The organism is Mesorhizobium sp. WSM4841 (assembly GCF_055811515.1).
In genome coordinates this window covers 124,470-180,936 of sequence record NZ_JBVVQC010000007.1, presented here as the reverse complement: position 1 = coordinate 180,936, position 56,467 = coordinate 124,470, and the positions used below count along the sequence as shown (strand labels likewise).

At 61.7% G+C, this 56,467-nt stretch carries 53 protein-coding genes, 1 tRNA gene, 6 pseudogenes and 1 riboswitch (1 of these 61 running past the window's edge); of the genes and pseudogenes, 31 read left to right on the top strand and 29 right to left on the bottom strand.

Going from position 1 to position 56,467, the window contains the following annotated elements:
* The 5 genes in view from AC0L14_RS11145 to AC0L14_RS11125 are tightly spaced (at most 19 nt apart) and all read left to right on the top strand, a layout consistent with a single transcriptional unit that may run on beyond the window.
* Positions 1–316: the 3' portion of a sugar ABC transporter ATP-binding protein gene (locus AC0L14_RS11145; RefSeq protein WP_258122435.1), read on the top strand. It extends 1,151 nt beyond the left edge of the window; only the last 316 of its 1,467 coding nucleotides appear in the window; its start codon lies beyond the left edge, outside the window; its stop codon occupies positions 314–316.
* Complete coding sequence (locus AC0L14_RS11140; RefSeq protein WP_123149323.1) at positions 313–1,311, top strand: ABC transporter permease; 999 nt, start codon at positions 313–315, stop codon at positions 1,309–1,311. The genes AC0L14_RS11145 and AC0L14_RS11140 overlap by 4 nt, the downstream gene beginning before the upstream one ends.
* A complete protein-coding gene (locus AC0L14_RS11135; RefSeq protein ID WP_473527199.1) occupies positions 1,308–1,802 on the top strand; it encodes a lactoylglutathione lyase family protein in 495 nt (164 codons plus the stop codon). The genes AC0L14_RS11140 and AC0L14_RS11135 overlap by 4 nt, the downstream gene beginning before the upstream one ends.
* 19 nt (positions 1,803–1,821) lie before the next feature.
* Entirely contained in the window at positions 1,822–2,832 is a 1,011-nt protein-coding gene (locus tag AC0L14_RS11130; protein WP_473527198.1) for a C-terminal binding protein, read from the top strand.
* 13 nt (positions 2,833–2,845) lie between these two features.
* A complete protein-coding gene (locus AC0L14_RS11125) occupies positions 2,846–3,517 on the top strand; it encodes an RraA family protein (protein WP_123149320.1) in 672 nt (223 codons plus the stop codon).
* Positions 3,518–3,845: 328 nt separating this feature from the next.
* Here AC0L14_RS11125 and AC0L14_RS11120 read toward each other — a convergent pair whose 3' ends face one another.
* The 5 genes and pseudogenes from AC0L14_RS11120 to AC0L14_RS11100 form a co-directional block, all read right to left on the bottom strand.
* Positions 3,846–4,172 (bottom strand): antibiotic biosynthesis monooxygenase family protein, encoded by a 327-nt coding sequence (locus tag AC0L14_RS11120; RefSeq protein ID WP_473527197.1) that lies wholly within the window; start codon positions 4,170–4,172, stop codon positions 3,846–3,848.
* Between the two features lie 35 nt (positions 4,173–4,207).
* Positions 4,208–4,573, bottom strand: coding sequence for a 4a-hydroxytetrahydrobiopterin dehydratase (locus tag AC0L14_RS11115; RefSeq protein WP_095491315.1), 366 nt, complete (start codon positions 4,571–4,573; stop codon positions 4,208–4,210).
* A 48-nt stretch (positions 4,574–4,621) separates the two neighbouring features.
* Positions 4,622–4,696, bottom strand: a pseudogene (locus tag AC0L14_RS11110) (NADH-quinone oxidoreductase subunit D-related protein); the annotation flags it as partial.
* Positions 4,697–4,738: 42 nt separating this feature from the next.
* Complete coding sequence (groL, locus tag AC0L14_RS11105; RefSeq protein WP_473527196.1) at positions 4,739–6,382, bottom strand: chaperonin GroEL; 1,644 nt, start codon at positions 6,380–6,382, stop codon at positions 4,739–4,741.
* A gap of 50 nt (positions 6,383–6,432) precedes the next feature.
* Positions 6,433–6,747, bottom strand: coding sequence for a co-chaperone GroES (locus tag AC0L14_RS11100; RefSeq protein ID WP_095491317.1), 315 nt, complete (start codon positions 6,745–6,747; stop codon positions 6,433–6,435).
* A gap of 535 nt (positions 6,748–7,282) precedes the next feature.
* Between AC0L14_RS11100 and AC0L14_RS11095 the strand changes: the two are divergent.
* Positions 7,283–7,537, top strand: a pseudogene (locus tag AC0L14_RS11095) (hypothetical protein).
* Positions 7,538–7,658: 121 nt separating this feature from the next.
* On the opposite strand, the gene AC0L14_RS11090 reads toward AC0L14_RS11095, so the two are convergent.
* The 3 genes and pseudogenes from AC0L14_RS11090 to AC0L14_RS11080 all read right to left on the bottom strand — a co-directional run.
* On the bottom strand, positions 7,659–8,096 hold the full coding sequence (locus tag AC0L14_RS11090; RefSeq protein WP_095492058.1) for a hypothetical protein: 438 nt from the start codon (positions 8,094–8,096) through the stop codon (positions 7,659–7,661).
* A 303-nt stretch (positions 8,097–8,399) separates the two neighbouring features.
* Positions 8,400–8,524: pseudogene (locus AC0L14_RS11085) on the bottom strand (IS6 family transposase); the annotation flags it as partial.
* A gap of 659 nt (positions 8,525–9,183) precedes the next feature.
* Positions 9,184–9,546 (bottom strand): annotated as a pseudogene (locus AC0L14_RS11080) (protein-L-isoaspartate O-methyltransferase family protein); the annotation flags it as partial.
* 603 nt (positions 9,547–10,149) lie between these two features.
* On the opposite strand from AC0L14_RS11080, the gene AC0L14_RS11075 reads away from it, so the two are divergent.
* From AC0L14_RS11075 to AC0L14_RS11065, 3 genes are all read left to right on the top strand, one after another.
* A complete protein-coding gene (locus tag AC0L14_RS11075; protein ID WP_258122432.1) occupies positions 10,150–10,308 on the top strand; it encodes a hypothetical protein in 159 nt (52 codons plus the stop codon).
* A 73-nt stretch (positions 10,309–10,381) separates the two neighbouring features.
* The gene (locus AC0L14_RS11070) at positions 10,382–11,572 is read left to right on the top strand and encodes an NADH-quinone oxidoreductase subunit D (protein WP_123149585.1); all 1,191 of its coding nucleotides are present in this window, start codon (positions 10,382–10,384) and stop codon (positions 11,570–11,572) included.
* Positions 11,573–12,288: 716 nt separating this feature from the next.
* The gene (locus AC0L14_RS11065) at positions 12,289–12,504 is read left to right on the top strand and encodes a hypothetical protein (protein ID WP_254022074.1); all 216 of its coding nucleotides are present in this window, start codon (positions 12,289–12,291) and stop codon (positions 12,502–12,504) included.
* A gap of 297 nt (positions 12,505–12,801) precedes the next feature.
* Here the strand turns inward: AC0L14_RS11065 and AC0L14_RS11060 are convergent, their stop codons facing one another.
* Positions 12,802–13,095: a hypothetical protein gene (locus AC0L14_RS11060; protein WP_123149695.1), complete on the bottom strand. Its 294-nt coding sequence runs from the start codon at positions 13,093–13,095 to the stop codon at positions 12,802–12,804.
* 306 nt (positions 13,096–13,401) lie between these two features.
* On the opposite strand from AC0L14_RS11060, the gene AC0L14_RS11055 reads away from it, so the two are divergent.
* From AC0L14_RS11055 to AC0L14_RS11025, 7 genes are all read left to right on the top strand, one after another.
* On the top strand, positions 13,402–13,524 hold the full coding sequence (locus AC0L14_RS11055) for a hypothetical protein (protein WP_258122430.1): 123 nt from the start codon (positions 13,402–13,404) through the stop codon (positions 13,522–13,524).
* A gap of 132 nt (positions 13,525–13,656) precedes the next feature.
* Positions 13,657–13,992, top strand: a complete 336-nt coding sequence (locus AC0L14_RS11050; RefSeq protein ID WP_123149587.1) for a hypothetical protein — start codon at positions 13,657–13,659, stop codon at positions 13,990–13,992.
* A gap of 13 nt (positions 13,993–14,005) precedes the next feature.
* Entirely contained in the window at positions 14,006–14,299 is a 294-nt protein-coding gene (locus AC0L14_RS11045) for a DUF1488 family protein (RefSeq protein WP_123149588.1), read from the top strand.
* A 130-nt stretch (positions 14,300–14,429) separates the two neighbouring features.
* Entirely contained in the window at positions 14,430–14,615 is a 186-nt protein-coding gene (locus AC0L14_RS11040) for a DUF3606 domain-containing protein (protein ID WP_123149696.1), read from the top strand.
* A 372-nt stretch (positions 14,616–14,987) separates the two neighbouring features.
* A complete protein-coding gene (locus AC0L14_RS11035) occupies positions 14,988–15,644 on the top strand; it encodes an ABC transporter ATP-binding protein (RefSeq protein ID WP_473486500.1) in 657 nt (218 codons plus the stop codon).
* Positions 15,644–18,052, top strand: a complete 2,409-nt coding sequence (locus tag AC0L14_RS11030; protein WP_473527195.1) for an ABC transporter permease — start codon at positions 15,644–15,646, stop codon at positions 18,050–18,052. The genes AC0L14_RS11035 and AC0L14_RS11030 overlap by 1 nt, the downstream gene beginning before the upstream one ends.
* Entirely contained in the window at positions 18,042–19,097 is a 1,056-nt protein-coding gene (locus AC0L14_RS11025; protein WP_123149590.1) for a lipocalin-like domain-containing protein, read from the top strand. The genes AC0L14_RS11030 and AC0L14_RS11025 overlap by 11 nt, the downstream gene beginning before the upstream one ends.
* 100 nt (positions 19,098–19,197) lie before the next feature.
* Here AC0L14_RS11025 and AC0L14_RS11020 read toward each other — a convergent pair whose 3' ends face one another.
* Positions 19,198–19,326, bottom strand: a complete 129-nt coding sequence (locus AC0L14_RS11020) for a hypothetical protein (protein WP_473527194.1) — start codon at positions 19,324–19,326, stop codon at positions 19,198–19,200.
* A gap of 103 nt (positions 19,327–19,429) precedes the next feature.
* On the opposite strand from AC0L14_RS11020, the gene AC0L14_RS11015 reads away from it, so the two are divergent.
* Both AC0L14_RS11015 and AC0L14_RS11010 read left to right on the top strand, forming a co-directional pair.
* On the top strand, positions 19,430–20,323 hold the full coding sequence (locus tag AC0L14_RS11015) for a LysR family transcriptional regulator (protein ID WP_473527193.1): 894 nt from the start codon (positions 19,430–19,432) through the stop codon (positions 20,321–20,323).
* Positions 20,324–20,790: 467 nt separating this feature from the next.
* Positions 20,791–21,750 carry a DMT family transporter gene (locus AC0L14_RS11010; protein ID WP_473486497.1) on the top strand — a complete coding sequence of 320 codons (960 nt, stop codon included), beginning with the start codon at positions 20,791–20,793 and terminating at the stop codon, positions 21,748–21,750.
* A 143-nt stretch (positions 21,751–21,893) separates the two neighbouring features.
* Here AC0L14_RS11010 and selD read toward each other — a convergent pair whose 3' ends face one another.
* On the bottom strand, positions 21,894–22,967 hold the full coding sequence (gene selD / locus AC0L14_RS11005; RefSeq protein ID WP_473527191.1) for a selenide, water dikinase SelD: 1,074 nt from the start codon (positions 22,965–22,967) through the stop codon (positions 21,894–21,896).
* A 456-nt stretch (positions 22,968–23,423) separates the two neighbouring features.
* Here selD and fdnG point away from each other — a divergent pair, with 456 nt between their 5' ends.
* From fdnG to AC0L14_RS10960, 9 genes and pseudogenes are all read left to right on the top strand, one after another.
* A complete protein-coding gene (fdnG, locus tag AC0L14_RS11000; RefSeq protein ID WP_473749464.1) occupies positions 23,424–26,510 on the top strand; it encodes a formate dehydrogenase-N subunit alpha in 3,087 nt (1,028 codons plus the stop codon).
* A 10-nt stretch (positions 26,511–26,520) separates the two neighbouring features.
* Positions 26,521–27,471: a formate dehydrogenase subunit beta gene (gene fdxH / locus AC0L14_RS10995; RefSeq protein ID WP_473486494.1), complete on the top strand. Its 951-nt coding sequence runs from the start codon at positions 26,521–26,523 to the stop codon at positions 27,469–27,471.
* A complete protein-coding gene (locus AC0L14_RS10990) occupies positions 27,458–28,153 on the top strand; it encodes a formate dehydrogenase subunit gamma (RefSeq protein ID WP_473749463.1) in 696 nt (231 codons plus the stop codon). The genes fdxH and AC0L14_RS10990 overlap by 14 nt, the downstream gene beginning before the upstream one ends.
* Before the next feature lie 152 nt (positions 28,154–28,305).
* Complete coding sequence (gene fdhE, locus AC0L14_RS10985; RefSeq protein ID WP_473749461.1) at positions 28,306–29,223, top strand: formate dehydrogenase accessory protein FdhE; 918 nt, start codon at positions 28,306–28,308, stop codon at positions 29,221–29,223.
* A 7-nt stretch (positions 29,224–29,230) separates the two neighbouring features.
* A complete protein-coding gene (gene selA / locus AC0L14_RS10980) occupies positions 29,231–30,649 on the top strand; it encodes an L-seryl-tRNA(Sec) selenium transferase (RefSeq protein WP_473527188.1) in 1,419 nt (472 codons plus the stop codon).
* A complete protein-coding gene (locus tag AC0L14_RS10975) occupies positions 30,636–31,460 on the top strand; it encodes a tetratricopeptide repeat protein (RefSeq protein WP_473527187.1) in 825 nt (274 codons plus the stop codon). The genes selA and AC0L14_RS10975 overlap by 14 nt, the downstream gene beginning before the upstream one ends.
* Positions 31,457–33,289 (top strand): annotated as a pseudogene (gene selB, locus AC0L14_RS10970) (selenocysteine-specific translation elongation factor); the annotation flags it as partial. The gene AC0L14_RS10975 and the pseudogene selB, both read left to right, overlap by 4 nt.
* A gap of 126 nt (positions 33,290–33,415) precedes the next feature.
* Positions 33,416–33,511: transfer RNA gene (locus AC0L14_RS10965), tRNA-Sec, on the top strand.
* A gap of 16 nt (positions 33,512–33,527) precedes the next feature.
* Positions 33,528–33,977 carry a hypothetical protein gene (locus AC0L14_RS10960; RefSeq protein WP_473486489.1) on the top strand — a complete coding sequence of 150 codons (450 nt, stop codon included), beginning with the start codon at positions 33,528–33,530 and terminating at the stop codon, positions 33,975–33,977.
* Between the two features lie 68 nt (positions 33,978–34,045).
* On the opposite strand, the gene AC0L14_RS10955 is transcribed toward AC0L14_RS10960, so the two are convergent.
* From AC0L14_RS10955 to AC0L14_RS10940, 4 genes are all read right to left on the bottom strand, one after another.
* The gene (locus AC0L14_RS10955) at positions 34,046–34,852 is read right to left on the bottom strand and encodes an ABC transporter permease (RefSeq protein ID WP_473486488.1); all 807 of its coding nucleotides are present in this window, start codon (positions 34,850–34,852) and stop codon (positions 34,046–34,048) included.
* Positions 34,849–35,859, bottom strand: a complete 1,011-nt coding sequence (locus AC0L14_RS10950) for an ATP-binding cassette domain-containing protein (RefSeq protein WP_473527184.1) — start codon at positions 35,857–35,859, stop codon at positions 34,849–34,851. Before AC0L14_RS10950 ends, AC0L14_RS10955 begins: the two co-directional genes overlap by 4 nt.
* A 197-nt stretch (positions 35,860–36,056) precedes the next feature.
* Positions 36,057–36,566: a superoxide dismutase family protein gene (locus AC0L14_RS10945; protein WP_473486486.1), complete on the bottom strand. Its 510-nt coding sequence runs from the start codon at positions 36,564–36,566 to the stop codon at positions 36,057–36,059.
* 135 nt (positions 36,567–36,701) lie between these two features.
* Complete coding sequence (locus AC0L14_RS10940; protein WP_473527183.1) at positions 36,702–37,478, bottom strand: sulfite exporter TauE/SafE family protein; 777 nt, start codon at positions 37,476–37,478, stop codon at positions 36,702–36,704.
* A 315-nt stretch (positions 37,479–37,793) separates the two neighbouring features.
* A riboswitch (TPP riboswitch) is annotated at positions 37,794–37,906 on the top strand.
* On the opposite strand from AC0L14_RS10940, the pseudogene AC0L14_RS10935 reads away from it, so the two are divergent.
* From AC0L14_RS10935 to AC0L14_RS10920, 4 genes and pseudogenes are all read left to right on the top strand, one after another.
* A pseudogene (locus AC0L14_RS10935) lies at positions 37,897–38,040 on the top strand (YkoF family thiamine/hydroxymethylpyrimidine-binding protein); the annotation flags it as partial. Its footprint overlaps the riboswitch before it by 10 nt.
* An 85-nt stretch (positions 38,041–38,125) precedes the next feature.
* Positions 38,126–38,926, top strand: a complete 801-nt coding sequence (locus AC0L14_RS10930) for an ABC transporter permease (RefSeq protein WP_473486484.1) — start codon at positions 38,126–38,128, stop codon at positions 38,924–38,926.
* Positions 38,923–39,681: an ABC transporter ATP-binding protein gene (locus AC0L14_RS10925; RefSeq protein WP_473486483.1), complete on the top strand. Its 759-nt coding sequence runs from the start codon at positions 38,923–38,925 to the stop codon at positions 39,679–39,681. Before AC0L14_RS10930 ends, AC0L14_RS10925 begins: the two co-directional genes overlap by 4 nt.
* Positions 39,678–40,691: an ABC transporter substrate-binding protein gene (locus AC0L14_RS10920; protein ID WP_473749460.1), complete on the top strand. Its 1,014-nt coding sequence runs from the start codon at positions 39,678–39,680 to the stop codon at positions 40,689–40,691. The genes AC0L14_RS10925 and AC0L14_RS10920 overlap by 4 nt, the downstream gene beginning before the upstream one ends.
* Positions 40,692–40,932: 241 nt before the next feature.
* On the opposite strand, the gene AC0L14_RS10915 is transcribed toward AC0L14_RS10920, so the two are convergent.
* The 14 genes from AC0L14_RS10915 to AC0L14_RS10850 all read right to left on the bottom strand — a co-directional run bounded on the left by AC0L14_RS10915 (position 40,933) and on the right by AC0L14_RS10850 (position 56,294).
* Positions 40,933–42,045, bottom strand: coding sequence for an AI-2E family transporter (locus AC0L14_RS10915; protein ID WP_473486482.1), 1,113 nt, complete (start codon positions 42,043–42,045; stop codon positions 40,933–40,935).
* A gap of 497 nt (positions 42,046–42,542) precedes the next feature.
* Positions 42,543–43,502 carry a D-ribose ABC transporter substrate-binding protein gene (locus AC0L14_RS10910; RefSeq protein ID WP_091594763.1) on the bottom strand — a complete coding sequence of 320 codons (960 nt, stop codon included), beginning with the start codon at positions 43,500–43,502 and terminating at the stop codon, positions 42,543–42,545.
* Positions 43,503–43,534: 32 nt separating this feature from the next.
* Entirely contained in the window at positions 43,535–44,671 is a 1,137-nt protein-coding gene (locus tag AC0L14_RS10905; protein WP_473486481.1) for an ABC transporter permease, read from the bottom strand.
* A 25-nt stretch (positions 44,672–44,696) separates the two neighbouring features.
* Entirely contained in the window at positions 44,697–46,238 is a 1,542-nt protein-coding gene (locus tag AC0L14_RS10900) for a sugar ABC transporter ATP-binding protein (RefSeq protein WP_473527181.1), read from the bottom strand.
* Complete coding sequence (locus AC0L14_RS10895) at positions 46,235–46,885, bottom strand: DUF2291 family protein (protein ID WP_473486479.1); 651 nt, start codon at positions 46,883–46,885, stop codon at positions 46,235–46,237. Before AC0L14_RS10895 ends, AC0L14_RS10900 begins: the two co-directional genes overlap by 4 nt.
* Positions 46,882–47,004, bottom strand: coding sequence for a hypothetical protein (locus AC0L14_RS10890; RefSeq protein WP_473486478.1), 123 nt, complete (start codon positions 47,002–47,004; stop codon positions 46,882–46,884). The genes AC0L14_RS10895 and AC0L14_RS10890 overlap by 4 nt, the downstream gene beginning before the upstream one ends.
* A gap of 398 nt (positions 47,005–47,402) precedes the next feature.
* Entirely contained in the window at positions 47,403–49,133 is a 1,731-nt protein-coding gene (locus AC0L14_RS10885) for a glycerol-3-phosphate dehydrogenase/oxidase (RefSeq protein ID WP_473486477.1), read from the bottom strand.
* Complete coding sequence (locus tag AC0L14_RS10880) at positions 49,130–49,906, bottom strand: DeoR/GlpR family DNA-binding transcription regulator (protein WP_473486476.1); 777 nt, start codon at positions 49,904–49,906, stop codon at positions 49,130–49,132. Before AC0L14_RS10880 ends, AC0L14_RS10885 begins: the two co-directional genes overlap by 4 nt.
* Complete coding sequence (locus AC0L14_RS10875; RefSeq protein ID WP_473527179.1) at positions 49,903–51,438, bottom strand: FGGY-family carbohydrate kinase; 1,536 nt, start codon at positions 51,436–51,438, stop codon at positions 49,903–49,905. The genes AC0L14_RS10880 and AC0L14_RS10875 overlap by 4 nt, the downstream gene beginning before the upstream one ends.
* A gap of 350 nt (positions 51,439–51,788) precedes the next feature.
* Complete coding sequence (gene amaB, locus AC0L14_RS10870) at positions 51,789–53,300, bottom strand: L-piperidine-6-carboxylate dehydrogenase (RefSeq protein WP_473486474.1); 1,512 nt, start codon at positions 53,298–53,300, stop codon at positions 51,789–51,791.
* Between the two features lie 179 nt (positions 53,301–53,479).
* Complete coding sequence (locus tag AC0L14_RS10865) at positions 53,480–54,754, bottom strand: RNA polymerase sigma factor (protein WP_123149615.1); 1,275 nt, start codon at positions 54,752–54,754, stop codon at positions 53,480–53,482.
* Positions 54,751–55,125: a YciI family protein gene (locus AC0L14_RS10860; RefSeq protein ID WP_192358717.1), complete on the bottom strand. Its 375-nt coding sequence runs from the start codon at positions 55,123–55,125 to the stop codon at positions 54,751–54,753. Before AC0L14_RS10860 ends, AC0L14_RS10865 begins: the two co-directional genes overlap by 4 nt.
* Positions 55,126–55,384: 259 nt before the next feature.
* Entirely contained in the window at positions 55,385–55,951 is a 567-nt protein-coding gene (locus AC0L14_RS10855; RefSeq protein ID WP_473527177.1) for a type II toxin-antitoxin system VapC family toxin, read from the bottom strand.
* Position 55,952: 1 nt separating this feature from the next.
* Positions 55,953–56,294: a hypothetical protein gene (locus AC0L14_RS10850; RefSeq protein WP_473527176.1), complete on the bottom strand. Its 342-nt coding sequence runs from the start codon at positions 56,292–56,294 to the stop codon at positions 55,953–55,955.
* Positions 56,295–56,467 lie beyond the last annotated feature (173 nt).

Below are 56,467 nucleotides of genomic sequence, written 5' to 3'. Positions count from 1 at the left end.
GCTTTCCGGTGGCAACCAGCAGAAGATCGTGATTGCCCGGTGGCTGTTCGCGGAGGCCGAGCTTTTCGTTCTCGACGAGCCGACCCAAGGTATCGATGTCGGGGCCAAGATCGCCGTGTATCAGCTCATCAACGAGCTTACAGCCGCCGGCAAGGGCGTCATCCTGATCAGCTCCGACTATGACGAGCTGCTCGCGATGAGCGACCGGATCGGCATTGTAAGCCGCGGAAGGATCGTCGCAATCCGCGATGCCAGGAGCCTCGACAAGGCCGACCTGGTCAAGGCCTCCGCCGACCAGGAGGAGCTCGCCGCATGAAGCGGTTGGTGAGCAACCAGATCGTCGGTCCGCTTGCTGCCCTTCTCCTGGTGGCTGTCGTCGTCGCGCTCACCACCAACCGCTTTCTCGATGTCGGCAATCTGTCCAACCTCATTCTGCAGGTGAGCATCGTTGCGATCGTTGCGATCGGCTCGACCATCGTGATCTTCACCGGCGGCATCGACCTTTCCCCCGGTTCGGCCATCGCATTGATGACTATGGTTTTCGCCATGGCGATCAAATTCGGGGACGTGCCGCTGCCGTTGGCGATTCTGCTCGTCCTTCTGATCGGCGTGCTCCTTGGCGCCGTGAACGGCGTCCTCACCGCCTACCTTCGTATCCCGTCGTTCATCACCACGCTCGCGGCGCTCTCGGCGTTCCGCGGCATCGCCTTCATGTTCAACAACGGCTCGCCGGTATTCTCCGTGCACCCGAAGCTCGAGCCGATCTTCTACGGCTCTCTTCTCGGGGTGCCGCTGCCGCTCTTCTACGTCGTCGGCCTTTACGCACTCGCCTTCTTCGTCATGCGCTACACCGCCTTCGGCCGCACGATCTACGCGGTCGGCGGCAACCCGCAGGCCGCGGCGCTCTCCGGGCTCAATGTCGCCCGCACGCGCTTCCTTGCCTTCGTCATTGCCGGTGCGATGGCGGCGGTCGGAGCCGTGCTCATGGCCGCACGGCTCAATTCCGGCTCGCCTAATTATGGCGTTGGGATGGAGCTCTCGGCGATCGCCGCCGCAGTGATCGGCGGCGCAAGTCTCGCCGGCGGTCGCGGCCAGATCGTGAGCACCGTGATCGGCGCGCTTACCATCGTCATCGTCCAGAACGCGCTCAACCTCAACGCCGTGCCGGCGTCGGCCCAGAACGTCATCATCGGCGCCATCATCGTGACCGCGGTCGGCGTCGACATGTGGCGCGGCGAGATCGGTCGCGCATTCGCCTTCATCGTCGGCCCGCTCACCTTGCCAGGACAAAAAGGAAAGGTAGATCAATGACCGCCATAACCTTTTCCCACATCGGCATCACTGTGCCCGACCTCGAAAGAGCAGTCGAGTTCTACTCGATGGCCTTCGACTGTTATGTGATCATGGGGCCGACCAAGGTCAGCCAGGACGACAGCGCTATCGGCCAGATGTGCGACGACGTCTTCGGAGCCGGCTGGGGAAGTTTCCGGATCGCTCACCTCTCGACCGGCGACGGCATCGGCATCGAGCTCTTCGAGTTCCCCAAAACTCGCCCTGAGAAGCGGCCCTTCGAATACTGGCATCCGGGCATCTTCCACATCTGCCTGCAGGACCAGCATCTCGAAGAGCGCGTCAAGCGCATCGAGGCCCTCGGCGGCCGCCAGCGGATGAGCCAGGTCCGCTACTACTATCCGGGCGAAAAGCCTTACCGCATGGTCTATTGCGAGGATCCCTTCGGCAATATCATCGAGCTCTACAGTCACTCCTATGAGCTCACTTATTCGGCCGGCGCCTACGTCTGAAGCGCAGGAGAGACGCGGCATGGCGGAACACCCCAAGGTCGTCATCACCGACTACGACTACGGCAATCTGGATATCGAACGGGCCGTGCTGGAGGCAGTCGGGGCGCGGGTCGTAGGGCTCCAGGCCAAGTCGGAGGAGGAACTGGCTGCCGAGGCGATCGACTGCGACGCGATGATGAACCAGTATGCCCGCATCGGCGCGAAGACCATCGAACGCATGCAGCGCTGCCGGGTGATCGCCCGCTACGGCATCGGTGTCGACATCGTCGATGTCGACGCGGCGACCGCCAAGGGCATTCTTGTCACCAATGTCCGCGACTATTGCACCGACGAGGTCGCCGACCATGCGATCGGGCTGTGGCTCGCGCTCGCCCGCAAGCTTTTCCAATACAACGCCGCGACCCATGAAGGGATCTGGCGTTGGCAGACCGGGCAACCGATCCATCGGTTGAAGGGACGCACGATGGGCATTGTCTCCTTCGGCAAGATCGGCCAGGCGATTGCCGAGCGCGCCAAAGGCTTCGGCGTCGATATCCTTGTATACGATCCTTACATCGAGAAGGGCGTCGCCGAGGCGAAAGGCGCGCGCCGCGTCGGCAAGGCAGAGATTCTCCAAAACTCCGACTATCTGATGATGCAGGTGCCGATAACCCCCGAGACCCGGCATTTCCTGGGCGCGGCGGAATTCCGCCAAGTGAAGGAGGGGGCAATTATAGTGAATACCGGCCGCGGTCCAACCATCGACAACCGCGCGCTTTATCGGGCGCTGACCGAAGGCCGCATCGCCGGCGCCGGCCTGGATGATCCTGAAGAGGAGCCGGCCAAGCTCGCCAAGTGGAACCCAAGCGGCAATCCGCTGTTCTCGCTTGCCAACGTCATCGTGACGCCCCACACGGCGTACTATTCCGAAGAGTCGATCCGGGTTGCCCGCGAAACCGCCGCGTCTGAAGTCGCGCGCGTGCTGACCGGCGGCATGCCGCTCAACCCGGTTAACGCAGTAGAGCTGACGCGAACGCCGGCTCGAAGATAAGGGAGGTCATGCGATGCTCAAGGTTTTCAACGATTTCGAGCGGCAGCCGGTGCTGCTTGCGAAGTTCGAAGAGGTCGCCAAATGCTACAGCGCCTCATGCGTCTTTGCCGACGCTCAATACCGTCAGGGCGTGATGGATTCGGAGATCAAGCCGCCGTTTCCGGCGAGAATCGTCGGCCAAGCCCTCACGGTCCAGCTCTCGCCGGGAGACCTCGTTGACCCGCTCAGGGCAATCGAGATGGGCAGGGATGGTGACATCATCGTCGTCGACGCGGGCGGCGACCGGCAGACCTCGGTGTGCGGCGGGCTGATGGGCGGGCTCGCCAGGAACCGCGGCATTCGCGGCATGATCATCGATGGCTCCGGCCGCGACATCGACGAGCTTGAGGCGATCGGCTGGCCGATCTGGGCCCGCGCCATCACGGCGCGAGGCACGCACACAATGTATTCAGGCCGAAAGGATGAGCTCTCGATCAACGTGCCAATTCAATGCGGCGGCGTACCTATCAATCCCGGCGATTTCGTGGTTGCCGACACAATCGGCGTGACCGTCGTGCCGGTAGCCAGCGCCGAAACGGTCGTGGAGCTCGCGCGCGAACAAGCAGCGCGCGAACAGAAGACCCGCGAATGGGTCGCCCAAGGGAAAACACTTGAAGAGCTGCTTAACGAGTTCGGTCGTCTTTGAGACCGAGGACCTTTTCGCGTCCGGCCGGCCCCTATATGCTTGTCCTCTGGCGACGCCGTTCGCCCGTGCACGGCGAGAGACGCATCAATATCGGCACGTAAATCGATCGCCAGCGGTATCATCAATTATCTTGGCCCGTTCCGGATGTCTTGATGCAATCCGAACGGAAAATTCACCATTGCGGAGATGCCGAACAACGCGGCGGCCGAGAAACCCGGTTCCACCGAACACGCTGACGACGCGATGGTTCATGGCAGCCATGGCTTAGACTTTGTCAGCTCATGTCGACCGTCTCGACCCGGCGGTTCAGGTCACCTGAACAGCACGGCTACTGACCACTATCTATCACCTGGGCTACCTCGTACAGATTGGGATCGATCTCGTCCGTCAACTGATCGAAATGACCCCACTCCTTGCGGAATTCCGGCGATTGATGAGCCGATCGCAAGAGATCGCGATTCTGCCATTGGACGTAGTTGACGATGCGCCGCCCGTCGAGGCTGCGATGCAGGCTGATTGAGATGAAGCCAGGCTGGCGCGCCATAAAGCGCGCTCGCTCGATCATGACCGACAATGCCTCGGCCTGCTTGTCCGGTTCAGAATCGACGATGGTGATTTGGGTGACGGGCTGGTTGTCGGCTCGGATCTGTGTCATAGGGACCTCGCTAGATTGGCGATGGATTTGCCGTGTCACTGCTGGCGGTCGAGGGGCCGCCCCGAGCGATCGAACACCCGATCGATCTTGCTCGCCATGATGAAATCGTTCTCGTGCAGTCCTTTTATCTTCTTGGTGCTCAGGGAAACCGTCACATAACCCCAGCCGAAGCTGATGTCGGGGTGATGGCTTTCGGTTTCGGCGAGCTCACCGATCTCCTGAACAAGGGCGAGCGCGTCCCGGAAATTGCGGCATCGAAAGCTCCGTTGGATGCGGTGGGCATCGTCACCCAGCTCCCAATCGGGAGCCTGTGCCTGGAAGCGTTGGGCTTCATCACGCGTGAGCGGCGGGACGCCGCCGCGACAAGGCGTACATGTTTTCTCGGCAAGAGTGTCGGTCATGTTCTTGTCTCCAGACCATTTTTAGCAGCAAATACGACAGCGACGAGCCTATCGATCGATCTCCCCGAACACGATGTCGAGCGAACCGATGATCGCCGAGATATCGGCTCGCATGTGCCCGCGTCGCTGGCCTTCCGTCGTCCTGGCTATAGTCTCAGGCGCCGCTCAGTAGTCCATTCCGCCCATTCCGCCCATACCTCCTGCGCCACCCATAGCGGGCGAAACCTTCTGCGGAATGTCCGCGATCATTGCTTCAGCGGTGATCAGGAGCGCGGCAATCGAGCCGGCATCCTGCAGGGCCGTGCGAACGACCTTGGCGGGGTCGACGATACCGGCCTTGATCATGTCGACATAGTCTTCGTTCTGGGCGTCGAAGCCCTGATCGTGATCCTTGCTGTCGGAGAGCTTGCCGACGACGATCGAACCTTCAACGCCGGAATTCTCGGCAATCTGGCGGATCGGCGCTTCAAGTGCTCTCAGCACAATCGAAATACCTGCCGTCATGTCAGCATTCGCGCCAGTAAGCTCAGTCAAAGCTGCCTTGGCGCGCAAAAGCGCAACACCGCCGCCGGCAACGATGCCTTCTTCCACGGCTGCACGAGTGGCGTTCAGCGCATCATCGATGCGGTCCTTCTTTTCCTTGACTTCCGTCTCGGTCGCGCCGCCGACGCGAATGACAGCAACGCCGCCAGCCAGCTTCGCCAGCCGCTCCTGGAGTTTCTCCTTGTCGTAATCCGAGGTCGTTTCCTCGATCTGCAACTTGATCTGCTGGACGCGCGCCTGGATGGTGGCTTTCTCGCCGGCGCCGTCGATGATCGTCGTCGTATCCTTCTCGATGAGCACGCGCTTAGCCCGCCCGAGCATGTCGATCGTGACGTTCTCGAGTTTGATGCCGAGATCCTCGGAAATCATCTGGCCGGCGGTGAGCACGGCAATGTCTTCCAGCATCGCCTTGCGCCGGTCACCGAAGCCTGGCGCCTTGACGGCTGCGACCTTGAGGCCGCCGCGCAGCTTGTTGACGACCAGCGTCGCCAGCGCCTCGCCTTCGACGTCTTCCGAGATGATCAGCAGCGGCTTACCGCTTTGCACCACAGCTTCGAGGATCGGCAGCAACGCCTGCAAATTGCCGAGCTTCTTCTCATGGATGAGAACGTAAGGGTCCTCCAGCTCCGCGCGCATCTTCTCGGCATTGGTGACGAAATAGGGCGAGAGATAGCCACGGTCGAACTGCATGCCTTCGACGACATCGAGTTCGGTTTCGGCTGTCTTGGCTTCTTCGACGGTGATCACGCCCTCATTGCCGACCTTGTTCATCGCCTTGGCGATCATGGCGCCGACCGACGCGTCGCCATTGGCGGCGATCGTACCAACCTGGGCGATCTCGTCCGAAGATTTGACTTTCCTGGCCCTGGCTTGAATGTCCTTCACCACGGCAGCCACAGCAAGGTCGATGCCGCGCTTGAGATCCATCGGGTTCATGCCCGCGGCAACGAATTTGGCACCTTCGCGCAGGATGGAAGCGGCCAGCACCGTGGCTGTCGTCGTGCCGTCACCAGCAAGGTCGTTGGTCTTCGAGGCCACTTCGCGCACCATCTGGGCGCCCATGTTCTCGAACTTGTCGGCAAGCTCGATTTCCTTGGCGACGGCGACACCATCCTTGGTGATGCGCGGCGCGCCATAGGCCTTGTCGATGACGACATTGCGGCCTTTGGGGCCGAGCGTCACCTTGACGGCGTTGTTCAGAATTTCGACGCCGCGAAGCATCCGGTCGCGGGCATCGGTAGCGAATTTGATTTCCTTGGCAGACATGATTTTACGTCCAGTTCAGTCTTGAAATTGCGGGATCGGAAATCGCCCGGTCAGGCGGCTTTCTTGGCCGCTTTGGTCTTCTCGACGATGCCCAAAATGTCGCTCTCCTTCATGATCAGGAGATCCTCGCCGTCGATCTTGACCTCGGTGCCGGACCATTTGCCGAACAGGATGAGATCGCCGGCCTTGACGTCGAGCGGGATCAGCTTGCCGCTCTCGTCACGCGAGCCGGGCCCAACGGCGATCACTTCGCCTTCCTGAGGCTTTTCCTTGGCGGTGTCGGGAATAATGATCCCGCCCTTGGATTTGGTATCGCCTTCCGCGCGCCGAATGACGACGCGGTCGTGGAGTGGCCGGAATTTCATTGGGGTTCTTTCTGCCGCCGCACATAGAGCGACTGCAACACTTAACATAGCCCCTTTGGCACTCGAATGATAGGAGTGCCAAATTTTTAATTCCTCAAGCCGAAAATATTTGAAATGTAAATCAGTCGTTGTTACCGGCGCTTTTGGCCGTCCGAAAAGCGGAGCAATAAGCAATTTTATCGTAATACATCTCTCTTAATTTTGCCGACAACAGACTATATTAATCAGCAATTACGAACAAAACCTATTGAGCCTTGATTGAATGTGCATCGAGACATATATATAGATTGCGTGGATTTGGCCGATTTGGCTTTCGCGGTCCCGATCGACATAGGTCCGCGACCTTCGACCCGCCATGAAGCACCGAATTTTCCGACAGCGAATGTATAGCGCTTATTCGGCGCGCATGTCGCTCTGTTGGAGCCTTTGAACCACGGCGTTGACCACGGATGTACTGGCAGCATTGGGACCTTTCCGGTTCGGATGGAAAAGATGCAGGAGGGGCGTCGGCGTGCTCCTGCGGAAAGCCGCACCCATGGCCAGTCGCACCACGCAGACCGTCGTTCACTTTTCATCCGCGTTCCGGCTGCCGGTTTTGAGGCGCCGCAACCTGCCGGAGACTACCGCGTCGATCACGACGAGGAATCGATTGAGGGGATCCTCCAGGCTTGCCTGGCGACGCGTCGGCGCGTTCATTCACCTGCCGGCAATCGCCCTGCAGAGTTCGGCGCAACAGATGGTGCAGCTCAGCCCAGCAGTTGACGCCGCTCTCGAAAAGGACCTTGGATAATCATGACCGCACCCTCGCTCATGCAACGCAGCCTTCCCGCGTGGGGAGCGCTTGCCTGCGCTGCGGCGGCGGCTTTCAATGCGAGCCCGCTTCAACAATGATGCCGCGAAGCGTCGCCGGCTTATCCGACGAACGCCTCACGCATCCGAGCGAACATGCCGGGCTGTCTCCCGGCAATCGCCGCACGGATGTGACGGGCGGCCGTTGCGGCGGTCACCGTCGCGCCGAAATGGCAATAGCAGATGATCTCATGCAATTGCCTGTCGGTCAGTTCGAAGAACCGCTTCGCTTCGCCGTAGTTGTCGTTTTCCAACCCGGCGGCGCGGAGGACAGGATCCTCGAAAGCGACTGAGATCGGCGAGCCGTCGCCGCGCATGGCCCCGCGTGCTCTAACCGGCTGATACTCGGTCTGGTGCAGCGTCGAGAGGCGCCGGTCAGGGTTCCGTTCAAGGAGCTCCGCCCAGCGTTCAAGACGTTCGCTGCGCGACATGGCCTGGCGCGGGTAGGCCTGATCGATCTCGGCGACGATCTGCAGTTGCTCGATCGTCTGGTGTTTCATTTTGGCCTCCTATTCGGACGATAGTTGGTCAACCCATATCCTTCTTATGCCTGCAGCCAGCGTGACTCCAACGGATCGTGAAGTCCAATCACGATGATGCCTGGAGGGCTTCATTCACGCAGATGTGGAGGCTTCGCAAAGATCCGGCCATTAATTTGGCGAACGCGGTCAAATGCGCGGCTGTTCGACGATGTCGGTCTGGAGTCCGTGCCGATCGAGGTGATCGACGGGCAGAGTCTGTGCTGGAGTAGCCCGGCTCCATCGCTGGCCGGGCAGCGGGATCAAGGGAGTGGCAGTTTAGCTTCGAAACCGCCGAAGGCCGGGCTGATGCGAGTTCTCCGCCCGGTCGTTGGGCCCTTGTGGCTCCAGTGTACGACTTCCGGCATGACCTGGCGCCTGGCTACTCCGTAGGATCGCAGTTTGTCCGTGTCGAAACCATTATCGAAGTTATCCGGCCCGATGGCGGAGTGTTGCGGATTGCGCGCGATCCAAAGACCGGTCCGTCCAACAAGTTGAGCGGAAGCCATCTCAAAAACGGTCCAGGCTGTGCGTCGTCAGGATGGTAGCCGAGCCAGCGAAACAGCCAATCAGGTGTCCCTTCCTTCGACCTTTAGAGACTGAGCAGTCAGCTGCCGCCAAGCGAGAATGACGATCGCTCTCATTGCTGCGGCGCTGGTATCGGTGTGCCGCCAAACCAACCAGCCGCATACGCAATCACGACCAATACCACGATCACGGCTACCACGCCGTACCAGAGGCGCCTGTCCTTGAGATCCATCGTTACCTCCTGCCCGCTACGTGTTGGCCACTGGGCGAATTCCTTGAGCCTTTGGCCGTCATTTCCCAGATGAGCGACCCATTTGCCCTCTGGTAGGCACACAGTAGGCTGGATAAGGGTCTTTGAGAAGCGCGCATACGACCGCGCCGGCATGATCGCCAGCGGCTGCGACCGGCGGCTGCAGGCGTGCTCGACGAGTAGCGTTGCGGCATGGATGTCAAAAGATCGGCGATGCCATCCAGCGCCCGTGTGATCGATGCGGCGCGCGTTATCCTGATCTTCCAGCACGGCTCCGCGCAGCCGCACCCCTCATGTGACCGTTTCGAGCCGACTGAACCGAACTGGGATGAGTTTCCGAGTCTTGAGTTGCCCTGCCGCGTCCTTGTCGATGACAGCCAGCAACTGGACTTCTTCAGATCCAACAGGCAGTACCAGGCGTCCCCCTGGCTTGAGCTGCTCAAGCAAAGCCGGCGGCGTCCGTTCAGCCGCCACGGTGACCAGGATCTTGTCGAATGGGGCGTGCTCAGGCCAGCCGCGAGACCCGTCTCCGACACGAATGCCGACATTGGAGGTGCCGAGGCCCTGCAGGAGAGCCTCGGCATGGCCTGCGAATTCCTCGATGATTTCGACGCTCCAAACTTGCCCGGCGAGTTCCGCGAGGATTGCGGCTTGAATGGAGCGGCGCCGATGCGGATCGGTACCTTACCTGCTCCGAAGCCGTGAGCTTTCGGAGCCCTGCTATCTCATCAGAGCCTGAGTTTCCTGGCAAGGCGTTCGGCCCATCCTCGGGGGGAGACCGGTAATTTTGCTGGGGTAAATTCCGCCCCTTGATCGAGGTAATCCATTCGATCGTCGCGTCCATGACGAAAATGACCGTGTTGCATCGGACCTTGCTGCCAATCCCTGTAGACACTACCCCAGCAAAATTACCGGTCTCACGATTTACATGTCCAAGGCAACAGCTCCCAGGCACGGCTTTCACCATTTGGCCACATCTGTAGCAGCCGAGGGCCACAACTAAGGGATACTCTTTGTTGCCATCAAGATGATCCTCCTTCGAGCAAACGGGAACGGAAAGATCATGCGCATGCTGACGACAATCGCCGTCCTCTTGGCACTTGGCGTGGCGTCGCCAGTTTACGCTCAATCCCCGGGCGCGCAACTTCCCCCAGATGTAACCCAGGCTCCGGCAACTTTGTGTGACCAGACTTCACGAGCGTAGCGGTCATCGACATCGAGGATTTGTCTCCGGAAATTAAATCGGAGGTCGATGCCGTGATTACCCAAACGAGCTCGGAAGAGTTGTATATTCTGCAAAGTTCGATCGATGTGACGCCACCTGCCGTGTCGGTGTCGGCAGCGGTCGGGCTGGATTCGTCGCATGTGGTCGCTGCCAACATCGGTGACGATGGCCCAGACGACGACTTGATTTGATCGTCGGTCAGGCGCCGCACTTTGCATCGGGCATTCGAGATCGACTGCGAACTACGAGGCCGGAAGGATTGCCATGGCCGAGGCCGCAATTCGCAACTTCACCATCAATTTCGGACCGCAGCATCCGGCCGCGCATGGTGTCTTGCGGCTCGTGCTTGAACTCGATGGCGAGGTCGTCAAGCGCGTCGATCCGCATATCGGCCTGCTCCATCGCGGGACCGAGAAGCTCATAGAGCACAAGAACTATCTGCAGGCCCTGCCCTATTTCGACCGGCTCGACTACGTCGCGCCGATGAATCAGGAGCATGCGTTCTGCCTCGCCGCCGAGAAGCTGCTTGAAATATCGGTTCCGCGGCGCGGACAGCTCATCCGTGTCCTTTTTTGCGAAATCGGCCGGCTTCTGTCGCACCTCCTCAATGTGACGACGCAAGCCATGGATATCGGTGCACTCACCCCGCCGCTCTGGGGTTTTGCCGAGCGCGAGAAGCTGATGGTGTTCTACGAGCGCGCTTCCGGCGCCCGCATGCACGCGAATTATTTCCGGGTCGGCGGCGTGCATCAGGATCTGCCTCCGAAACTTCTGGACGACATCTGGGATTTCTGTGACCCGTTCCTCAAGGTCTGCGACAATCTCGAAGTGCTGCTCACCGACAACCGTATCTTCAAGCAGCGCAACGTCGATATAGGCGTGATCAGCCTCGACGATGCCTGGGCTTGGGGCTTCTCAGGCGTGATGGTGCGCGGATCGGGCGCCGCTTGGGATTTGCGCAAGGCGCAACCCTACGAATGCTATCCTGAGATGGATTTTGATATTCCTGTCGGCAAGAACGGGGACTGCTATGACCGCTATCTCGTCCGCATGGAGGAAATGCGTCAATCGGTTCGGATCATGAAGCAATGTCTGGAAAAGCTGCGTTCACCGGAAGGCCGGGGGCCGGTGGCGATTCCAAATCAAAAGATCACGCCACCGTCGCGTGCCGAGATGAAACGCTCGATGGAAGCGACGATCCATCATTTCAAACTTTACACGGAAGGGCATCGCGTGCCCGCCGGAGAGGTATACGCTGCGGTCGAAGCACCGAAGGGTGAGTTCGGCGTTTATCTGATTTCCGATGGCAGCAATGTTCCGTACCGGTGCAAGATCCGCGCACCCTCCTTCGCCCATCTGCAGGCAATGGATTTCTTGTGTCGGGGCCACATGATCGCCGATGTCTCCGCGATCATTGGTTCGCTCGACATCGTGTTCGGAGAGATCGATCGTTAAGCCGAGTTGCACATCTCGGCTGCTGGAAGATAGGCCTACAATCGCAGGATCATCCGTGGTTTATCGAAGTCGCGCACTAAATGCCCCGCCGGGTGGGTCTCTCTGGCTTGCTGCCGGTTCAGTGGACAGGCAGCAGGCCAAGTTGACCCTACCCAGCCGTAAGGGAATGACAAACCCGAAAAGAACGGCTCGCCCTTTCACAAGGCGGGCCGTTCGTTCGCTTTTGAAGATACGAAAACGCCGCTCGACCGGAAGGGAGCGGCGTTTATCAAGTGTGGCGTCCTAACCCTAGACGAAACCCCGATTGGTCGGGGCCGCCGGACTCGAACCGACGTTTCCAGCTTGTTCGCTATCAACTTTAGATGGTGTTCTCCCGTCGTCCTTGCAAGCCCCATCGGCGCGCAGAGTGTGGAAGGCTAGACGCGAGCCAAACGCTATCCAGCCGTGGAACCAACACTTCGCGCATATGTTGATAGAGACCGGGCGGCCCCCCGCCGCGTCCGGTGGCTACGAAGCCGCTTTCAAACATCCCCTCTGGAAAGCGGGTTTTTTTGTGCCTTCCCAGCGAACGGATTCACCAATGCCGGTGACAGGCCGGTACATAATGACTCGCTAATGGATTGTCGAAAGCGTACATTCCCAATGTCGCTGGCCACTGAACGGGCGCTGGCGCTTGAGAGCGTAGATCGTACTCCCGCCCCTATGGGAGTTATGTGATGGAAAACGACAGCCGCTCAGACGGATTTATCTCCGCTCACGACTTTGACATTCTGTGCGATGCCTTCAAGGCTTCGGTCGAGGAAGGACGGGTGACCAAAGCGCACAGGATTCAGCACGCCAAGAATCTGGTGCGCGAACTCACCGGCCAAGAGAACGCCGACAAACACCTGATTAGCCGGATGATGCGGGGTTGCCACGCTACCCAGCCGTAGGGGAATGGCGGGCCTACTTGGGTTTGGTAGGCCGCTTCCGTTCCTTCGCATCTTCAACGCCTCGGTCAAACCCGGCTTGGTATTCGGTCTTGCCTGCGGGGATGGAGTGGCTTGGGATGCCGGGTAGGATGCCGGGCGAAACCGTCTTCCAACCGTCCAAATACCCCTTCTCGAAAGATCCAGACATTACTTCTGTCCCGATGGTTTCTCGTCTCGCCGCTCACTAGTATGTGCGGCCTTGGCTATCTTTTTGACCATAGCATCTGACCGACTGCCCGACGGCGAAACGATGAACGTTCATTGCTGGATCCTCCTGATTGTGCCTAGCGCCTGTTCCTGATCCTGCTCTAACGCAGCTTCGAGTTCGTAATGGTCGATACCCACAAGCTGGCTCGCGAGATAGAGAGTCGAGGAGACGGCGGGAATATGGATGAAGGTGGCGACACGCCGGTAGGCGAGCCAGGAAATCCCGTCGATCCAGTCGTCGTCCTCGTCGATTGCATAATCGCCCGGCTGCTGAAACTCATCGACGCCTCCCAGCGAGAATGGTGCCGTGAATTTCACGGTCGTGTGCTTTGTGCGGGTGTTCATTTGCATATCCCTGGAAAGAGCAGATTATTGCGCTCGCGAAGCGACGCAGCCCTTTCAAAATCGATGATTTGGGGAGTTGGCGGGTCGAGAGCCTGTGACGCCGCGATAGCAAGCATGGCCAAAAGAACGATACACGAACGGTATGCGCCAATTGCGGTTTAACTGCCGCTTGTCTAGCTGCCGAATGCCCTGTTTTGGCCGCTAAGCCGCTTCCGCCAGGAAAGCTCCAAAAAAACTATTATGGAGGCTCTTTGTGTGATAGGGTGATTTTCTGGCCGAAAAAATAACAAAACAAAGGAGGCCGCTGTGAAAACCTATATCCCTGCTCAGGTTTACCTTTACGACTACAAGAGCTTATTCGTAAGAGCGTCGGTCACGATTGCCATAGGCATCATCGTCTATTTGACGCTTTTCGGCATCACCTGGTAAGTCCAGACGTCGGTAGCGACTGGCGGCCAAACGTCCTGGAGTGGCGCTTCTAGAGCGCGGGCTTCGCTGGAGGCCGCTGGTCTAGTTCTACCATAGGGATCTTTGATTATCCCACCCAAGAGGTGCACCGCCATGAACGACACCAACGACAAAGCCCGCGAAAATCGCGATGCTGTTGATATCAGCATTCGCGATGCTGTTGATATCAGCATTTGGGAGAACGAAGGCGGAGCCTCGGATCGATACGATATGAATTATCACTACGGCCGGCGCGTAGAGCCGGACGGGTCATGGACGATCTATCACGTCTTCACCGGGGCACCGGCAGATATGGGAAGCCGATCCATGGCTGGGCTCAGCAAAACAGATGCCACTACCAGAATGATAATTCTGAACGCGCACAATGCGAAGAGACGCAAGGCCGCGAGCCTGCAACAGACGTTCGCTACGCGGTTCTTAACGGCTTGAGGTATGTTCAACCTTGGCGCTGACTTTTCCGAACCGAAGCCGCAGCTACGACGAGGCCGGACAATACCTCCATTTTCTCGGCTACAATGGCATGTTTGAAATGCTGTTCTTGATTGAGATCGAAGCGCTCGCGAACGCAAAACCGGAAGCAGCCACAGCCGAAGCGGGTTATTTGGCGACCTTCGATGCATCACCGGACTCCATTCGTGATGTCGCGCGGAAAGTTTACTCCCACGGCCGCAAGAACGTGTACCAGCCCAGAAAACCTCAACGCTTCGAACAGCGGACGAGCAAAGCGTTCCCGTAAGGGATCGGCTTATCCCTGCGACCGCGGAGTTGTGCGGTTTCGACATGGTTGGGGACTACGTCCTTGTCCCCGTCGATTAGAGGATTATCCTTGACAGGTTTGGGCGAGGCGATCGCCCATGGAGGTTGTCATGGCAGACGACAAGTCAAAGCGTGGTCCGCAAGACAGAGCACGGGTCGACGGTGGCGAAGACTATGAAGTCGGGTACCTCATGAAGAAGCACCATCTCGAACGGGCTGATGCCCTCAGGCTGGTAAAAAAGTATGGAAACAACCGCGCAAAGATCGAAGAGGAACTCGTTGCCCGAAAGCTCTGATCGCGTATTGCCGTGAGGCTGGCATAGAGCCAAGCACGCCTGAGTGTGACCAGGCTGCAGGCATAATCATGGCGCTTTTCAGCAACGGCATCGGCACTGCTGAGGAATTGAAGGCAGCGCTCCAGTTCCGTTTGGAGAGTGAGTTGCGACGGTACGGTCAACGCCTATCCCGCCTAGCTGAGAACCGCTCTAGATCGTAATTGTACATCGAATTCCAAGTGGAGGTCGCGTTAGATGCAAAACGCGAGCCCTCTGAAAAAAACCATTGTCCAATTAAGGCAGTGGGTTTGGAGGCTGTATGAAAGGGGTCGTTGTTTGGCGCTATTTCACGGGCATGCCGTGTCAGATGCACGCGGACCTCCGGGGAGTAACATGCTGCTGAGGCTGCACCAGATCGACAAATTCTACCCCACTGGCGAGGGGCCGTTGCATGTTCTGAACGGGATCGATCTTTCGCTGGAGGCGGGCAAGAGCCTTGCGCTGACCGGCGAGTCTGGCAGCGGCAAGAGCACGCTTTTGCACCTCGTTGCAGGGCTCGACAGCCCTGATGCGGGAGAAATCCACCTTGGCGGTACCAATATTGTGGGGCTGAACGATACAGCCCTTGCCGCCCTGCGGCGGGGAACAGTCGGACTTGTGTTCCAGCAGTTCAACCTGATCCCTTCGCTTGATGTGGCGGCCAACCTTGCCTTTCAGGCTCGGCTTGCTGGCCGCCCTGATCCGGCATGGTTGAAAGTCCTTGCCAAACGGCTGGGCCTCGCCCAAGTCCTCACGCGCTACCCTGAACAACTGTCGGCCGGCCAGCAACAGCGGGTGGCGATCGGCCGGACCTTGGCCGCCCGGCCCCGGCTGGTTCTGGCTGATGAGCCCACGGGCAATCTGGATGAGGCAACAGGGGACGCTGTACTCGATCTTATGCTGTCGCTGGTGGCTGAAACGGGTGCCGCCCTGTTAATGGTCACCCATTCCAACCGTCTGGCAAACCGGCTGAACGCCCGCATTCACCTGCACGCGGGCCGGCTGGTGTGATGGTGTGGACCGGGCTGACAGCGCTCTTGTCTCACTGGCGCAGGCGGCCTGTCCAATTGGCGATGCTGCTTTTGGGGCTATCGCTGGCAACGGCGCTGTGGTCAGCGGTTCAGGCGATCAACGGTGAGGCGCGGGCGAGCTATGACCGTGCAGCGGCGATCCTTGGGCAGGACCGGCTCGCGCAACTAGTGCGTGAGGACGGGGCCCGGATGGATCAACAGGAGTTTGTGAGACTGCGGCGAGCAGGCTGGCTGGCTTCGCCGGTGATTGAAGGTGAAATGCGGTTTGGGGATGTGCGGTTGCGCGTCCTCGGCATTGACCCACTGACTTTGCCGCCGCAGGCGCAGCAGGTGGATGTTGCGGTGGGTGATGAGCTATTGCCGTTCATCACGGCGCCCGGTGTGCTCTATGCAGCTCCGGAAACCGCGGCACGACTAACCGAGCAAGCAACACCTCCCGTGCGCGTGGCCGAGGGTTTGCCGCCTGGCACAGTCCTCACCGACATCGGGCAGGCGCAGGTCTTGCTTGGGGCAAAGGACAAGATCTCTCGTCTTTTGCTCTGGCCGGACCAACCGATTGGCCGTGCCCCTCTAGAGGTGACAGCCCCCGGCCTGACCCTGCGCGAGCCGAGCGAAACGGGGGATCTTGCCAGGCTGACCGACAGTTTTCACCTGAACCTGACGGCTTTCGGTTTTCTCGCCTTTGCGGTGGGGCTCTTCATCGTGCATTCCGCCATCGGTCTGGCTTTTGAACAGCGCCGCCAGGTATTTCGCACGCTGCGCGCACTGGGCTTGCCGGCACGCGTGCTGGTCCTTTTGCTGATCGCCGAGCTGCTGACCTTCGCCCTCCTCGCGGGGCTGGTGGGCGTGGCACTTGGCTATGTAGTCGCCTCGGCCCTTTTGCCCGACGTCGCCGCCACCCTGCGCGGGCTTTACGGGGCCGATGTGCCGGGAACGCTGTCGATCCGCCCCGCAGTGTGGGCAGCGGGGCTGGCCATCGCGGTAATCGGCACGCTGGTGGCGGCCGCACAGAGCCTCTGGCGGCTATGGCACCTGCCGCTGCTTGCAGCGGCCCAGCCTCGGGCCTGGGCGCGGGCTTCGGAGCGGGCACTGCGCGCGCAAGGCGTGGCTGCGATGGTGCTCCTGTTGACGGCGGCGGGAATTGCACACTTCGGATCCGGCCTCGAGGCGGGCTTTGCGCTTCTGGCGGCACTGCTGTTGGGGGCGGCACTGGCGCTGCCGCTCGTGCTGACGGGGATATTGCACCTTGGCGGCCGCTTGGCGCGTGGACCACTGGCCGAATGGTTTTGGGCCGACACGCGTCAACAGCTTCCCGGCCTGTCATTGGCGCTAATGGCACTGCTGCTTGCGATGGCCGCCAATGTGGGCGTCAGCACGATGGTGTCGAGCTTTCGGCTGACCTTCACCGGCTGGCTCGATCAGCGTCTCGCCTCAGAGTTATACGTGACCGCCCGCACCGAAGCAGAGGCCACGGCGATACGCGACTGGCTGGCCCAGCGCAGCGAGGCGGTCCTGCCGATCTGGAGCATTGAGGGTCGGGTCGCAGGCCAGCCCGCGGCAATATACGGCGTGGCCGATCATGCCACCTATCGCGACAACTGGCCGATCCTCTCTGCAGTGCCGGAGGTGTGGGACCGGATCGCCACAGGCGACGGCGCCCTGATCAACGAACAACTGGCGCGGCGCCAGGAGTTGGGCTTGGGGGACCAGATCACGCTGCCCGGTGGCTGGCGGGCCAGCATCGTCGGCGTCTATGCCGACTATGGCAACCCGATCGGCCAAGTGATCATCGGGATCGACACACTGGTCCAGCACTATCCTGACGTCTCCCGCCTGCGCTATGCCATTCGGATTGCCCCCGGCAAGGCCGAATCACTGGCGGCGGGTTTGCGGGCGGAATTCGGGCTGCCCGCGCAGAACGTGATTGACCAGGCCGGGATCAAGGTCTTTTCGCTCAAAGTATTTGAGCGCACATTCAACGTGACAGCCGCGCTGAATGTGCTGACGCTGGGAGTCGCGGGGCTGGCGATGTTTGCGAGCGTCATGACCCTGTCGGGGATGCGCCTGCCGCAACTGGCGCCGGTCTGGGCCATGGGTCTGACCCGCCGCCACCTCGCATGGTTGGAGCTTTCGCGCGGCTTGCTGTTGGCAGCCTTGACCATGCTGGCCGCTGTGCCTGTAGGTATTGCGCTCGCCTTTGTTCTACTGGCGGTGGTGAATGTGGAGGCTTTTGGCTGGCGTCTGCCGATGCACCTTTTTCCCGGTGACTGGGCGCTGCTGGCGGCGCTCGCGCTGCTGGCGGCCGGACTTGCAGCCGCCGTGCCTGCCTGGCGGCTGGCGCGTCTTTCGCCATCGGATTTGCTGAAGGTATTTGCAGATGAGCGTTAGAGCATTGCTGATCTACATGTGCTTGGCCGCACCTGCCTTTGGCCAAGGTTTTGCTGGGCTTGGCACAGAGGCTGACGGGTTTTCAGTGCCGCAGCCGGGGACTGCATTCAACTTTCCGGCAGACCACGGCCCGCACCCCGGTTACCGGATCGAATGGTGGTATTTGACCGCCAACCTGCAAGCTGCGGATGGAGCGGACTATGGCGTGCAATGGACTCTTTTCCGATCCGCCCTGGCCCCGGTGGAGCGGTCAGGCTGGTCCAGTCCGCAGCTTTGGATGGGCCATGCGGGGCTGACGACGCAAACGCACCAATTCGTGGCCGAACGGATGGCACGGGGCGGCATCGGTCAGGCGGGGGTTACGGCTGCGCCCTTTGCGGCCTGGATTGACAACTGGCAGATGGCAGGCCGGGCCCTGCCAGAGGCGGATGCGCTGTCGGCGCTCGATCTGCGTGCGGCGGGACAGGCGTTCTCCTACGAACTGGCGCTGGACGCCAAAGGCCCTCTGGTGCCGCAGGGAGTGCAAGGCTATTCGGTGAAATCCGAGAAGGGGCAGGCGAGCTATTATTACTCGCAACCATTCTACCACGTGACCGGCACGCTGACCCTTCCGGCAGGCGCGATTGCGGTGACCGGTCAGGCGTGGTTGGACCACGAATGGTCCTCGCAGCCGCTGGCTGAGGATCAAACCGGGTGGGACTGGTTCTCGCTGCATTTCGACAGCGGCGAAAAGATGATGGGCTTTCGCCTGCGCGACGGAGGCGCGGGCTTTACATCGGCCACATGGATCAAGGCCGACGGCAGGCCGCAGCCGCAGGCCCCCGGCGCGCTAAGGGTGACGCCGCTCGAAACGGCGGCAGTCGCGGGACGTAGCGTGCCGGTCCGCTGGAGGGTGCAATTGTCGGAAAAAGGGGTGGATGTGACCATCCGGACGCTAAACCCAGAAGCCTGGATGGACACACGCTTTCCCTATTGGGAAGGCCCGATCCGATTTGAGGGCACCCATGCCGGGCGCGGCTATCTCGAGATGACAGGCTATGAGTGACTGGAGGACGCTGCTCGATCGCGAGATCGCGACGGTTGGCGAATTGCCGAAAATGGAGAAGGTTAGTTTCCAGCGCCCTTCCCTCTACCATTTTAGACGTTTAACGGCATGATAGGTCTTCCTTGTCGACGAAGATCACGTCCATGACGGGCGGCGCGTCGGCGTGAACCGGCACAGCATATTCGGCGAAGTTGGCGTTCGTGACGCGCCCGTTGCGGTTGTCGATCACCGAACGCCTGATCCGTTTAGGACATTCCAGGTCGATCGTGCCCGGGTGCAACTCGTCTCACTAGCTTGTATAACTAGTATCGACCTATCGGCATGAGCCATAAATGCAGCGCGGAAGACTTGATATGCTTCTGGCCTTTCTGGCCGTCGCACGGGAAGGCAGCTTTACGCGGGCCGCCGCGCAGCTCGGAATTTCGCAGTCCACACTGAGCCACACGATCCGCGATCTCGAAGAGGGCCTGGGCCTTCGTCTGCTGACCCGCACCACCCGCAGCGTTTCACCGACAGCGGCCGGCGAGCGCTTGCTTCGCAACATCGGCCCGCATTTCGAGGAGATCGAGGCCGAACTCGACGCCCTGAGCGAGTTGCGGGAGAAGCCCGCCGGCACCATTCGTCTCACCGCCAGTGATCACGCATTCAAATCCGTGCTCTGGCCGAAGCTGGCGAAGCTGCTGCCGGACTATCCCGACATCATGGTCGAGGTCTTCATTGACAACGCACTGACGGACATCGCCGCAGAACGGTTCGACGCCGGCGTGCGGCTCGGAGAGCAGGTTGCAAAGGACATGATCGCCGTACGCGTGGGACCGGATCTTCGCTTCGCTGTCGTCGGTGCGAAGCCCTATTTCGCCAAGCGGCCGCCGCCAACGACGCCGCAGGAGCTAACCGGTCACATTTGCATCAACCAGCGCTTTTCCACCAATGGCGGGCTGTGGGCTTGGGATTTCGAGCGAGACGGTCGCGAACTGAAGGTGCGGGTGGACGGCCAGATCGTCCTGAATGGCACGGTCGGGATTCTTGAAGCCGCGCTGGATGGTTTCGGCCTCGCCTATGTGCCGGAGGACGTGGCGGAGCCTCATCTTGAGAGCGGTCGCCTTATGCGGGTGCTGGATGAGTGGTCCCCGCCGTGGCCAGGATATTACTTCTATTATCCCAGCCGCCGTCAGACGTCCCCCGCTTTCGCTCTGCTCATCGACGCGCTTCGACACAAGAGCTGAGATATGTCGGTCCATCACCCAGCTTCGAAAGGCTGGTTATAAGGCTCAGGTCGGGCGTTGGCAGCATGTGGCCCACGCAGACGTTCAACTGCTCGGACTAAATGTCTGAAAAGCGCCGCGTTGCGGACCAGCCTGTGAATTGAAAAGCCCGCGCCTCCGGGAGAGGCCGCGGGCAACGGTCTGTTGGGATCAGAGGGACTGATCCAGTTGTAATGTGGGTACCTTCCATGATCAGCGCATCGGTCAAATGGATGAAAGCCCGCGCCCGGGGGAGAAGGATGCGGGCTGTGATCGGCGGGAGGATCCGATCTGGCAGCATTTGTCTACGGCTGCAGAAGTCGATCTTTCGTCGCTGGCCTGTGTTCCACACGGAAAAAAACGCCGCACAAGGATTGGTGAAATAGGTGGCGTTGCTGCTCGGCAAGACGCAGCAATCTTGCTAAGATTGGCGGTGGGAGGAGACGGACATGCAATCGCTGCCGATAGCCCATCCAAGCGTAGCGAAGGCGACAGCCGGGGTATCGCTTCCTCTCGCCTATTCCACCGCGACGCTCTGCTGGCTCCTGTCCGCCGGCGTCTACATCGCAGCCAAGTGGGTTGCCCCCGAAATGCCGCCTTGGGCGCTCTGCTTCTGGCGGCTAACGCTCGCCTGCGCGATCCTGCTGCCCATCGTCCATCGCCACCATGGGGCGATGCTCGTGCTGGTCCAATCCCGGGCGATCGAGGTGCTGGCCATCGGCGCGATCGGGCTGACCCTCTGTCAGGGCATGATCTACACGGGCCTCAACTACACCGACGCGACGACCGCCGGCATTATCATGGCCCTGTCGCCGATCATGACCATGGTGCTTGCCCGCTTCGTGCTCGACGAGCCCCTCGGCGTCTGGAAGGCGCTTGGTGCGCTGCTCGCTCTGGTCGGGATGGTGGTGATTGTAGCGCGCGGCGACCTTACCGCGCTGATGCGGCTCCAGTTCAATCCCGGCGAGTTGTGGATCGTCGGCAGCGCGTTTTGCTGGGGCCTCTACACCGTGCTGCTGCGTCGTTCCAAATTCGCTATCGAGCTTCTGCCGATGGTTGTCCTGCTGCTAGGAGCCGGCGCGCTGGCCGCACTCCCCCTTTATCTCTGGGAGCTGTTTTCCGGGGAGCGTTCGGCGCTGCATGCGAACGGCCTTCTGGCCCTCGCCTATGTCGCTGGCCCGGGCGGCGCTCTGATGTATTACCTCTACAACCGCAGCGTCGAGACGCTTGGCGCCGGGCGCGCCAGCATGCTGCTCTATCTGCAGACTGTCTTCGTTGCCGTGCTCGCTTATCTGTTCCTTGGGGAAGGCTTGCACGACTACGACCTCGCCGGCGCTGCCTTTATCGTCGCCGGCCTGGTGCTGGCCACCACGATCAAGCCGAGGCAGCGCACGGTGCATGTCGCGTAGGGAACATCAGCACCGCCGATTCCGAGACAGCGCTTAGCGATCAAGAGCCGAGGCGCACATCACGCCAGATGATTTTCGACGATTACGGATTTCATCACGTTCACACCTCGCCTCGCTAAATTAGGCAAGCCTGTATAGCGGCTTCACTGGACCGTTATCGCGGGTGCGCCGGGCTTGACGTCGCCGATCACGCAAGCCGACGTGTAACCATCCGCGACAATCTTTTCGACCAGGGCCGCCGCTCTGTCGCGCTCGCAGGCGACGAGCAGCCCGCCCGAAGTCTGTGGATCGGTGAGAAGATGGCGCCGCCACTCCGGCATATCGGTGGGCAGGAGCACCGCGTCGCCATAGCTCGCCCAGTTGCGCCGCGAAGCGCCGGTGACAAATCCTTGCTCTGCCAGCAGCACGGCTTCGGAAAAGAGCGGAACGTCGCGATCACGAATGACCAGAAGACAGCCTGAGCCGCGCGCCATCTCGAGAGCATGTCCGAGCAGGCCGAAACCGGTCACGTCGGTCATCGCATGGACACTCTCATCCTGCGCGAGCTCCGATCCGATCCGGTTGAGCAGGGTGGTCGAGGCGATCATCTCGACATAGGCGCTGGGCGGGAGCGCCTGCTTCTTGAAGGCGGCGGAGTAGATGCCGACGCCGAGTGCCTTCGTCAGGATCAAGGCGTCTCCCGGCCTCGCGCCCGAATTGCGCCGGACGTCATCGGGCCGGCATGTACCGATCACGGCAAGACCATAGATCGGCTCCGGCGAGTCGATCGAGTGGCCGCCGGCGACCGGGATTCCGGCGGTGGCGCAAACTGCCCGTCCGCCCTTCAAAATGTCTCGGACCATATGCGTCGGCATCTTGTCGAGCGGCATACCGAGAATGGCCAGCGCCATGATTGGCCGGCCGCCCATCGCATAGACGTCGGAGATCGCGTTGGTCGCGGCGATCCGCCCGAAATCATACGGATCGTCCACCATGGGCATGAAGAAATCGGTGGTGGCGATGACACAGGTGTCCTCGTCAAGCTGCCACACAGCGGCGTCATCTCCGGTCTCGGTGCCGACAAGAAGCTGACGAAAGGGATTGGTCTCGACCTGGTCTGCGAGAAGCTGCTGAAGGACGGACGGCGCCAGCTTGCAGCCGCAGCCGCCGCCATGGGCGAGACTGGTCAAGCGAAGCACAGGAGCATCGGCGACTTCAGGAGAGAGGGCGACTGCCATGGCAAGCCTCCTTAGATTGGCACCGAGCGAGATACCGAGTGGAATTGGCGTTGGCCGTACACCGGCGATCGTTCGGGGAACCGATTTGACGGAACGGAGAGATCAGACGCGGAAACGGTGAGAGCGGCCCGAAGACGCTTGGTGAGAGGGGAAAAGCGGACACATGCGCAGCCGCGGAGCGCACGCTTGCGCCACCGTCGGCCGTCGTCCGAAAAGCGCCCCGGCACGCGGGAGCCGTTTCCAATACCACGCAGCACTCTAAGATTATCCTTGGACAAGCGTCAATCGCACTCTCGTCCTAAAACATGAGTTATATCGTCAACTATAATCAGTAAGAAAATGCAGAGCAGTCGGAACGCTTTGCTTTGTTTGACATTGTCCTGTTTTGGATCAGAATGCACTCGTACCCTTGGTTCGGGATGCCCTTCGGAGCATCCGCTTCGGGAGGACATTCAAATGAACATCGAACTGTCACGGCGCGCGTTCCTGCAGACGGCAGGCGCGGGTCTCGCCGGTACTACGCTTGGAGCTCTCGGCTTCGGCGATATCGAAGCCGCACATGCCGAGGCGATACGATCCTTCAAACTCGCCAACACCACCGAGACACGGAACACGTGCCCATACTGCTCAGTGGCGTGCGGTGTGATCCTCTACTCAAAGGGCGATCTCAGGAAGGGCGAACAGGCCGAAATCACCCATATCGAGGGCGATACCGACCACCCAACCAACCGCGGCACCTTGTGCCCCAAGGGCTCGGCCCTGCTCGGCTTCGTCAAGGCCCCGACCCGCTTACAGCAGCCGATGATCCGCAAGCCCGGGGCGGACAAGTTCGAGCCGACAACGTGGGAAAACGCGCTTGACCGCATCGCCCGCCTGATGAAGGGCGATCGCGACCAGAACTTTGTCGCGACGAACAATGACGGCGTGACGGTCAACCGATGGATCACCACCGGCTTCCTCGCCGCTTCGGCGACGACCAATGAAACCGCGTTCGAGACCTACAAGGTGGTCCGCAGCGCGGGCATGCTGGTGTTCGATAATCAGGCACGTGTCTGACACGGCCCGACGGTGGCGAGTCTCGCCCCAACATTCGGCCGCGGAGCAATGACGAATTCCTGGACCGATATCAGGAACACCGATCTTGTCGTGATCATGGGCGGCAATGCCGCCGAGGCCCATCCTTGCGGCTTCAAATGGGTCACTGAGGCGAAGGCCAACCGTGGCGCCAAGCTCATTGTCGTCGACCCGCGCTTCACGCGCTCGGCTTCGGTGTCGGATCTCTATGCACCAATCCGTCAAGGCACGGACATCGCCTTCCTGCTCGGGCTGATCAACTATTGCATCGAAAACGACAAGGTGCAGCGGGACTATGTGAAAGCGTTCACCAACGCCGGCTATGTCGTCAAGCAGGGCTTCACTTACCAGGACGGCCTGTTTTCCGGCTACGACGAGGCGAAGCGCGACTACGACAAGTCAAGCTGGGACTACGAGGTCGGCGCGGACGGTTTCGCCGTCGTCGATGATACGCTGGCAAATCCTCGCTGCGTCTGGAACCTGCTGAAGAACCATGTCGCGGTCTACACGCCGGAGATGGTCGAGCGCATCTGCGGCACGCCGAAGGACAAGTTCCTGAAGGTCGCCGAGATGGTGGCGGAGTGCTCGTCGCCGACCAAGGCGATGACCTCGATGTACGCGCTCGGCTGGACGCAACACTCGAAGGGTTCGCAGAACATCCGCGCTATGGCGATGCTGCAGCTCATTCTGGGCAATATCGGCGTTCGCGGCGGCGGCATGAACGCGCTGCGCGGCCATTCCAACATCCAGGGGCTGACCGACGTCGGTCTGATGTCGAACTTGCTTCCTGGCTATCTGACGCTGCCCAACGAGAAGGAACCGGACCTCACCGCCTATATGTCGACCCGCGGTTTCAAGCCGCTCAGGCCGAACCAGATGAGCTACTGGCAGAACTACAGGAAGTTCTTCGTCAGTTTCCAGAAGGCCATGTACGGCTCGGCGGCAACCCCAGAAAATGACTTTGCCTACGACTACCTGCCGAAGCTCGACGTGCCCGGCTACGACGTGCTGCGCGCCTTCGATATGATGCACCAGGGCAAGATCAACCTGTATCTTTGCCAAGGCTTCAACGCGCTGCAAGCGTTCCCCAACAAGCAGAAGATCACGGCCTCGCTCTCCAAGCTCAAGCTCCTGGTCGTCATGGACCCGTTGGCTACCGAGACGGCGCGGTTTTGGGAGAACCACGGCGCGCACAATGACGTCGATCCGTCGGCGATCCAGACCGAAGTGATCGAACTGCCGTCGACGTGCTTTGCCGAAGACGACGGCTCCCTTACCAATTCGGGGCGCTGGCTGCAGTGGCACTGGGCCGGCGGCACGCCGCCGGGCGAGGCCAAGCGCGACACCTGGATCATGGCGCAGATACATCTTCGCCTGAAGGAACTCTATCGCAAGGAAGGCGGCGCCTTCCCCGATCCGATCCTCAATCTCCATTGGCCCTATGCCGATCCGGGCGATCCGACGGCCGAGGAAATCGCTCAGGAGATCAATGGCCGAGCGCTCGCGACGGTGACGGACACGGCCGATCCGACCAAGGTGCTTGCCGAGGCCGGAAAACTGTTGCCGGGCTTCGCCGCGCTGCGCGACGACGGCTCCACATCCTGCGGCTGCTGGATCTATTCCGGCTGCTTTAACGAGAAGGGCAACAACATGGCCCGTCGGGATACTGACGATCCCGACGAGACCGGCGCCTACCTGAAGTGGGCGTTCTCGTGGCCTGCCAATCGCCGCATCCTCTACAACAGGGCGTCGGCCGATTTGAACGGCAAGGCCTGGGATCCCGACCGCAAGGTGATCGAGTGGGACGGGGCGAAATGGTCGGGTTATGACGTCCCGGACATCGCGCCGACAGCGAAGCCCGGCGAGGTCGGCCCGTTCATCATGAATCCGGAAGGCGTGTCGCGCCTCTTCACCCGGGGAATGATGCGGGACGGACCTTTCCCGGCGCATTACGAGCCGTTCGAATCGCCGATCGTCAATCCGGTCGCGCCCAACGTCCGGGGCAACCCGGCAGCGCGGGTATTCGAAGGGGATTTCAGGCAGTTCGCCGAGCCGGCCTCGGCGGAGTTCCCCTATGCGGCGACCTCCTACCGCCTGACCGAGCATTTCCACTTCTGGACCAAGCACGTCATCGTCAACGCTGTGATGCAGCCGGAGTTCTTTGTGGAGATATCGGAACAGCTTGCGGCCGAAAAAGGTATCGCCAAGGACGGTTGGGTGCGCGTTTGGTCCAAGCGCGGCTCTGTCACGGCGAAGGCGATGGTAACGAAGCGGATCAAGCCGCTGACCTGCGACGGCAAGACCGTCCACATCGTCGGCATTCCACTGCACTGGGGCTTCACCGGAGCGGCAAAGAAGGGATTCGGCCCGAACATGCTGACGCCCTATGTCGGCGACGCCAACATCGAGACGCCCGAATACAAGGCGTTTCTAGTCAATATCGAGCCCGTCTCCGGGCCGGTAGCATAGGGAGGCGGCGATGTTTCCTCCAATTGCCAATCCCTCGGTAACGGACGTGACGCCCCGCTTCTCGGAGAAGGATCTCGTCCGCCGCTCCGCCTCAACGGTACCCGCGCCGGCCGAGCGGCTGACAGAGGTGGCCAAGCTCATCGACGTTTCGAAATGCATCGGCTGCAAGGCCTGCCAGACAGCCTGCATCGAGTGGAATGACACGCATCCGGAGATCGGCGTCAACGCCGGCGTATACGAGAATCCGCCCGACCTGACGCCGGACATGTTCACGCTTATGCGCTTCAGCGAGTGGGAGAACCCAGAGACGAACAATCTCGAGTGGCTGATCCGGAAGGATGGCTGCATGCACTGCGAAGATCCGGGCTGCCTCAAGGCCTGTCCGGCGCCGGGCGCTATCGTTCAATATTCCAACGGCATCGTCGATTTCGTCCACGAGAACTGCATCGGCTGCGGCTATTGTATCAAGGGGTGCCCCTTCAACATCCCGCGCATATCCCGCGTCGACCATACGGCCTACAAATGTACCCTCTGCTCGGACCGCGTCGCCGTCGGCCAGGGTCCAGCCTGCGCCAAGGCCTGTCCGACCCAGGCAATCGTCTTCGGCACAAAGGAAGAGATGAAGCAGCATGCCGAGGGCCGCATTACCGACCTGAAGGCGCGCGGCTATGCCAATGCCGGCCTCTACGATCCGCCAGGTGTCGGCGGAACGCACGTGATGTACGTGCTGCATCACGCCGACCAGCCCGAACTCTATTCCGGCCTGCCGAAGGAGCCTAGGATCAGTCCTCTCGTGGAGGCGTGGAAGGGCATCACCAAATATGCCGGCCTGACCGTGCTTGGGGTCGCGGCCGGCGTCGGCCTGCTCCACCATCTGGTGATGGGGCCGAACAGGGTTTCGGACACGGATGAGGAGAATGCCGAACGGCTAGTGCGGAGTGACCGCCATGACAGCGCATGATGTCGAACCTGATAGCGTAGTTCATCCCGGCAAGCCCGTCACGGTGGACCGGTATACGGTGGGCGCGCGGATAAATCACTGGATCACGGCGGCGAGCTTGATCCTGCTTGCCCTGTCCGGCCTCGCGCTGTTTCACCCGAGCCTTTTCTTTCTGTCAGGACTGTTCGGTGGTGGCCAGTTCGCGCGCTTCATCCATCCGTGGATCGGCGTCGTTCTCTTCTTCAGCTTCTTCGGGCTTTTCATCCGGTTCTGGAAGGCGAATCTGTGGAAGCGCGAAGATGGGGCCTGGCTCACGCGCTTTCGCGACGTGCTGGCCAATCACGAGGAGAACGTGCCGGAAGTCGGCAAGTATAATGCCGGTCAGAAATTCGTATTCTGGGCCATGTCGGTCTTGATCATCATCCTGATATCGAGTGGCCTGGTCATCTGGGATCAGTATTTCTCCACCTACACGACGGTCGGTCAACAGCGGATGGCACTCCTCATTCATGCCATCGCCGCCGTTGCGATGATCGGCGTTTGGATCATCCACGCCTATTCCGCCCTCTGGGTGCGAGGCACGATTCCCGCCATGATACGCGGTTCGGTGACGGGCGGCTGGGCCTGGCGGCATCATCGCAAATGGTTGCGGGAACTTGTTACGAAACCGGGCGGAAGATCGGGATCGAAGCCCGCCGAATGAGCGGGCGCTAATGCATGTCGCCCAAAAGTACGCAGCGGTTTTTGGACAACGACATGCATAGAAGCAAAAACTTAAGCGCGTCGCATGATTCCCTTCAGACGCGACGCGCTTAGTCAGCCAACCACGTGGCCCGTGTGGTTCGTGAGGTGAGTATGCCAAAGCAGATCGTTCCGTCGGATATCGATCCCACCGCCATCGGTGAAGTCTCGGCGCCGCCTTACGTCCGTCTGCCTGATCCGACGCGTCTTTTCGTTCGACGCGCGCAGCGGTTGAATGCGCTGGCCGAAATCGATGAACTCGGTCCTTATCTCCGCTTTCTCGCGGCTCTCGCCGATGTCCAGCACGGCATACAGGACGGCCTGTCCGATCCGGATCTGCCGGAAACGGAGGTGCGTGAACGGGCGCACGCTTTCGGGATGCCTCCACTCGATCGTGACAGGTTCGCCTCCGGGGCGTTCTTCGAGACGCTCGACCGCTTGGTGCTGGCGGCTTCGGCCATCGAGAAGCCTCGGGCCGCGGCAGACGCGCTCGACCGACTGAAGCTGGCCGCGCCTGCAGAGCGCGATGCCATGGTGCGCAACGTGCTCGCCGATGCAATTGCGGCTGACGCATTGGCCGAGCATGTTTATGTCGCGGCAGCGCTGCAGCTTCATTTCGCGCGTCTTGCCGCTTGCCTCGACGCCTCCACGCTGGTCCCGGTAGGTGACGGCGCATGCCCCGTCTGCGGCGGGCCGCCGGTGTCCTCGATGATCGTCGGTTGGCATGGCTCCCACGGGGCAAGGTTCTGTGCATGCTCGCTCTGCGGGACGCTCTGGAATTATGTGCGCATCAAATGCACCCTGTGCGGCTCGACCAAGGGGATAGGCTATGTGGAAGTCGAAGGCGGACCCGGCACTGTAAAGGCCGAGACCTGCGATTCATGCGGCTGCTATGTGAAAATCCTGCATCAGCACAAGGATCCGACCCTCGATCCGGTTGCCGATGACGTGGCGACACTCGGCTTGGACCTGCTCGTCCGCGAGAGCGGCTACCGTCGCGGGTCGTTCAACCCATTCCTTGTCGGATACTGAGGACGCGATGACCGCTTTGCCTGCACGTCGCCTGCGTGATCTTCCATCGGTCGATGAGATATTGAAGACGCCGCTCGGATCCACGGCGATCCAGCGCTTCGGCCGGCAAGTCGCGACGGCGGCTGTCCGCGCGGCACTTGCCGCAGCGCGGGAGGCCTGCCTCGGCGGAGCAGCAGTGCCGCAGCCCGGCGACGTCGCCGCCGACGCGGTTGAACAACTCAAGGTTGCAGAGCGCCCTTCCCTGCGACCGGTTTTCAACCTGACCGGCACGGTGCTGCACACCAATCTCGGCCGGGCGCCGCTGGCTGAGGAGGCGATCGAGGCGGTGCGCTCTGCAATGTGCGAAGCGGTCGCTCTCGAGTTCGACCTCGAGACAGGCAAGCGCGGCGAGCGGGATGATCATCTGCGTTCGCTCGTTTGCGAACTGACGGGAGCGGAAGACGCAACTGTGGTCAACAACAATGCGGCCGCTGTCCTTCTTGTCCTCAACACGCTGGCGCTCGGCCGCGAGGCGATCGTCTCGCGCGGCGAATTGATCGAGATCGGCGGCTCGTTCAGGATGCCCGAGATTATGGCCCGCGCCGGCGCCAAGGTGGTCGAGGTCGGAACCACCAACCGCACGCATCCGAAGGACTATGTCGCGACGCTCGGCCGGAAGACCGGGTTGGTCCTCAAGGTGCACACCTCGAACTACCGGGTCGAGGGGTTCACGGCTGAGGTGGGCGCGCGCGAACTGGCTTCCATTGCCAAGGCGCAGGACGTGCCCCTGGTCCACGACCTCGGCTCCGGCACGCTTTTCGATCTTGCTGCCTATGGCCTCAAGCATGAACCAACCGTGCGCGAGGCGATTGCCGACGGCGCGGATCTGGTCACCTTTTCCGGCGACAAGCTGCTCGGCGGACCCCAGGCGGGCTTTATCGTCGGCAGCAAGGCTCTGCTGGCCGCGATCAGCCGCAATCCGATGAAGCGGGCGCTCCGCGTCGACAAGCTTCGGCTCGCCGCGCTGGAGGCGACGTTGAAGCTCTATCGCGACCCTGATCGCCTGGCGGAGAGACTGCCGACGCTGAGATTGCTGACGCGCCCCTCGGCCGAGATCGCAACCCAGGCGGAGCGCCTTGCCCCCATGGTTGCCAATGCTCTGGGTGAGGCATTCGTGGTGGAGACTGTGGAATGCCGCAGTCAGGTCGGTTCGGGTGCCCTGCCGCTTGAGACGATACCCAGCGCCGGTCTTGTTGTACGGGTAAAGTCCGGCGGCGGGAAGTCGCTGGGAGCGCTTGCAGCGGCATTGCGCGGGCTGCGCGTTCCCGTGATCGGGCGCATCGAGGACCGGGCGCTTGTGTTCGATCTGCGCTGCCTCGAAGACGAAGCGGGGTTCTGTGCAAACCTCGCCGGCTTCGATTCTGGAGGAGCCGATGCGCTGGTTTGAGAGCCTCGCGCGCCGGCCGGCCGAAGTGCCCCGGCCGGCTGACGTGCCCCGGCCGGCTGACGTGCCGGTCGCCGAACGTCTGGCAAAGGCCTTGGAAGCGGCCAGGCGCAGCGATTATGCGGTCGCCTTGAGCATATGGGAGCCGCTCGCTCATGCTGGGGTCGCGCGTGCGCAGAACAATATCGGCGCCTGCTTCGCAGAAGGGCTTGGCGTCGACCGGGACTGCGACCTCGCCTTCCGCTGGCTGGCGCTTTCGGCCGAGGCCGGCGATGCCGTCGGGCGGCGGAACCTGGCGTCGCTCTATTTCCGCGGCGAGGGCGTCGCGCAGGACTACGGCCGCGCAGCCGAGCTCTACCGAGCAGCCGCGGAGCAAGGCGACGGACCGGCGCAGGACATGCTGAGCTGGATGCTGCTCGAAGGCGAGGTGTTCGATCCCGACCCAGCAGAGGCACGGCGCTGGGGGACTGCCGCCGCCGAGCAGGGAATAGCGTCGGCCATGACACGGCTCGGCATGATCCATCACAATGCGCTCGGTGTGCCGCGCGATCCCGCTGAGGCAGTCCGCTGGTGGCGTCGGGCTGCCGTGCGCGGGGATGCGGACGGGCAGGCCATGCTTGGCGCCGCCTGTCACTTGGGAGCGGGTGTCGAGGCCGACGCGGTCGAGGCATATGCCTGGCTTCTGCGCGCGAACGCAGCAGGCAGCTCGCTCGCCGAGCGGTATCTGCCGGCCGCGCGTGCCGGCCTCACCCCTGACGAGACCGCCGAGGCCGAAAATCGTGCCGCGGCATCATTGACGGGGGACGGATCATGATCGTCGGCACGGCGGGCCATGTCGACCATGGCAAGACCGCGCTGGTGCGTGCGCTGACCGGCGTCGACACCGACCGCCTGCAGGAGGAAAAGGCGCGGGGCATGACCATCGATCTCGGCTTTGCCTACCTGCCGGCACCGAACGGGGACGTCATCGGCTTCATCGATGTTCCGGGGCACGAACGGTTCGTGCATACGATGCTCGCCGGCGCCAGTGGCATCGATTTCGTGCTATTGGTCATTGCCGCCGACGACGGGATCATGCCGCAGACGCGCGAACATCTGGCAATCATCGATCTGCTCGGCATCAGGCGCGGCGCGGTCGTGCTGGCCAAATCCGATCTGATCGCGCCCGCACGGCGCGCCGCCGTTCAAGCGGACATCCGTGCCGCGCTTGCCGATACAGCACTTGCCGAAGCAAACATAATGCCCACCTCGGCCGTCAGCGGTGACGGTATCGACGATCTGCGGCATTTCTTGTTTGAGGAGGCGTCGCGCTTTGCCGGCCGCGCATCCTCTGGACGATTCAGATTGGCGGTCGACCGATGCTTCACGCTGCACGGCATCGGCACTGTCGTGACCGGCACGGTCCTTTCAGGATCAGTCGGCGTCGGCGACCACCTTGTCGTTAGCCCGTCGGGCCTGGCGGCGCGTGTTCGCTCGATCCACGCCCAGAACAGGCTGGCTGAGCGCGGGCGGGCAGGAGACCGTTGCGCGCTCAACCTGGCTGGTGACGGCATCGGCAAGGAGGCGATCGGGCGCGGCGACATCATACTCGACCCGGAACTTCACGCGCCGACGGGTCGGATCGACGCAAGGCTGCGCGTCTTGCCAGGAGAGCCTAGGCCGATCGGCCAGTGGTTCCCGGTACGCCTCCACCACGCTGCGGCCGAGGTTGGGGCAAGGGTCGTGCTTCTCAGTGACGAGCCGGTCAGACCCGGCGGCGTCGCCAAGGTTCAATTGGTGCTGGACAATCCGATCGCGGCTGCCGCTGGCGACCCCTATGTTGTGCGCGACACCTCGGCGCAGCGGACCATCGGCGGCGGACGCCTGATCGATCTGCGGGCGCCGAGCCGGAAGCGCCGCACGCCGGAACGGCTTATCCAGATCGAAGCATATGCCGTCCCGGATCCCGACGCTGCTGTCACCGCACTGCTCGACACGCCGCCCCATTACCTTGACCTTGGCTCATTCGCGCGCGACCGGGCGCTCGGCAGCGACGAGACGCAGAGACTGGTCGACAGCCTCGGATTGGTCTGCATTCCCATCAGGAAAACGCTGTTCGTTCTCTCGCCGGCATGCTGGATGCAATTCAGGCTCGGCCTGGCCGCGAACTTGAAGACCTTTCACGCGGACAATCCGGATCTGCCGGGAATCGGCATGGAGAGATTGCGCCTTCAGCTTGACCCACGACTTCCGGCGCCGATGTTTGCAGCCGCTCTGCGAATGCTGGCGCGCGCCGGCAAGCTCGCCCTTGACGGCGCCTGGGTGCGGCTGCCCGGCCATGAGGTCCGTCTGACACCGCAGGACGAAACGCTGTGGCTGCAAATCGAGCGGCTCATCGGCGGCTCGACGCGATATCATCCGCCGAGGGTCCGCGATATAGCCGATATGTTGGCGAAGCCGGAAACGGAAATCCGCCGGATCCTGAAACTTACCGGCCGCATCGGGAGAGTATACGAAGTCGCCCATGATCATTTCTTCCTGCGCCCGGCATTGGCCGGGATTGTCGAAATCGTCGACGACCTGACGGCGGCCGAGCCGGGCGGGCGGTTTAACGCCGCCCAGTTTCGCGATCGTGCAGGCAGCGGGCGCAAGGTTGCCATCCAGATCCTTGAATTTCTCGATAGGCATGGCGTCACTTTGCGACGCGGCGACCTGCGGCTCGTCAACAGGCATCGACGGGATCTGTTTCGCTCACCGGCCGATAGTGAGCCGGCAATAGCGGAAGTTTCTGGAGGAGCATCGTCCCCGGTGGGGCGTCCGGACTTCAAATCCGGGAGGGGCCGCGAGCCGGTCCTTGGTGGGTTCGACTCCCACTCTCTTCCGCCACTCTCGCAAAGGCGCGATGACGGTGACAACCCGCTTTCTCGTTGAGCTCAAGACAGCGGCCGAGGCCGCCAAAGTCGCGGAAGGCCGTTTCCGACGGGAAGCTGCAGTCCGGATCGCGGCGCTCGAACAAGAGCGCGCCTTCGCCTTCAGGCGGCTCAATCTCATTCAGGCGATCGCCGAGGCCATGGCATCGGCCGACAGTGAGGAGATAGCCGTCGCCAGCGCCTTCGCCACGCTGCGCACGCGACTCGGCTGGAATTCCGACAGCGAAGCGCGCTCGGAGGTGATCGCGCGTTTCGGCCAGGTTGTGCTGGCGATATTCCGGGCGTCGGAGGAAGAGGAATCCGCCAATGACATTCCTGAGACCCTGGCGGGTTTCGAACATTGGTATGCCGAAACCCGTGGATCGCCCTTCTGGCTCCTGTTCGAGCGCCAGATGCAAGACACGCCCCGTGTCGACTTTTAAGAAGCGCAGGTCCATCCGGGCGCATTGTTGACGCTCAGGCGATCAGGACTGCGACCGTTTGGCTCCTCTCACCTTCTGAGATACAGCCATAGTGTCGTCGGCGCCAGGATGGCGGTCAGCGCCACCGGCGCGATCAGGGCGAGGACGACCTGACCGAGCGTCGCCCCGCCAGCCATCAGCCCGCGCAGCGCCGTCGTCATCAGCGACACTGGGTTGACTTCGACGATGGCCCGCAGCCAGTCCGGCATGGTGCCGGGGTCGACCATGATGTTTGAGGCGAAAACGAGCGGGAACAGGAAGGTAAAGCCGAGCGTCATCACCGTGGTTGGCGTGCGGATCAGCAGGCCGAGCACGATGAATACCCAGCCCATGCCGAACCCGATGGCGATCAGCATGGCGAAGGCGGCAAGCACGCCGAGGATGCCTGCCTCAGGCCGGTAGCCGAGGATCAGCCCGATGGTGAGAATGATCGAGGCGGCAATCAAATGGCGCAGGATGTCACCCACCATCAGGCCGGCGAACGGAGACAGCGACCAGATCGGCAGCGATCGGAAGCGGTCGAATAAGCCCTTGCCGAGGTCGGTCGACAAACCCATGCCCGAATAGACTGCGTTGAACACCACGGTCTGAACCAGGATGCCGGGTAAGAAGAATTGCAGGTACTCGCCAGGCGAACCGGCGAGCGCGCCGCCGAAGACGAAGGTGAAGAGCAGGGTGAACATGATCGGAGTCATCACCAGATCGAAGAGTTGCTCCGGCACATGCTTGAATTTCAGCACCGCGCGCCACCCGAAGACCAGCGCGTTGGAAAGGGCTGATGGGGTCCTAGGTCGGGCGACGCTTTGCAGCCGCTGCAGGGATGTCGTGTCGATCATGGCTTGTCACCTGCCTTCCGGCTTTCACCGAGGCCCGGCTGGCCCGTCAGCGCGAAGAAGACCTCCTCGAGGCTGGGTTGGCCCATGGAGAAATCCGACAGCTCGATGCCGGCGGCGACCAGATCGGCCAGCGCCTCATTGGCGGCCTTCGCTGTGCCGGCAAGGACGGAGAGCTCAGCGCCTTCGGCGCTGCGTTGGACAGGATGTTCCAGCCGGCGTTCCAGAATGGTCGCCGCTTGGTCCGCCCGTGCAACATCGGCGAGCGCGACATGGAGAAAGCCGGAGCCGGTGGCCGCCTTCAGTTCGCGGCTGGTACCCTCGGCGATCTTCCTGCCGTGGTCGATGACGGCGATACGCGCTGCAAGTTGATCGGCCTCTTCGAGATATTGCGTGGTGAGCAGGATGGTGACGCCGGCCTCGGCGAGGCCGCGGATCATGCCCCAGACATCCTTGCGGGCGTTCGGATCGAGGCCTGTAGTCGGCTCGTCGAGGAACAGCACGCCCGGCGTGACGACCAGCGAGGCGGCTATGTCGAGCCGCCTTCGCATGCCACCCGAATAATCCCTCACCTGCTTCGTCGCCGCTTCGGACAAGCCGAAAGCCGCGAGCAGGTCGTCCGAACGGGTTTTCGCGGCGCGACCGCGAAAACCCCAGAGTCGGGCGAGCAGGACGAGGTTCTCCCGGCCCGTCAAGTCCTCGTCGAGCGAAGCGAACTGCCCGGTCATCGCGATTGCCGCACGGACCGCATGCGGGGCCTGCACGAGATCGTGCCCCATCACGGTCGCAGAGCCGGCGTCGGGGCGCGACAGCGTCGCGAGCATGCGCATCAGCGTTGTCTTGCCGGCACCGTTCGGACCCAGGATGGCGAAAATCATGCCGCGCGGCACATCGAGATCGACACCATCGACGGCGCGCAGCTTGCCGAACGTCTTGACCAGGCCGCGGGCGGAAATGGCTGACTGGACAAAACCCTTGGAGGGCAGGCCCATAGGAGAAGTATCGTTCATGCAATCATCCGGCAGTCGCAAAATGAAAGGCCAGCTTCGGCGCGATGGGTGCGTCGTCAATTTCTCTGCAGGCGCACGAACTTACCGTCTGGCTTATCCTCGTGCCAGAGGCTCCGACGACGTACCACTACCTGGCCGCTGAGGCTGAAAGCCGGTCCGATCATATGTCGGACAGGTCTCTAATCATCTTGGGGTTTTCACTCGATCACGGCGCAGGCCTGACGATTTCCGGCATCACCGGCAGGCTGGCTTTTGTAGTCGTCCTGTCCGCCGTGGATCATCAATGCCTTGCCTCGTATCGCCGTTTCTCCACCATCCAGCTTGACCATGCCGTTGAAAGCCTGGGCACGCAAAACGCCGTCGGCGCCGACCCGCTGATTTGGCATATCGCCCGCGTGCGGGCCTTTTCCAGTGAGGTATCCATGTTCGGCATTCGTCGGATTGAAGTGCCCACCGGCCGAGTCATGGCCGGTCTGATGGTCGCACTTTCCGGTTTCATGAACATGGAACGCGACCCACTCGCCCGGAGGCAGTCCTGTTACCTCCAACGCTATCAGCACGCCCTGCGCCGTCTCGGTCAGCGTGGCCGTGCCATTCTTCTCGCCGGCCATGTTGACGAATTCGGCTTTCGCGGTCGCGGTGTCCTGAGCCGCTGCAGGCATCGCGACCGCCAGCGCCAACCCTGTTGTTGCAACCAATCTTCTCATCGACTCGGCCTCCGGTTGTCCAAGCAAGCCAAACAACAAAGGGGTCTCTTCGTTCCATTTGGCAATTGAGTTTTTTTGTCTCCCGCACAGCCGCCAGGGAAGCGACGCCGACAACCTGTTCGATGTGTCTTCAGTTTACACCAATTCGAAGAGTTGCGCGGTTTGCCAGCCTGCAAGCAGTATGATGAGAATACCAACGAGCCTGAGAAGCGTCTTTTCTGCGATTGACTTCACTACCCAACCGGCCATCGGCGCTGCGACTACGCCGCCAAGAATCAAGCCGGCGACAGAGAGTAGATTTTCCGTTGGCTCTCCTGCCTCCGCCCAATGGCCCGTTACTAATGCAAACAAGAAGGTCAGAGACACCGAGAGCGTGATGAGGAACTCGCTCGCATTTACCGTACCAATAACGTAGCGGGGCGTCCCGCCAAAACCGAGAAGGCCCGTCGTTACGATGGGTCCCCATCCACCACCCCCTGCGGCATCGAGAAATCCACCACCAAGTCCAAGCGGAGGTACCGCGCCTGCAGGGACCGGCTTACTCGGGATCCGCCGGAATGAACGGAACAGGAGCCAAGCTCCGACAAGCGCCAGATATGTGGTCACATATGGCTTCATGATCGCTCCCTCAAACGAGGTGAGCACATAAGCGCCGAGAACGCCGCCGAGAACACCAAATGGCATCAGCCGCCAGAAAAGCTTCCAGTCGATATTGCGGTGATAGAGGTGAGCCGAACCTGAGGCCGCAGTGGTAAACAGCTCCGCTGCGTGAACTGAAGCCGAAGCGTGTGCAGGAGACACGCCAAACCCCAGTAGGGTTGTCGAGCAAATCACGCCGTAGGCCATGCCGAGAGCCCCGTCGACAGCCTGAGCTACAAACCCTACGAGCGCAAAAAGGATAAATTCCTGCATTTGGCTCTCCAACAAAGCGCGGGTCGTAATTGGCGAAAGAGGAACCGCTGCCTACAACGGATGCAATTTATATCTTCATGCTTCCACAATTCACCAAACGCCTGGCATCGACAATGGCGACGAACGGGAAACTGTCCGCTCGATCGACGTCTTTCCCGATACCTTCAAAGTCATGTGGCTTCTCAGAATATCGAGAGCGATCTCGAACAGGATGCCGGGTTGTCACTCTTCCCTGTCCTGCGCCGCGCCTCCTCGACCTGAGGTTTCACGAGTCGGACGCAGGCTTGCAGCTCCACCCCATATCTGTTTAATTGCCGGCATCCACAGGGGTGCTCCGTATCGTCGGGGCTGAGAGCTGGGCTGCAAGCCCGTAAACCCTAGAGCTGATCTGGATAATACCAGCGGAGCGAGGCGGGCGATGTTTTCTGGCGCACAGATTTCTCTTTCTCCGACAACCGGCGATTTCGTCGGTGTCGTCATCTCCGCGCTCGATGCGCTCGACCCTTGTCGCGATCGGTTGCGCATAGGCACAGACGATATTTCGACGCTGCCGGTCGGCCCGCTCCAGGGCCATCTCACGATCGAGCTTACGGTTTCGGCCAACAGCCCGACCCTGCGCTGATCTTTTCGCACCAGACAAGTCTCGCATGTCTCAACCTTTCTCCGCCGCGCCGCGAATCGCAGCCTTGTTCGCCAAGGTCGGACCGGCCTTGCTATCGGTTGGCACGCTGGTTTTGGCTTGGGACCTCTATGCGCGCATCTCGGGCATCTCGCCCACCACGCTGCCCGCGCCGTCACGCGTTCTCGCCCAGGCCATCCGGCAGCGCCAGGCGCTGCTCGACAACACCGTGCCGACGATCAGCGCCACATTGGCGGGCTTCGCCTGCTCGCTGGCCGTTGCCTTCATCCTTTCGGTGCTGATCGACTTCTTCAACCCGCTGCGCCGTGCCCTGTTCCCGGTGTTCATCATCAGCCAGACCCTGCCGCTGGTGGCGATCGCCCCGCTGGTCGTTCTCTGGTTCGGCTTCGGGCTGACGCCGAAGATCACGCTGATCGCCCTCGTGACTTTCTTTCCCATGCTGGTCGCGCTTGTGCAGGGTTATGACTCGACGGATCGGGACATCTCGGCGCTTCTGAGTTCGATGGGCGCTTCCCGCATGCGCATTTTCCTGCTGGCCCGCTTGCCCTCCTCGCTGCCCTATTTCTTCGCCGGACTGCGCATCTCGATCACCTATGCCGTGGTGGGCGCCATCTTCGCAGAATATGCCGGTGCGGCCAAAGGGCTCGGCATCTACATGCTCAACGCCAAGAACAATTTCCGGCCCGATCTCGTGCTGGCGGCCGTGCTGGTCAGCGCCTTGCTCACGCTAGCCCTGTTTGCTGCTACGGTACTGATCCAGCGCGTCGTCATGCCATGGGAGCGGCTCGATGGCGCACGAAAATCATGAGCAGGCGGCTGGAGCTGCGCCAAGTCAGGAAGCGTTTTGGCGACATCGACGTGCTTGCCGACATCACCCTGCACATCGAGCCGGGCGAATTCGTTTCAATCCTCGGCCCCTCCGGAGCCGGCAAGTCCACGATCTTCAGCTTGCTGACGGGCGGTCTCGGAGGCCACGGCGGCGATGTCGACTTCGACGGGCGGCCACTGGCCGACACGCGCCGACCGTTTGCCTTCATGCCGCAGCACGACGCCCTGATGCCCTGGCGCACGGTTATCGACAACACCGCGCTCGGCCTGGAAGTGCAGGGCATGTCCCGCAAGGCGGCGCGCGACAGGGTGGCGCCGTTCTTCGGCGAATTCGGCCTTGCGGGCTTCGAGCATAAGTATCCGGCGCAGCTCTCGGGCGGAATGCGCCAGCGCGCCGCGCTGTTGCGCACCGTCGTGCAGGACCGCGCCATGCTGTTGCTCGACGAGCCGTTCGGCGCACTCGACGCCCTCACGCGCACCGGCATGCAGCGCTGGCTTCAGACGATGTGGGACCGACACCGCTGGACGGTCCTGCTGATCACCCACGACGTCCGCGAGGCGGTCTTCCTGTCCGACCGCATCTATGTGCTGAGCGCCCGCCCCGCCCGCGTGCTGCGCGAAATCATCATACCTCTTTCGCGCCCGCGCAAGGATCTTGCCTCGTCGGAAGCCAGCGCCATCGAAGCCGACATCCTCGATACCCTGCTCGATCCACAGCCCGCCCAAAGGACATGACCATGCTTTCCAGACGCCTCTTCATCGCTGCCGCATTGATCGCCGGGTTCGCACCCGTCACGTCCGTCTCCGCCCAGCAGACTGTCACCGTCGCGCTAGACTGGACGCCGAACACAAATCATGTCGGGCTCTATGTCGCCCAAGCGAAAGGCTTCTACGCCGAGGCCGGGCTCGACATGCGGATCCTGCCCTACACCGACACTGCGGCCGGTACGCTGATCGCCAACCGCGTGGCCGATTTCGGTATACTGGGATCCATAGGATTGTTCACCCAACGCACGGCCGGCGCCGACCTCGTCGCCACCTACGCCATCATGCAGACAGAAGCCGGCAGGCTGGTGTTCAACGCCGACCGCGCCGATATACAGTCCCCCAGGGATCTGGACGGCCTGACCTATGGCGGTTTCGGCAGCGCCTGGGAGAATGCGCTGATCGGCACCATCATCCGCCATGATGGCGGCGAGGGCAAATTCGAAACAGTGACGCTGGGCACCTCCGCCTATGAGGCCTTGGCCAATGGCGCAGTCGATTTTACGCTCGAGGTCTACACTTGGGAGGGGATCAAGGCGGAGCTTGACGACAAGCCTCAGCGCGCCTTCCGTTACGCGGATTTCGGCGTGCCCGACCAACACACCAATTTCATTGGCTCGAGCCGAGCCTACCTCGAGAAGAACAAGGACACGGCAACCGCGTTCATCGCCGCGACCAGGCGCGGCTATGCCTTCGCCGTCGAACATCCGCAAGAAGCGGCTGAGATCCTGATAGCAGCAAACAGCGACATGCTGACTGACCGTCCATTGATCGAGGCATCGCTGAAGGCGCTGGTCGACGGCCACTATCTGCAAAGCCCCGCCGGCGCGATCGGCACGATCGATCCCGCAAAGATGGAGGCTATCGGCGACTACCTGTTCAAGGCCGGAGCCCTGCGCGACGGCGATGGGAACCCGGTCGGCGAACGACCCGATTTCGCGGCCTATTACAGCAACGCCTATCTGGACGGCGAAAAATGAGCCCGCCGCGGCGCATGCATCCTGTCGGCACTCGCCGTCGTCACCAGCAGGATCGGACTTGACCGGAACTGCATCGACCAGCTTCGACGCGCCGCTGCCGCCGCTGTCGAGCGCACGGCCGAACCAGTCCGGCCAGAGCCGGTCGGCGTGCTGGTCGTGATCGCAAGGCGGGACAGGCTGACGCTGGAACAATGCTCATGCGCATCGTGGTGGTCGCCGAACTGGTCGCGCGCGGCGGTGCTTACTCACTGGGCGCGGGTCCGGACTGACGTGATGGCTTTGTGTCGCGCTTTGGCGTCAGTTCCGCCTCGGGCTGGTCGCTCAATCGTTTCTTGAGGATGTCAATGAGGCTGACGGTGACCGCAATCACCGCCGGGCCGAGGACGAGCCCGGATGCTCCAAACAGGACGATGCCACCGACAGCACCGACAAAGGCCACCACCGTGTGGAGCCGCAGCCGGTTCCCGACAAGCATCGGATAGAGCAGATTGTCGATGCCGGCGACGACCACGCCGCCCCAGACGGTCAGGATCGCCGCGCTCGCCCAAGCCCCCTCCAGCGCGAGATAGATCGCTGCCGGCACCCAGATCACGAATGCGCCGAGCACCGGCACGATGGCAAGCAGTCCCATTGCCAAGCCCCAGAAGACCGGAGTGGGCAGGCCGAGCCACCAGAACATCAGGCCGCCCAGCGTCCCCTGCACAGCGGCGACAAGCACGGTGCCTATCAGGATCGCATGTACCGTCTCGGCAAGGCGGGACAGCATGTATGCCGTCTCCGCGGTACGCAGGGGCGAGAGACGCTCGATCCCCCGCAGGGCGGATTCACGGTCCCGCAGAAAATAGAACAGCAGATAAAATGTCAGAATGAACATCACGGCCTGATTGATCGAGCCGCGCAACAGCGATGTGCTTTGTGCCGTCAGCCATTGTACAAATGCGGCGACCGTGCCGGCCGGATCGAGTTGGTTCTCAATCCACTGGGCAACCGCCGAAAGCCTGGGATAGCCCGACACGAAGGCATCTGTGTTCCAACCCCGGATGACCTCCTCCATATAGGTGGCTCCGTTTACCGCCTCGCGAACAAGCTGCTGTGCCACGAAGACGAGCGGCAGGCCGACTGCCACCGCCGCGACGCTGACCGATATCAGCGCAGCCAGGTTTTGATTCCTGAGCCTTTCCTCGACCCGTCGATGAGCCGGATACAGGATGATTGCCAACACCACCGCCCAGGTCAATGCGGGCAAAAAAGGCAACGCCAAGAGATAGCAGACATACAGACCGATCGCCGTCGCGGCCACGATGCCGAGCAATCTCATTTGTTTCATATCGGGCATCTGTTTCAGGTCGGGCATCTCTCGCCGTCTCGCAAACCAAGCGAGCCTAGTGGATTTCCCAACAAAATGGCAGCTTCCGTTGCCGCACCCTACGGCTAGGCCGCTGTCGAGTGTGACGAAAATCCCGTGCGCGCTGCCAGCACCGCGGCCTGCCGGTCGTGGATGGTCTGACCTACGGCCGTTCTACAACTCGCTCGCGGCAGCGCAGCTTCACAGGACCAATAGAAAAAAGGCCGGACTGTTAAAGTCCGGCCAGGCATGAAGGTTCAAAACCTCCAGAGGGGAACGCGCCGGACGCAATGGGAGGAAAACATCCGACGCAATGCGTATATGGATCCGCACGGGTGGCGTTTCAACGACATGTGGTGGGCCACATCAGCCGCTCCATAGAGCCACCAGCGCGGATTCAGGTCACGGCCTGTGTTTCAGTTTTAGCGTAACAGACATGTGGTGCGTCGGCCCGATCAACGAGGGTCAGGCGAGGAGTGTCCCGCGGGACACTCCCCCTTCGTTTTTTACTCCGAGAGCGTGAAGGGAGCCGTGTATTTGTCGACGTTGTCCTTGGTGATGAGAAGGCAGTCAAACAGCTGCTTCTCGGTCGGCGCGCCGGTTTTGCCGGTCTTTATGAACGAGTCGGCCTGTTGTACGGCCTTCGCCGAGTAGACGGCCACCGGCTGGAGCACGGTGTACTGCAAGTCGCCCGCCTTGATCGCGGCGACAGCGTCCGGAGAGCCATCGAAGCCGCCGACCTTAATGCTCGACAGCTTTCCGGCTTCCTTCAGCGCGGCGATCGCGCCAAGCGCCATCTCGTCATTGCCGCTCGTCACGCCGATGATATCGGGATGGGCCTGCAGCAGGCTCTGCATCTTGTCGTGGCCCTGGGTCCGGTCCCAGTTGGCGACCTCCGAGCCGGCCTTCTTGAGGTCCGGATACTGGCTGATCACGGTCTCGTATCCGTTTGACCGGGTGGCGGCGTTGTTGTCGGACGGGGCGCCCAACAGTTCGACGTAGTTGCCCTTCTCGCCGATATTCGTCACCCATTGCTGTGCCCCCAGAGCGGCGCCCTGTGCGTTGTTGGAAACGAGCTGCGCCTTGGCCAGACCCTCCTGATTGATCTCGGCGTTGACCAGGAAGACCGGGATGTTCGCGGCAATCGCCTTCTTGACGGCGCCGATGGATCCGCTGGCGTCGGCAGGATCGAGGATGATCGCCACGGATTTGTTGGTGATTGCGGTGTCGATCAGTCTGCTTTCCGTGTTCGTGTCGGCTTTCGATGCGCCGACAGTCGCGGTGTAGCCGAGTTTTTCGGCCTCGGCCTTGGCCACATTGCCTTCGGTGAGCCAGTACGGGTTGGCGGGATCGATGACGATGATCGAAATGAGGCCTTCGGCCGACGCTGCGCTTACCGACCCTGCGAGGACCGGAGCGGCCAGCGCAAAGGCCGTGAGCATTAGAATTCTTGCCTTGCCATACATGAGATTTCCTCCTTGGTTAGCGACGGTACCGGTCAACCGGCAATCTTCTCGTGAGCGGGATCGGCCGTTCGGGCCTTGCCGGCTTGTTGCGGAGAAGTCGAAGGGCCGCCGGTCGAGCCCGGGAGCTTGACGCGACGGCGATACTGAATGGCGTTGAGCAGCACCGCCAACACGATGACCGCGCCGGTGAACACTGTTTGCCAGTAGGCGGACACGCCAATGATCACGAGGCCATCGGATAGGAAGCCGATGACGAAGGCCCCAACCAGCGTGCCGCGGATATTGCCTCGACCACCGGTGAGTGCCGCGCCGCCGATGACGACGGCCGCAATGGCGGTCAGTTCGTAGGAGTTGCCGGCGGTCGGCCCTGCCGAGGTCAGTTCCGAGGACAGGATGAGGCCGGCTACCGAGGCGCAGATGCCGGACAGCATATACACCGACACCTGCACTTTTTTCACCGGCACGCCGGACAGTTCCGCGGCGCGCTCGTTGCCGCCGGAGGCATAGAGCCACCGGCCGAAGGCCGTGCGATTGAGGATGATGCTGCCGATGATCGCGATGACCACCATGACCAGCACACCGATAGGGATACCGAACAGGCGGTTGAAGCCCAGCCAGTCGAAGCCGGTATTGCCCAGCTCCGGCTTGCCGCCGAGATCATTATATGTGAGGCCGTTTGTCATCAGCAGCGCGGCGCCCCGCACCACATAGAGCATGCCCAGCGTGGCAACGAAGGCCGGCACCTTCAACCAGGCGATAAGCACGCCGTTGACCAGGCCGACCAGTGCGCCGAGCACGCACACCAGCACCACGACCACCCAGACGGGGGGAAACAGCACGATGCCGAGCGTTTGCAACTGCACGCCCTGCATCAGGAATCCTGCGATTACGCCCGACAGTCCAAGCGTCGACCCCACCGACAGGTCGATGCCGCCATTGAGGATGACCAGCAGCATGCCGACCGCGAGGATGCCGAAGATGGCGACATGCGACGCCATGGTGAGGAAATTGCCCAACGAGAAGTAATAGGGCGACAGCATCGAGAAGACGAAGATGATCACCATCAGCGCGAGAAATGCCCGGCCCTCCAGCAACAGCTTGGCCACACTGAAGCCACCGGTCGATATCCTCGAGCCGGAGCGGCTACGATGCTGACTGGCGTTGGTCACGGTCTGGCTCCTGTATTCTTCATGATCAGACAAGCACCGCCTCGCCCGAGGCGGCCATGATCTGCTCTTTCGTGACATCGGCGCCGAACTGAGCCGAAATCCTGCCTCGGCGCATGACGATGATCCGGTGCGCGATACCAAGGCACTCGGCGACTTCCGAGGTCGAGAAGACGACCGCGAGCCCCTGCGCGGCCCGCTCGCCGAGCAGCCGGAACACCTCCGCCTTGGCGCCGACATCGATCCCGCGACTGGGCTCGTCAAGCAGCATGACCTTGGGGTCGGTGGTCAGCATCTTGCCGATGACGACCTTCTGCTGATTGCCGCCGGACAGCGATCCGATGGGCGCGCCTGCGCCCGCCGTCTTGACGCGCACATCGCGAATGGTTCCGTCGATCAGCGACCGCTCCTGCGACCGCGAAAGCAGCATCCCCTTGACGAAGGCGCCAATGCTGGCGAGCGACAGATTTGCCCCCACGGTCATCGTCTGGACCAGCCCGTCGCGTTGGCGGTCCTCAGGCACCAGCACAAGCCCCCTGTTTATCCGCTCCGCAATGCTGAGGCAGGAGATGTCGTCGCCCTCCAGCAAGACCCGGCCGCCCGTCACCGGCAATCGTCCGGCGACGCACTCCAGCAATTCCGTGCGCCCCGCGCCCATCAGCCCGTAAATGCAGACGATCTCGCCCGCGCGGACATCGAGCGACAGCCGGTGGACGACCAGGCGGTCCGAACTCGAAACATCGGCGACGCTCACATCGTCGATTGACAGGGCAATGTCGCCGAATGCGTATCCCGTGGGCGGCGATCCCAGGTCGAAGTTCTCGCCCACCATGTTACGGACGATCCATTCGAGATCGATGTTCTTCGCTTTGGCCGTGGCCGTGATCGTTCCGTCGCGCAGCACCACGGCGTGGTCGGTGATCTGCAGTGCTTCTTCGAGGTGATGGGAGATGTACACGATCGAAACACCGCGGGCGGTCAGGTCCCGGATCACCTTGAACAGCACCTCCACCTCGGTCGCACTCAATGCGGAGGTAGGCTCGTCCATGATCAGGATGCGTGAATCGACGGAGAGCGCGCGTGCGATTTCGACGATCTGCTGCTGGCCCAGGCGCAGATCCTGCACCAAGGTCATCGGATCGACGTCTTCCTCGAGATCGGCCATCAGCATCCGCGTCTGACGAGCCTCTTCCGCGAAGTCGAGGCCGGTCGCGCCCCGCAACTCACGGCCCATGAAAATATTGTCGCGCACACTCAGATTGGGCGCGAGACTCAACTCCTGATGGATTATCGAGATGCCTCGATCCCGCGCGTCGACGGTCGAGGAGAAGACGACAGGACGGCCATCGAGTTCGATGCTTCCGGACGTCGGCGTCTCGACACCGGAAAGGATCTTCATCAGCGTCGACTTGCCGGCGCCATTCTCTCCGAACAGCGTGGTGACCTCGCCACGGCGGATGTCGAAATTGACCCCCTTGAGGGCATGCGTTCCGCCATAGGATTTTACGATGTTGCGCGCCGCGAGCACGGTATCGCCGGCCGCCGGCTCGAATTGAGGCGCCGCATTCATTGAACGCTCAGCTTTACGGGTGTGACGAGCCAGCCCTTGGGATTGACCAATTTGAAGACGCCGATCACCGAAATCGTCTTGCCGGTGAGCTTGGTGTTGTCGATGGCCGACAATACCTGCTTCTTCATCTCGTTGTTCAAGGCCGATCCTGCGTTCTGATACTCGATCTGGTTGGTGAATTGCCCGAAGGCGATCGTTCCCGTGGCATCGCGCAGGTCGGTTCCGTTGATCGCCGGACCCGTCTGCACTCGAATGACCAAAGTGCTGGGAACCTCGTCGACCTTGACGGCGTAGATGCCGGACTTTCCCTCACCGACCACGCCGGTGAATTTGACTGAGAATTCCGTACCGACATTGGCCGGCACGCCGTACTCCTTCTCCGCCACCGCCTTGTCCTTGGCGATGGCCGACGCAAGGGTAGCGGCGTTCACCGCGCGCTGCTCCACGGCGGATTGAACCTTCGGAAACTCGGACTTGCCGTATTCTTCCGGGGAGAACGCAGCCTTTCGCGCGTCCTCCGCCGAACCAATTATGACGACCTTGGTGTCGAGAACCATCGCGCCGAGCAAAATCAGGATCGCGGCCGCGGCGACAATCCAACGAACGCCGACCCGCCGATTGATCGTGGTAGCGGGCTGCGAACTCATGGTGCAACGACCTGCGGCATGACGCCGATCAGGTCACGATCACCACTGGCGGCGCTGCTGGATTTCATTCCATCTCCTCCCGAGATGATATTATTATCTTCAGTTGAAAAATTTTTCACGCGTTCATGTCGTTGTCAATCCGCCTTCACCGGGATCAGCGTGCAGCCGGCGTCATCGAGAGGAACTTTGTCGCGTAGCAGTTGATTGCGGCCGAGAACCCAGCCGGTATTCGGCTGCACGATCGTGTGACCGCGATTGCATGCGCTGGTTCGTCAGCCCAACCGCCGTAAGCAAGAAATTCCTCACGAGCCGAAGCCTTTCGGAACAGTCAGGCCTCAGGCACAAAATCGACCATACGTTAGTGTTAAATTCACGTCAAGACATGTGATATTCTGCCCATTCTCCGGCACTGCCGGAGAATGGGCACCTGTCAACAAAGCTTAATATGCTGTTTTCGTGTGGTATTTTTTGAAAACAGCGCATACCCGCGAGGTGTTCGTCCCAAATCAGGGCGCCATCACAATCGCATCAGATTCCTGTCGCTGAGCTGCGCGACAGCGGCATCGAGTTCGTCGGACATCCGCTGCGGGTCCCAGTTACGTGCACGGCCGGCAATGGCGGCGATCTGCTTCAAATCGCTCATGGTCAGGGAACCACCAATGGCCAGGGTCGTGCGCCGCATGACGATATCGGCCAGATGCTCGACGAATTCATTACGAACGATGTAGTCGATTTCGGATGTGCCGTAGTCGCTTGCCCCCGGCAGGCGATCTTCATTGTCTCCTGAACTTTGGTGGCGGGCGATCGGCAACGCCTTGGTTCCGTAGCGCGACAGAAGTTGGTCGAGACGGCGTTCGTCGGCGCCCGAAGCCGATCTGGCATCCGCCAGCCAGGCAGCTCGCGCCGCAGGCTCGGTTGGAAAACCCTTGCCGCCGCCGATCGGCATCGATCGCGTGGTGACCTTGCGGCCGCGTCCCAGCCGGTCGAGTACCGTGTCGGCAACCTCCTCGGCAAAGCCGCGGAACGTCGTCCATTTGCCGCCGACCAGCGAGATAATCGGAAACGGACGCGAACCTTCCGGCTCGACGACCGGTGCCGAATGATCCCGGCTGATCAAGCCGGGGACAGAGGCGTCGGATGCAGGCAACGGTCTGATGCCGCTATAGGCATAGACGATCTGGTCGCGTCCAAAGCTCATGCCCGGCATCAGCGCACGCACGCTTTCGAGCAGATAGTCGATCTCCTGCGGCTCGCAGCGTACTGTGTCCGGGCTGTCGGCCTGGATGTCGGTCGAGCCGACGAGCGCCAGACTGAGATAGTCGTAGACAAGGCAGATGCGGCCGTCGTCGGCTTCGAAGTAGAGCATGCGGCCTGCCAGGCTTCGTACCAGTTCGTCGTGCTTCAAAAGGATATGCGAGCCCTTGGTGCCGCCGATCATTTTCGATGGCGCGCCGAGCGAGGCGTTGACATCGTCGATCCACGGACCGGCGGCGTTGACGACCAGTTTCGGCCGTACCGCAAATACGGCGCCGTTCGCTGATCGGAAGGCCAGCACGCCATTGGACGACGAAACCAGCGTCGTGTAGTTGGCGGCCGCGGCGAGGGCATTTGCTGCCAGCCCGTCGGTGATCAGTTCGAGCACCAGCCTTTCGGGATGGCTGATCTTGGCGTCGTAATAGATGCCGGTGGCGACGATCGACCTGGTCAGTGCCGGTATCTCGCTCAGCGCCCGCCGTCGCCCGACCAGTCGGTGGCGCGGCATGACACGATGCCGCGACCCATAGAAATCGTAGATCGTCAGGCCGATCTTGATGAGGACGGCGCCGCGACTGCGCGGCGCGCTGGTCGAGCCCAGCAGTGTGCGCAATGCCGCCCACATGCCCTTGCTCCAGGAGAAGATCGGGATGATTGTCGGCAGCGGGCTGACATAGTGCGGCGCGTTCTTCAACAGCAGGTTGCGCTCCAGCGTCGACTGTGCCACCAGCCCGAACTCGCCCGTTTCGAGATATTTCAGGCCGCCATGGATCAGCCGCGATGGCGCAGCACTTGTGCCCGAGCCAAAATCGCCCTTGTCGACGATCAGGCAACTGACGCCTTGCGCGCACAAATCCCGGAACAGACCAGCCCCATTGATGCCGGCGCCAAGAATGACGACGTCGACGTCGCCCGTCTTGTTCATAAAGGCGAGGCGGTCGATGGGGTCGGCTGAGCCGGGGTCGGCTGCGCCTGCGTCGCCGGAAGGGCTCATGGCTTAGTCATCTTGACGATGCGCAGCTTTACGCCGGCTCGTTCGAGTTTTTGTGCCTGCGCATCGCTTACGCCGTCGGTCGTCAGCACCGCGTCGAAACGGGTCAGATCGTCGAAAACATGCAGGGCGACCTTGTCGAACTTGGAATGGTCGACGACAAGAATGCGCTTGGTCGAGGCAGCGACCATCGCTTGCTTGACCCGGACCACATGCTGGTCCTGGATGAAGGCCGTGGTGCCTGAGATCGCCGAAGCCGAGCAAATCAAAAGATTGGCACGCAATTGCGCCACGGCATTCTCGCAGACGATGCCGATATAGGCATTGTAGGTGCGGTGGTACTGACCGCCCAGGCAGATGAAGTCGATATCGTCGACATTGGTCAGCAGTGCTGCAGTCGCGACGCTGTTGGTGATGACGGTCAGTGGCTTGATGTCGGGCAGCAGAGGCGCGATCGCGTTCGCCGTGGTCGAATCGTCCAGCATGACGGCCTGGCCGGCCTCTACATAATCCAGCGCCGCATGCGCCAGCGCATCCTTCTCGGCTCTGCCGACCGTCACCCGATAGCGGAAAGCGCTTTCATAAAGACCGGAAGGCTGCACCGTCACCGCGCCGTGCAGCTTGCGCAGCACGCCCTGGTGCGCCAGTTGGTCGATATGGCGGTGGATGGTCATCCGCGACACGCCGAAATGCTCGACCAGGTCGTCGATGCGCACCTGGCCGAATTTGATCACATAGTCGGCGATTTCCTCGCGCCGTTCGTCGGCCTTGATCATGCAGCCCCCTCAATGCTTTGCCCCGCCAGCCTTTCGATCTCCAGCCATTGCGGCTTGAGCGATTCGGCAATGCGGCAATAGAGAGAAAAACGGTCCTCGAAAACCGCATTGCGCGCCGCGTCGGGCAGATATTCATGGCTCGTCTTGCTGACCGCGCGCGCCCCCTGTTGCGGTGAGGCAAACAGGCCAACCGCGGCGCCGGCACAAAGGGCTGCGCCGAAGGCAGCCGCCTCGTCGGTCGACGTCACGATGACCGGCACATTGAGCACGTCGGCGAACATCTGCGCGAAGGCCGGATTGCGCGACCCGCCGCCGGTGAGCCGCACCTCACGAACGGCAAAGCCGTCGCGCAGCGCTTCGACGTGCGTGCGGTGGTTGAAGACGATACCTTCCAGCACTGCCTTCAGCATGTCGCCGCGATCATGCCAGCCATGCAGGCCGAGAAAGCTGGCGCTGGCGGCATTGCCGTAAGGCGAGCCGAACAGATAGGGATGGAACAAGATGGTCGAAGGCCTGCCAAGCGCAATGTCGATCTCTGCCGCCAGCATCTCGTGGATCGAGCCGCCGGTCCTTTTTGCTTCGTCCTGTTCCGGGCGGCAGAGCGTGTCGAGGAACCAGTCGTAATTCGCCGTCGAGGCCGGCGAGATCGACATGTTGTTCCAACGCCCAAGATCAATAGCATTGCGGCAGAACCAGCGCAGGTCGACGCGCGGCTCGGTGGAAACTATTTCGTTGATCGAATAGGTGCCGGCGACGATGCTGACCACGCCCTCCTCGTGGCCGCCCATGCCAAGCGCCGAGGCAGTGACATCATGCAGGCCGCAAGCGACCGGCGTCCCTTCAGCAAGCCCGCTCAGCGCCGCTGCATCGGTGGTGACGTAGCCGACGATGTCGGCCGAATGCATCATCGGCGGCAAGGCTTCAAACAATGCCTCAAGACCGAAAATGCGCATCGCCTCCGGCACATGGCTTTGCGTACGCACATTGGTGAACGAGGTGCTCGCCTCAGTGAGGTCAGTGCCGATGGTGCCGGTCAGACAGAAACGCAGCCAGTCCTTGCAGGCGAGTATGTGCGCGACCCGGCTGAAGCGTTCCGGATCGTGCTCCCGCAACCAGACCAGCAGCGACGACGGTGAGGAAGCGTGCGGCACCTGGCCGGTCAGGGCGAGCGCTTCGGCGAAGACCGAACCTCGCGACCATCTGTCGACGATTTCGCCCGCCCGGCTGTCCAGCGACAATATGCCGGGGCCTAGCGGCCGGCGATCGCTGTCGAGCAGGTACAGGCCATCGCCATGCGCGGTCGCCGCCACCGCCTTAATGTCGCTGGCTGGCCGGCCGCCCAAGGCAATGGCTTCCCGGATCGCCTCGGCTGTCGCCTGCCAGAGGCCGGCCATGTCGCGTTCGACCCAGCGCGCGTGCGGCATCGATTGCGGCACCCGCCGGCGCGCCACCGACAGTTGCGAACCGTCGGCGTCGAAGATCACCGCCTTCGTCACCGTCAGGCCGTTGTCGATCCCAAGCAGGCTGGACATGGCTACCTCTCAGCTCATCGCTTGCCGGTACGCGTTGCGAGTAGGATTTTGGTGCATAGCGCTTGACGACGGCGGGGAAAGCTGCCCGGCGAAGCAACCGCCGAACACCCGTTGGGAATTCCGAACCAACGGAATAGACCATACAATGGTGTTAAATTAACGTCAACATGTGTGATTTTTGGAAGCAATCTTGCGGCGGCCAAGCACCCTTACTAGCGCCGAAGTCCCGAGCTCGCCATCATTGATGCGGCTTTCGCAGACTGTTTTGGATCTCCCGGAAGCCGCTGAACGGCGACCGAGATAAATCGTGGCAGCTATTGGCGCAGCCGCCACGACAAGGGCCTCACAGCCTAGTCGATGTCGAAGGATACACCCTGGGCCAGCGGCAGCGCCTTGGAATAGTTCACCGTGTTGGTGGCGCGCCGCATGTAAGCCTTCCAGGCGTCGGAGCCCGACTCGCGGCCGCCGCCGGTCTCCTTCTCGCCACCGAAGGCACCGCCGATCTCTGCCCCCGATGTGCCTATGTTGACGTTGGCGATGCCGCAGTCGGACCCGTCGACGCCCAGGAAGCGCTCGGATTCCTGCAGGTCGCGGGTGAAGATCGACGACGACAGCCCCGCTCCGACCGCGTTGTGCTCGTCGAGCACGGCGTCGAAATCCGAGTACTTCATCACATAGAGGATCGGCGCGAAGGTCTCTTCCGTCACCGGCGAGACCTGCTTGGGCATCTCGACCAGCGCCGGACGAACGTAATAGGCGTCGGGATGGCCATTCTCGACCCGCGTGCCACCGGTCGCCTTGCCGCCGTGAGCGGCGGCTTCCTTCAATGCGTTCTGCATGCTGTCGAAGGCTGACTTGTCGATCAACGGTCCGACCAGCGCTGATGTCTCCAGCGGGTTGCCGACCGAGACGCTTTCATAGGCCTTCTTCAGGCGCGGAACCAAGGCATCATAGATGCTATCATGCACGAACAGGCGCCGCAGCGTCGTGCAGCGCTGGCCGGCCGTGCCCATGGCGCCGAATGCGATGGCGCGCAAGGTCATGTCGAGATCGGCGGTCGGGCAGACGATGCCGGCATTGTTGCCGCCGAGCTCCAGCACGGCGCGGGCAAAGCGTTTTGCCAGCCGCGGACCGACATCCCTGCCCATGCGGGTCGAGCCGGTGGCCGAGACCAGGGGCACCTTCGGATGATCAACCAGAATTTCGCCGACAGCGCGGTCGCCGATCAGCACCGACGTCAAGCCTGCCGGAGCATCACCGAAACGCTTTGCCGCGCGCTTGAAGATCGCTTCGCAGGCGAGCGCCGTCAGCGGTGTCTTTTCCGACGGCTTCCACACCACCGCGTCGCCGCAGACCAGCGCAAGTGCCGCGTTCCACGACCACACCGCGACCGGGAAGTTGAAAGCGGAGATGACGCCGACGACACCCAGCGGATGCCAGGTTTCCATCATGCGATGGCCAGGCCGCTCGGTGGCGATGGTCAGGCCGTATAATTGCCGCGACAGGCCGACGGCGAAATCGCAGATGTCGATCATCTCCTGCACTTCGCCGAGCCCTTCGGACGGGATCTTGCCGACCTCGATCGACACCAGCCTGCCAAGCTCGGCCTTGTGCGTGCGCAGCTCCTCGCCAAGCAGCCGCACCAGCTCGCCGCGCTTCGGTGCCGGCACCAGACGCCAAGCCTGGAAGGCTTTATGCGCCTTGTCGATAGTCTTTGCCGCATCGGCCGGCGAGATCGTCTTCAGCGCGGCGATCTGCTCGCCCGTCACCGGGCTGCGCACGATAAGATCGCCGCCCGAAAGCGCATCCTCGGCGACGCCCAGTTTCGCCAGTAGCCCGGCTGTTTCCTTCGCAATCGTCATTCTCTGTCCCTTTCAGATCCCGTCGCTCATATGGCGTCGGTCGAAGCCTTGTGCCATGCCGTCCCTGTGCCGATCGGCACATCAGGCGCTGTCATGGCGTGGCATTACTCGTTTCAGGGAAAAATCGCCACCCCGGCATGGTCTAAGCCAAGGTCAGACCGTTGAACCAGCGAGTCGATTCAGCGCACTGTCTGCGCGGTTACCCGCGCGGCGCCTTCCTTCATCAGCCGGTCGATGTGCATGCGGATATGGGCCGCCTCGGCGGCCGTATTGGCAAGCGCAATGGCGCGGTCGAAGGCGATGCGCGCCTCCTCACCACGACCGAGCTGCATCAGCAGTCCGCCCTTGAGGCCGAAGAAGTGGAAATAGCCGGAAAGCCTTTGTTCCAACGGCTCGATCATGGCAAGTGCCGCTTCCGGCCCGCGCACCTTGGCCACCGCAACGGCGCGATTGAGCGTCACCACCGGCGACGGCTGCATCTGCTCGAGCAGGCTGTAGAGCAGCTCGATCTCGTTCCAGTCCGTGTCCTCAGGCTTTTCCGCCCGCGCATGCAGGGCGGCGATCGCCGCCTGCACCTGGTAGGGACCGGGCTTCTGATGGCGCAGCGCCTTATCGACCAGCGCCAGCCCCTCGTCGATCATCTTGCGGCTCCACAGGCTGCGGTCCTGGTCTTCGAGCAGCACGATTTCGCCGTTCTCGTCGAAACGCGCCGGCGCACGCGCATGCTGGAGAAGCAAGAGCGCCGTCAGGCCCATGATCTCCGGCTCGGTCTGGAACAACCTGAGCAGCAGCCGGGCCAGCCGGATTGCCTCTTCGCAGAGCGGCGCCCGGGCCGGCGCCTCACCGCTGTTGGTCGAATAGCCTTCGTTGAAGATCAGGTAGACCATCGCGGCGACGGCGGCGAGCCGTTCGGACCGCTCGACCGCACCGGGCGTCTCGAACGGCACGCCGGCATCGGCGATGCGCGCCTTGGCACGTGTGATGCGCTGCTCCATGGCGCTTTCGCCGACGAGAAAGGCGCGGGCGATCTGCTTGACGCTCAGGCCTGAAACGATGCGCAGCGCCACGGCGATCTGCTGCGTCGCCGGCAGGTCGGGATGGCAGCAGATGAACAGCAGCCGCAATATGTCATCGCGGTAATGCGCGCCGTCCAGCCGTTCGGCGATATCGGTCTCGGCATCCTCCAGATCGGAGATCTGGTCCTCTTCCGGCAGCGGCGCCTGCTTGGCACGCTTGCGCACCGCGTCGATGCCGCTGTTGCGGCCAACGAAGATCAACCAGGCTGCCGGATCGCGCGGCGGGCCGTTTGTCGGCCAGTTCTTCAGAGCTCGCAGGCACGCGTCCTGGAAAGCTTCTTCCGCCGCATCGAGATCGCGGAAGTAGCGCAGCAGCGCGCCCATCGCCTGTGGGCGGGCCGTGCTGATCGCCGTGCTGATCCAGGTGAGATCGGTCATGCGGGAATCCTGGCGGGGTTGAAGAGCGAGACCGGCCGTATTTCGTAGGAGCCGCCGCTCGGGTTGACCTCGGAAAGTTCGCGCGCAAAGTCGACGGCCTCGTCGAGATCGGCGCATTCGAGCGTGTAGAAGCCGAGGAACTGTTCCTTGGTTTCGGCAAATGGTCCGTCGATGACGACCGCTTCGCCCTTGACCTTTCTCAGCGTTGTTGCAGCGGTTGTCGGCAGCAGCCGCGCCACCGGGCCAAGCCGGCCGGCCTGAGCGTATTTTTCCTGCACGCCCAGGAGTTTTTCCATGACGGCATCGTCCTGTTCCTTGCTCCAGGAGCAGACGACGTCTTCGGAGGCATAGCAGAGGATAGCGTAGAGCATGGGTGCGTCCTTTTCTCTGTCAAAGGACGAAACAGTAGGACCGATCCCGACATAACGTCGATAAAAAATTACGTCCTGCGAGCACAATGAAGCGCCATTCGGTAGCAACCGCCACGCGCCGGACGCGCCCGGCCTTCTGGGGCGCATTCCAGGCTTACCGTCGCTTCCGAGTTGGAGAGTGAGGAGCGCTGAAGTCCGGCATTATGTAGCAAAGACCACCAGATTTCGACATCGTGGAAGCCCGGATGTGCAGCTACATTTAGATTGGCCGATACATCAAAACCCGGCCCGTCGGGATCAGCTGCAGCAAATAATCGAAGTCGCTGATGTTGCCCGTTAGAACGGTAAATCCCAATTTCTGGGCCTGCAGGAACATCACGCAATCCTGAAGCGCCCGCAGCCTGGAATCATTCTTGTAGCCTTGCAGGCGACACAGCATTCCTGAGAGGAGTGCGGCTCGGCCCAGGACATCGGGACCTGGTGCAAAAACCCGATGGGGCGGCATATCCTTGATCATGGTCCCGATCTGCTTGATAGCTTCGGCGGTACCCGGGTGCTTCGGCTTAAGGACGCCAACCGTGTGCATTAGTTCCTGGATGGCTGCGGTGGAATGATTGACCTGCCTGACGTCGAGGAGGTCGGCAACTGCTTCTGGCGCTCGGCCTTGCAAACCGTCGAGGTAAACACAGGTATCCAGCAGCAATTCCTGTCCCGCCTCGACAAGGTTACCAATGATCGGCAGCTCCTTGTCGGGCCGGCGGCTTAAAGTTTTCTGGGGGTCAAATCGCGACCATCTGACGGCGGCACCGAAGTCGAAATCGGCCAATTCAGAATCCGAGCTTCAGCGTCGGATCCACCGTTCCCCGTGTTTTCCTGAAGGTGTCGGCGAAATTGTCTTCCAAGGCTACATTTGCCAACGCAAATTCGACCAGTTCGGTATCAGACGTCAATCCGGTTCGAGCTTTAGCCTTCTTGATCAGGTCAGCACTCACCCGTCCCGCAATCCTGCCGTTCTTCTCAGCGCGCAGGCCGGATTCTTCCGCCCTCTGCAGGACGGCATTAATTCTGGCTAGGCGACGCATCTGCATTTTCGCAGCCGCTTTGGGAAGCGTTTTCGTCCGCTTGCCCACGGAGAGGCCGCGACGAACACGTACAGCTGTCTTCGCCATCAGGGTGCCTCACGTTTCCGTTTAACAAAAATCGATTTTAGACAACATAGCAGGAAAGATGATTTTTTCAATGTCCGCTACCGGAACAGATCCAGGCGCGATTCATACTCGTCGTCCGACTAGCCCGGATATCTCACGATATATCCGGGCTAGTCCGGATCGCCCTGCATCTC

Excerpts from the sequence above, each read along its gene's own strand:
- AC0L14_RS10865 (WP_123149615.1), bottom strand. The coding sequence starts at position 54,754 with ATGACCGATCTCACCTGGATCAGCACGGCGATCAGCACGGCCCGCCCA.
- AC0L14_RS10900 (WP_473527181.1), bottom strand. The coding sequence starts at position 46,238 with ATGAATGCGGCGCCTCAATTCGAGCCGGCGGCCGGCGATACCGTGCTC.
- AC0L14_RS10910 (WP_091594763.1), bottom strand. The coding sequence starts at position 43,502 with ATGTATGGCAAGGCAAGAATTCTAATGCTCACGGCCTTTGCGCTGGCC.
- AC0L14_RS10990 (WP_473749463.1), top strand. The coding sequence starts at position 27,458 with ATGACAGCGCATGATGTCGAACCTGATAGCGTAGTTCATCCCGGCAAG.
- AC0L14_RS11030 (WP_473527195.1), top strand. The coding sequence starts at position 15,644 with ATGGTGTGGACCGGGCTGACAGCGCTCTTGTCTCACTGGCGCAGGCGG.
- AC0L14_RS10960 (WP_473486489.1), top strand. The coding sequence starts at position 33,528 with ATGACGGTGACAACCCGCTTTCTCGTTGAGCTCAAGACAGCGGCCGAG.
- fdhE (WP_473749461.1), top strand. The coding sequence starts at position 28,306 with ATGCCAAAGCAGATCGTTCCGTCGGATATCGATCCCACCGCCATCGGT.
- AC0L14_RS10860 (WP_192358717.1), bottom strand. The coding sequence starts at position 55,125 with ATGCTCTACGCTATCCTCTGCTATGCCTCCGAAGACGTCGTCTGCTCC.
- selA (WP_473527188.1), top strand. The coding sequence starts at position 29,231 with ATGACCGCTTTGCCTGCACGTCGCCTGCGTGATCTTCCATCGGTCGAT.
- amaB (WP_473486474.1), bottom strand. The coding sequence starts at position 53,300 with ATGACGATTGCGAAGGAAACAGCCGGGCTACTGGCGAAACTGGGCGTC.
- AC0L14_RS10925 (WP_473486483.1), top strand. The coding sequence starts at position 38,923 with ATGAGCAGGCGGCTGGAGCTGCGCCAAGTCAGGAAGCGTTTTGGCGAC.
- groL (WP_473527196.1), bottom strand. The coding sequence starts at position 6,382 with ATGTCTGCCAAGGAAATCAAATTCGCTACCGATGCCCGCGACCGGATG.
- AC0L14_RS11035 (WP_473486500.1), top strand. The coding sequence starts at position 14,988 with ATGCTGCTGAGGCTGCACCAGATCGACAAATTCTACCCCACTGGCGAG.
- AC0L14_RS11140 (WP_123149323.1), top strand. The coding sequence starts at position 313 with ATGAAGCGGTTGGTGAGCAACCAGATCGTCGGTCCGCTTGCTGCCCTT.
- AC0L14_RS10975 (WP_473527187.1), top strand. The coding sequence starts at position 30,636 with ATGCGCTGGTTTGAGAGCCTCGCGCGCCGGCCGGCCGAAGTGCCCCGG.
- AC0L14_RS11100 (WP_095491317.1), bottom strand. The coding sequence starts at position 6,747 with ATGAAATTCCGGCCACTCCACGACCGCGTCGTCATTCGGCGCGCGGAA.
- AC0L14_RS11060 (WP_123149695.1), bottom strand. The coding sequence starts at position 13,095 with ATGAACACCCGCACAAAGCACACGACCGTGAAATTCACGGCACCATTC.
- AC0L14_RS10930 (WP_473486484.1), top strand. The coding sequence starts at position 38,126 with ATGTCTCAACCTTTCTCCGCCGCGCCGCGAATCGCAGCCTTGTTCGCC.
- AC0L14_RS10950 (WP_473527184.1), bottom strand. The coding sequence starts at position 35,859 with ATGAACGATACTTCTCCTATGGGCCTGCCCTCCAAGGGTTTTGTCCAG.
- AC0L14_RS11115 (WP_095491315.1), bottom strand. The coding sequence starts at position 4,573 with ATGACCGACACTCTTGCCGAGAAAACATGTACGCCTTGTCGCGGCGGC.
- AC0L14_RS10880 (WP_473486476.1), bottom strand. The coding sequence starts at position 49,906 with ATGATCAAGGCCGACGAACGGCGCGAGGAAATCGCCGACTATGTGATC.
- AC0L14_RS11090 (WP_095492058.1), bottom strand. The coding sequence starts at position 8,096 with ATGAAACACCAGACGATCGAGCAACTGCAGATCGTCGCCGAGATCGAT.
- AC0L14_RS11015 (WP_473527193.1), top strand. The coding sequence starts at position 19,430 with ATGCAGCGCGGAAGACTTGATATGCTTCTGGCCTTTCTGGCCGTCGCA.
- AC0L14_RS11040 (WP_123149696.1), top strand. The coding sequence starts at position 14,430 with ATGGCAGACGACAAGTCAAAGCGTGGTCCGCAAGACAGAGCACGGGTC.
- AC0L14_RS10940 (WP_473527183.1), bottom strand. The coding sequence starts at position 37,478 with ATGCAGGAATTTATCCTTTTTGCGCTCGTAGGGTTTGTAGCTCAGGCT.
- AC0L14_RS11065 (WP_254022074.1), top strand. The coding sequence starts at position 12,289 with ATGGAAAACGACAGCCGCTCAGACGGATTTATCTCCGCTCACGACTTT.
- AC0L14_RS10850 (WP_473527176.1), bottom strand. The coding sequence starts at position 56,294 with ATGGCGAAGACAGCTGTACGTGTTCGTCGCGGCCTCTCCGTGGGCAAG.
- AC0L14_RS10955 (WP_473486488.1), bottom strand. The coding sequence starts at position 34,852 with ATGATCGACACGACATCCCTGCAGCGGCTGCAAAGCGTCGCCCGACCT.
- AC0L14_RS10945 (WP_473486486.1), bottom strand. The coding sequence starts at position 36,566 with ATGAGAAGATTGGTTGCAACAACAGGGTTGGCGCTGGCGGTCGCGATG.
- AC0L14_RS11070 (WP_123149585.1), top strand. The coding sequence starts at position 10,382 with ATGGCCGAGGCCGCAATTCGCAACTTCACCATCAATTTCGGACCGCAG.
- selD (WP_473527191.1), bottom strand. The coding sequence starts at position 22,967 with ATGGCAGTCGCCCTCTCTCCTGAAGTCGCCGATGCTCCTGTGCTTCGC.
- AC0L14_RS10920 (WP_473749460.1), top strand. The coding sequence starts at position 39,678 with ATGACCATGCTTTCCAGACGCCTCTTCATCGCTGCCGCATTGATCGCC.
- AC0L14_RS11010 (WP_473486497.1), top strand. The coding sequence starts at position 20,791 with ATGCAATCGCTGCCGATAGCCCATCCAAGCGTAGCGAAGGCGACAGCC.
- AC0L14_RS10875 (WP_473527179.1), bottom strand. The coding sequence starts at position 51,438 with ATGTCCAGCCTGCTTGGGATCGACAACGGCCTGACGGTGACGAAGGCG.
- fdxH (WP_473486494.1), top strand. The coding sequence starts at position 26,521 with ATGTTTCCTCCAATTGCCAATCCCTCGGTAACGGACGTGACGCCCCGC.
- AC0L14_RS11130 (WP_473527198.1), top strand. The coding sequence starts at position 1,822 with ATGGCGGAACACCCCAAGGTCGTCATCACCGACTACGACTACGGCAAT.
- AC0L14_RS11050 (WP_123149587.1), top strand. The coding sequence starts at position 13,657 with ATGAACGACACCAACGACAAAGCCCGCGAAAATCGCGATGCTGTTGAT.
- AC0L14_RS10885 (WP_473486477.1), bottom strand. The coding sequence starts at position 49,133 with ATGAGCCCTTCCGGCGACGCAGGCGCAGCCGACCCCGGCTCAGCCGAC.
- AC0L14_RS11125 (WP_123149320.1), top strand. The coding sequence starts at position 2,846 with ATGCTCAAGGTTTTCAACGATTTCGAGCGGCAGCCGGTGCTGCTTGCG.
- AC0L14_RS11135 (WP_473527199.1), top strand. The coding sequence starts at position 1,308 with ATGACCGCCATAACCTTTTCCCACATCGGCATCACTGTGCCCGACCTC.
- AC0L14_RS10895 (WP_473486479.1), bottom strand. The coding sequence starts at position 46,885 with ATGAGTTCGCAGCCCGCTACCACGATCAATCGGCGGGTCGGCGTTCGT.
- AC0L14_RS10915 (WP_473486482.1), bottom strand. The coding sequence starts at position 42,045 with ATGCCCGACCTGAAACAGATGCCCGATATGAAACAAATGAGATTGCTC.
- AC0L14_RS11120 (WP_473527197.1), bottom strand. The coding sequence starts at position 4,172 with ATGACACAGATCCGAGCCGACAACCAGCCCGTCACCCAAATCACCATC.
- AC0L14_RS11025 (WP_123149590.1), top strand. The coding sequence starts at position 18,042 with ATGAGCGTTAGAGCATTGCTGATCTACATGTGCTTGGCCGCACCTGCC.